Annotated in this window: 53 protein-coding genes and 2 tRNA genes (1 of these 55 only partly in view); 28 read left to right on the top strand and 27 right to left on the bottom strand. The window is 72.9% G+C overall.

From position 1 onward, the window contains the following. Positions 1-143 precede the first annotated feature (143 nt). The 6 genes from ACFC1F_RS19260 to ACFC1F_RS19285 all read left to right on the top strand — a co-directional run bounded on the left by ACFC1F_RS19260 (position 144) and on the right by ACFC1F_RS19285 (position 6,044). On the top strand, positions 144-1,439 hold the full coding sequence (locus tag ACFC1F_RS19260) for a DUF445 domain-containing protein (protein WP_376159742.1): 1,296 nt from the start codon (positions 144-146) through the stop codon (positions 1,437-1,439). Between the two features lie 79 nt (positions 1,440-1,518). Then, positions 1,519-2,586, top strand: a complete 1,068-nt coding sequence (locus ACFC1F_RS19265) for an adenosine deaminase (protein WP_376159744.1) — start codon at positions 1,519-1,521, stop codon at positions 2,584-2,586. A 242-nt stretch (positions 2,587-2,828) separates the two neighbouring features. Then, a complete protein-coding gene (locus ACFC1F_RS19270; RefSeq protein WP_376159746.1) occupies positions 2,829-3,410 on the top strand; it encodes a toxin-antitoxin system HicB family antitoxin in 582 nt (193 codons plus the stop codon). A gap of 92 nt (positions 3,411-3,502) precedes the next feature. Then, entirely contained in the window at positions 3,503-4,342 is an 840-nt protein-coding gene (locus ACFC1F_RS19275; protein WP_376159748.1) for a DUF4097 domain-containing protein, read from the top strand. Further along, the gene (locus ACFC1F_RS19280) at positions 4,342-5,268 is read left to right on the top strand and encodes an ATP-binding cassette domain-containing protein (RefSeq protein ID WP_376159750.1); all 927 of its coding nucleotides are present in this window, start codon (positions 4,342-4,344) and stop codon (positions 5,266-5,268) included. Before ACFC1F_RS19275 ends, ACFC1F_RS19280 begins: the two co-directional genes overlap by 1 nt. Continuing rightward, the gene (locus ACFC1F_RS19285; RefSeq protein WP_376159752.1) at positions 5,265-6,044 is read left to right on the top strand and encodes an ABC transporter permease; all 780 of its coding nucleotides are present in this window, start codon (positions 5,265-5,267) and stop codon (positions 6,042-6,044) included. Before ACFC1F_RS19280 ends, ACFC1F_RS19285 begins: the two co-directional genes overlap by 4 nt. Positions 6,045-6,141: 97 nt before the next feature. Here the strand turns inward: ACFC1F_RS19285 and ACFC1F_RS19290 are convergent, their stop codons facing one another. From ACFC1F_RS19290 to ACFC1F_RS19305, 4 genes are all read right to left on the bottom strand, one after another. Then, the gene (locus tag ACFC1F_RS19290; RefSeq protein WP_376159754.1) at positions 6,142-6,882 is read right to left on the bottom strand and encodes a class I SAM-dependent methyltransferase; all 741 of its coding nucleotides are present in this window, start codon (positions 6,880-6,882) and stop codon (positions 6,142-6,144) included. A gap of 113 nt (positions 6,883-6,995) precedes the next feature. Further along, positions 6,996-7,163: a hypothetical protein gene (locus tag ACFC1F_RS19295; RefSeq protein ID WP_376159756.1), complete on the bottom strand. Its 168-nt coding sequence runs from the start codon at positions 7,161-7,163 to the stop codon at positions 6,996-6,998. A 130-nt stretch (positions 7,164-7,293) separates the two neighbouring features. Next, complete coding sequence (locus tag ACFC1F_RS19300) at positions 7,294-7,479, bottom strand: DUF397 domain-containing protein (protein WP_376159758.1); 186 nt, start codon at positions 7,477-7,479, stop codon at positions 7,294-7,296. A gap of 3 nt (positions 7,480-7,482) precedes the next feature. Next, positions 7,483-8,334, bottom strand: a complete 852-nt coding sequence (locus ACFC1F_RS19305; protein WP_376159760.1) for a helix-turn-helix domain-containing protein — start codon at positions 8,332-8,334, stop codon at positions 7,483-7,485. Between the two features lie 280 nt (positions 8,335-8,614). On the opposite strand from ACFC1F_RS19305, the gene ACFC1F_RS19310 reads away from it, so the two are divergent. Together ACFC1F_RS19310 and ACFC1F_RS19315 are read left to right on the top strand one after the other, a co-directional pair. Further along, positions 8,615-9,019 carry an ATP-binding protein gene (locus tag ACFC1F_RS19310; RefSeq protein WP_376159761.1) on the top strand — a complete coding sequence of 135 codons (405 nt, stop codon included), beginning with the start codon at positions 8,615-8,617 and terminating at the stop codon, positions 9,017-9,019. Continuing rightward, on the top strand, positions 9,004-9,153 hold the full coding sequence (locus ACFC1F_RS19315) for a hypothetical protein (RefSeq protein WP_376159763.1): 150 nt from the start codon (positions 9,004-9,006) through the stop codon (positions 9,151-9,153). Before ACFC1F_RS19310 ends, ACFC1F_RS19315 begins: the two co-directional genes overlap by 16 nt. A gap of 90 nt (positions 9,154-9,243) precedes the next feature. On the opposite strand, the gene ACFC1F_RS19320 is transcribed toward ACFC1F_RS19315, so the two are convergent. Together ACFC1F_RS19320 and ACFC1F_RS19325 are read right to left on the bottom strand one after the other, a co-directional pair. Beyond that, positions 9,244-9,672, bottom strand: coding sequence for a hypothetical protein (locus tag ACFC1F_RS19320; RefSeq protein ID WP_376159765.1), 429 nt, complete (start codon positions 9,670-9,672; stop codon positions 9,244-9,246). A gap of 102 nt (positions 9,673-9,774) precedes the next feature. Further along, complete coding sequence (locus tag ACFC1F_RS19325) at positions 9,775-10,545, bottom strand: CDP-alcohol phosphatidyltransferase family protein (RefSeq protein WP_376159767.1); 771 nt, start codon at positions 10,543-10,545, stop codon at positions 9,775-9,777. 92 nt (positions 10,546-10,637) lie between these two features. Between ACFC1F_RS19325 and ACFC1F_RS19330 the strand changes: the two genes are divergently transcribed. Then, positions 10,638-11,054, top strand: a complete 417-nt coding sequence (locus ACFC1F_RS19330; RefSeq protein ID WP_209415899.1) for a GNAT family N-acetyltransferase — start codon at positions 10,638-10,640, stop codon at positions 11,052-11,054. A gap of 91 nt (positions 11,055-11,145) precedes the next feature. Here the strand turns inward: ACFC1F_RS19330 and ACFC1F_RS19335 are convergent, their stop codons facing one another. Both ACFC1F_RS19335 and ACFC1F_RS19340 read right to left on the bottom strand, forming a co-directional pair. After that, entirely contained in the window at positions 11,146-11,841 is a 696-nt protein-coding gene (locus ACFC1F_RS19335; protein ID WP_376159769.1) for a YidC/Oxa1 family membrane protein insertase, read from the bottom strand. A gap of 101 nt (positions 11,842-11,942) precedes the next feature. Continuing rightward, a complete protein-coding gene (locus tag ACFC1F_RS19340; protein WP_307853400.1) occupies positions 11,943-12,236 on the bottom strand; it encodes a DUF6412 domain-containing protein in 294 nt (97 codons plus the stop codon). A gap of 205 nt (positions 12,237-12,441) precedes the next feature. Between ACFC1F_RS19340 and ACFC1F_RS19345 the strand changes: the two genes are divergently transcribed. Further along, the gene (locus ACFC1F_RS19345; protein WP_209415897.1) at positions 12,442-12,726 is read left to right on the top strand and encodes a type II toxin-antitoxin system Phd/YefM family antitoxin; all 285 of its coding nucleotides are present in this window, start codon (positions 12,442-12,444) and stop codon (positions 12,724-12,726) included. Then, a complete protein-coding gene (locus tag ACFC1F_RS19350; protein WP_307853399.1) occupies positions 12,719-13,141 on the top strand; it encodes a type II toxin-antitoxin system VapC family toxin in 423 nt (140 codons plus the stop codon). Before ACFC1F_RS19345 ends, ACFC1F_RS19350 begins: the two co-directional genes overlap by 8 nt. A 278-nt stretch (positions 13,142-13,419) precedes the next feature. On the opposite strand, the gene ACFC1F_RS19355 is transcribed toward ACFC1F_RS19350, so the two are convergent. The 3 genes from ACFC1F_RS19355 to ACFC1F_RS19365 all read right to left on the bottom strand — a co-directional run bounded on the left by ACFC1F_RS19355 (position 13,420) and on the right by ACFC1F_RS19365 (position 15,751). Beyond that, complete coding sequence (locus tag ACFC1F_RS19355) at positions 13,420-14,523, bottom strand: Gfo/Idh/MocA family oxidoreductase (RefSeq protein WP_376159772.1); 1,104 nt, start codon at positions 14,521-14,523, stop codon at positions 13,420-13,422. Between the two features lie 134 nt (positions 14,524-14,657). After that, positions 14,658-15,182, bottom strand: coding sequence for a lytic polysaccharide monooxygenase (locus ACFC1F_RS19360; RefSeq protein WP_376159773.1), 525 nt, complete (start codon positions 15,180-15,182; stop codon positions 14,658-14,660). Beyond that, positions 15,152-15,751, bottom strand: coding sequence for a lytic polysaccharide monooxygenase (locus ACFC1F_RS19365; RefSeq protein WP_376159775.1), 600 nt, complete (start codon positions 15,749-15,751; stop codon positions 15,152-15,154). Before ACFC1F_RS19365 ends, ACFC1F_RS19360 begins: the two co-directional genes overlap by 31 nt. Before the next feature lie 400 nt (positions 15,752-16,151). On the opposite strand from ACFC1F_RS19365, the gene ACFC1F_RS19370 reads away from it, so the two are divergent. The 4 genes from ACFC1F_RS19370 to ACFC1F_RS19385 all read left to right on the top strand — a co-directional run bounded on the left by ACFC1F_RS19370 (position 16,152) and on the right by ACFC1F_RS19385 (position 20,509). Next, positions 16,152-16,931, top strand: a complete 780-nt coding sequence (locus tag ACFC1F_RS19370) for an HAD-IIA family hydrolase (protein ID WP_148645022.1) — start codon at positions 16,152-16,154, stop codon at positions 16,929-16,931. 104 nt (positions 16,932-17,035) lie between these two features. Next, entirely contained in the window at positions 17,036-18,349 is a 1,314-nt protein-coding gene (locus tag ACFC1F_RS19375; protein ID WP_376159777.1) for a low temperature requirement protein A, read from the top strand. 200 nt (positions 18,350-18,549) lie between these two features. Next, a complete protein-coding gene (locus ACFC1F_RS19380) occupies positions 18,550-19,227 on the top strand; it encodes a uracil-DNA glycosylase (RefSeq protein WP_148645882.1) in 678 nt (225 codons plus the stop codon). A gap of 187 nt (positions 19,228-19,414) precedes the next feature. Next, positions 19,415-20,509 carry a glycoside hydrolase family 6 protein gene (locus ACFC1F_RS19385; protein WP_376159779.1) on the top strand — a complete coding sequence of 365 codons (1,095 nt, stop codon included), beginning with the start codon at positions 19,415-19,417 and terminating at the stop codon, positions 20,507-20,509. 130 nt (positions 20,510-20,639) lie between these two features. Here ACFC1F_RS19385 and ACFC1F_RS19390 read toward each other — a convergent pair whose 3' ends face one another. The 4 genes from ACFC1F_RS19390 to ACFC1F_RS19405 all read right to left on the bottom strand — a co-directional run bounded on the left by ACFC1F_RS19390 (position 20,640) and on the right by ACFC1F_RS19405 (position 27,013). Next, positions 20,640-22,571 carry a galactose oxidase-like domain-containing protein gene (locus ACFC1F_RS19390; RefSeq protein WP_376159781.1) on the bottom strand — a complete coding sequence of 644 codons (1,932 nt, stop codon included), beginning with the start codon at positions 22,569-22,571 and terminating at the stop codon, positions 20,640-20,642. A 31-nt stretch (positions 22,572-22,602) separates the two neighbouring features. Then, positions 22,603-24,702 carry a glycosyltransferase family 2 protein gene (locus ACFC1F_RS19395; RefSeq protein WP_376159783.1) on the bottom strand — a complete coding sequence of 700 codons (2,100 nt, stop codon included), beginning with the start codon at positions 24,700-24,702 and terminating at the stop codon, positions 22,603-22,605. Between the two features lie 675 nt (positions 24,703-25,377). Further along, entirely contained in the window at positions 25,378-25,968 is a 591-nt protein-coding gene (locus tag ACFC1F_RS19400; protein WP_376159821.1) for a 3-oxoacid CoA-transferase subunit B, read from the bottom strand. A gap of 283 nt (positions 25,969-26,251) precedes the next feature. After that, positions 26,252-27,013: a CoA transferase subunit A gene (locus ACFC1F_RS19405; protein ID WP_376159785.1), complete on the bottom strand. Its 762-nt coding sequence runs from the start codon at positions 27,011-27,013 to the stop codon at positions 26,252-26,254. A 304-nt stretch (positions 27,014-27,317) separates the two neighbouring features. Between ACFC1F_RS19405 and ACFC1F_RS19410 the strand changes: the two genes are divergently transcribed. The 6 genes from ACFC1F_RS19410 (at position 27,318) to ACFC1F_RS19435 (ending at position 33,525) form a co-directional block, all read left to right on the top strand. Continuing rightward, positions 27,318-28,634 carry a substrate-binding domain-containing protein gene (locus tag ACFC1F_RS19410; protein ID WP_376159787.1) on the top strand — a complete coding sequence of 439 codons (1,317 nt, stop codon included), beginning with the start codon at positions 27,318-27,320 and terminating at the stop codon, positions 28,632-28,634. Positions 28,635-28,663: 29 nt separating this feature from the next. Continuing rightward, entirely contained in the window at positions 28,664-29,479 is an 816-nt protein-coding gene (locus ACFC1F_RS19415) for an ABC transporter ATP-binding protein (RefSeq protein WP_376159789.1), read from the top strand. A gap of 224 nt (positions 29,480-29,703) precedes the next feature. After that, a complete protein-coding gene (locus ACFC1F_RS19420; protein WP_376159791.1) occupies positions 29,704-30,498 on the top strand; it encodes an ABC transporter ATP-binding protein in 795 nt (264 codons plus the stop codon). Next, positions 30,498-31,364 carry a branched-chain amino acid ABC transporter permease gene (locus ACFC1F_RS19425; RefSeq protein WP_209415889.1) on the top strand — a complete coding sequence of 289 codons (867 nt, stop codon included), beginning with the start codon at positions 30,498-30,500 and terminating at the stop codon, positions 31,362-31,364. The genes ACFC1F_RS19420 and ACFC1F_RS19425 overlap by 1 nt, the downstream gene beginning before the upstream one ends. Before the next feature lie 167 nt (positions 31,365-31,531). Further along, complete coding sequence (locus ACFC1F_RS19430) at positions 31,532-32,623, top strand: branched-chain amino acid ABC transporter permease (protein ID WP_376159793.1); 1,092 nt, start codon at positions 31,532-31,534, stop codon at positions 32,621-32,623. Continuing rightward, positions 32,620-33,525 carry an alpha/beta fold hydrolase gene (locus ACFC1F_RS19435; RefSeq protein WP_376159795.1) on the top strand — a complete coding sequence of 302 codons (906 nt, stop codon included), beginning with the start codon at positions 32,620-32,622 and terminating at the stop codon, positions 33,523-33,525. Before ACFC1F_RS19430 ends, ACFC1F_RS19435 begins: the two co-directional genes overlap by 4 nt. A 240-nt stretch (positions 33,526-33,765) precedes the next feature. Here ACFC1F_RS19435 and ACFC1F_RS19440 read toward each other — a convergent pair whose 3' ends face one another. Further along, on the bottom strand, positions 33,766-35,055 hold the full coding sequence (locus ACFC1F_RS19440) for a hypothetical protein (RefSeq protein WP_376159797.1): 1,290 nt from the start codon (positions 35,053-35,055) through the stop codon (positions 33,766-33,768). Between the two features lie 394 nt (positions 35,056-35,449). Further along, a complete protein-coding gene (locus ACFC1F_RS19445; RefSeq protein ID WP_209415887.1) occupies positions 35,450-36,046 on the bottom strand; it encodes a DedA family protein in 597 nt (198 codons plus the stop codon). A 620-nt stretch (positions 36,047-36,666) separates the two neighbouring features. Between ACFC1F_RS19445 and ACFC1F_RS19450 the strand changes: the two genes are divergently transcribed. Further along, positions 36,667-37,755, top strand: coding sequence for an LLM class flavin-dependent oxidoreductase (locus tag ACFC1F_RS19450; protein WP_376159799.1), 1,089 nt, complete (start codon positions 36,667-36,669; stop codon positions 37,753-37,755). Between the two features lie 191 nt (positions 37,756-37,946). Here the strand turns inward: ACFC1F_RS19450 and ACFC1F_RS19455 are convergent, their stop codons facing one another. Together ACFC1F_RS19455 and ACFC1F_RS19460 are read right to left on the bottom strand one after the other, a co-directional pair. Continuing rightward, positions 37,947-40,223 carry a putative bifunctional diguanylate cyclase/phosphodiesterase gene (locus ACFC1F_RS19455; RefSeq protein WP_376159801.1) on the bottom strand — a complete coding sequence of 759 codons (2,277 nt, stop codon included), beginning with the start codon at positions 40,221-40,223 and terminating at the stop codon, positions 37,947-37,949. Positions 40,224-40,680: 457 nt separating this feature from the next. Next, on the bottom strand, positions 40,681-41,106 hold the full coding sequence (locus tag ACFC1F_RS19460) for an OsmC family protein (protein ID WP_209415885.1): 426 nt from the start codon (positions 41,104-41,106) through the stop codon (positions 40,681-40,683). A 306-nt stretch (positions 41,107-41,412) separates the two neighbouring features. Here ACFC1F_RS19460 and ACFC1F_RS19465 point away from each other — a divergent pair, with 306 nt between their 5' ends. After that, positions 41,413-41,775, top strand: a complete 363-nt coding sequence (locus ACFC1F_RS19465) for a chorismate mutase (protein WP_209415884.1) — start codon at positions 41,413-41,415, stop codon at positions 41,773-41,775. Between the two features lie 476 nt (positions 41,776-42,251). Further along, on the top strand, positions 42,252-42,860 hold the full coding sequence (gene lepB / locus ACFC1F_RS19470) for a signal peptidase I (protein ID WP_209415883.1): 609 nt from the start codon (positions 42,252-42,254) through the stop codon (positions 42,858-42,860). Here the strand turns inward: lepB and ACFC1F_RS19475 are convergent. From ACFC1F_RS19475 to ACFC1F_RS19485, 3 genes are all read right to left on the bottom strand, one after another. Further along, positions 42,823-44,022, bottom strand: coding sequence for a DMT family transporter (locus tag ACFC1F_RS19475; protein ID WP_376159804.1), 1,200 nt, complete (start codon positions 44,020-44,022; stop codon positions 42,823-42,825). The genes lepB and ACFC1F_RS19475 overlap by 38 nt on opposite strands. Before the next feature lie 101 nt (positions 44,023-44,123). Continuing rightward, positions 44,124-46,598, bottom strand: coding sequence for a transglycosylase domain-containing protein (locus tag ACFC1F_RS19480; RefSeq protein ID WP_376159806.1), 2,475 nt, complete (start codon positions 46,596-46,598; stop codon positions 44,124-44,126). Between the two features lie 254 nt (positions 46,599-46,852). Next, positions 46,853-46,926, bottom strand: a tRNA-Lys gene (locus ACFC1F_RS19485). Between the two features lie 180 nt (positions 46,927-47,106). Here ACFC1F_RS19485 and ACFC1F_RS19490 point away from each other — a divergent pair. Beyond that, a complete protein-coding gene (locus tag ACFC1F_RS19490) occupies positions 47,107-47,928 on the top strand; it encodes a DUF998 domain-containing protein (protein WP_376159808.1) in 822 nt (273 codons plus the stop codon). A 32-nt stretch (positions 47,929-47,960) separates the two neighbouring features. Next, entirely contained in the window at positions 47,961-48,857 is an 897-nt protein-coding gene (locus ACFC1F_RS19495) for an alpha/beta fold hydrolase (RefSeq protein WP_376159809.1), read from the top strand. Positions 48,858-48,978: 121 nt separating this feature from the next. Here the strand turns inward: ACFC1F_RS19495 and ACFC1F_RS19500 are convergent, their stop codons facing one another. Together ACFC1F_RS19500 and ACFC1F_RS19505 are read right to left on the bottom strand one after the other, a co-directional pair. Continuing rightward, positions 48,979-49,647 (bottom strand): GPP34 family phosphoprotein, encoded by a 669-nt coding sequence (locus ACFC1F_RS19500; RefSeq protein ID WP_376159811.1) that lies wholly within the window; start codon positions 49,645-49,647, stop codon positions 48,979-48,981. Between the two features lie 114 nt (positions 49,648-49,761). Next, a tRNA-Lys gene (locus ACFC1F_RS19505) sits at positions 49,762-49,835 on the bottom strand. 297 nt (positions 49,836-50,132) lie between these two features. Between ACFC1F_RS19505 and ACFC1F_RS19510 the strand changes: the two genes are divergently transcribed. Beyond that, a complete protein-coding gene (locus ACFC1F_RS19510; RefSeq protein ID WP_376159813.1) occupies positions 50,133-51,017 on the top strand; it encodes a sirohydrochlorin chelatase in 885 nt (294 codons plus the stop codon). 81 nt (positions 51,018-51,098) lie between these two features. On the opposite strand, the gene ACFC1F_RS19515 is transcribed toward ACFC1F_RS19510, so the two are convergent. The 3 genes from ACFC1F_RS19515 to ACFC1F_RS19525 all read right to left on the bottom strand — a co-directional run bounded on the left by ACFC1F_RS19515 (position 51,099) and on the right by ACFC1F_RS19525 (position 55,262). Continuing rightward, positions 51,099-53,285 (bottom strand): dipeptide ABC transporter ATP-binding protein, encoded by a 2,187-nt coding sequence (locus tag ACFC1F_RS19515; RefSeq protein ID WP_376159815.1) that lies wholly within the window; start codon positions 53,283-53,285, stop codon positions 51,099-51,101. After that, the gene (locus tag ACFC1F_RS19520; RefSeq protein WP_209415931.1) at positions 53,282-54,178 is read right to left on the bottom strand and encodes an ABC transporter permease; all 897 of its coding nucleotides are present in this window, start codon (positions 54,176-54,178) and stop codon (positions 53,282-53,284) included. Before ACFC1F_RS19520 ends, ACFC1F_RS19515 begins: the two co-directional genes overlap by 4 nt. 100 nt (positions 54,179-54,278) lie before the next feature. After that, positions 54,279-55,262 (bottom strand): ABC transporter permease, encoded by a 984-nt coding sequence (locus tag ACFC1F_RS19525; protein ID WP_376159817.1) that lies wholly within the window; start codon positions 55,260-55,262, stop codon positions 54,279-54,281. Between the two features lie 313 nt (positions 55,263-55,575). On the opposite strand from ACFC1F_RS19525, the gene ACFC1F_RS19530 reads away from it, so the two are divergent. Then, positions 55,576-56,490, top strand: the 5' portion of a protein-coding gene (locus ACFC1F_RS19530) for an ABC transporter family substrate-binding protein (RefSeq protein WP_376159819.1). 792 nt of this gene lie beyond the right edge of the window; 915 of the gene's 1,707 nt are visible here — the first part of the coding sequence; the start codon lies at positions 55,576-55,578; its stop codon lies off the right edge, out of view.

Below are 56,490 nucleotides of genomic sequence, written 5' to 3' on the forward strand. Positions count from 1 at the left end.
GGGGTGGCCCGGCCCGGCCGCGCGTGCTCGACGAGTCCGCCGGCCGCGTGCCCGGATGCCCCCGGGCGCGTGGCGGCGGGCTCCCGGCGCGCGGTGGCGGGGCGCGCCGTTCGCTCGCGCCGGGCAAGGGGCAGACTGGCGGGGTGAGTGACGAAGCCTTCAGCGGGACCGGGCCCGGCGTCCGGTTCACCGCGGCCGACGAGGAGAAGAGACGCGGCGTCCGCCGGATGAAGACCATCGCGACCGGCCTGCTGGCCTTCGCGACCCTGGTCTTCGCCCTGGCCACCTGGGCGAAGTCGGCCGGCGCCGGTGCCTGGGCCGGCTACGTCGCAGCGGCCGCCGAGGCGGGCATGGTGGGCGCGCTGGCCGACTGGTTCGCGGTGACCGCGTTGTTCCGCCGCCCGTTCGGCCTGCCGATCCCGCACACCGCGATCATCCCGACCAAGAAGGACGCCTTCGGCCGGTCGCTCGGCGACTTCGTGGGCGACAACTTCCTCTCCGGTCACGTGGTGCGCGGCCGGCTCGCCGCGCTCGGCATCGCCCGCAGACTGGGCGAGTGGCTGGCCGCCCCCGGCAGCGCCGAGCGGGTCACCAAGGAGGCCTCGGCCGCGCTGCGCGGGGTGCTCGCGGTGCTGCGCGACGACGACGTGCAGGCGGTCGTCGGCGAGGCGGTGACCCGGCGGGCCTCCGCCACCTCGGTCGCCGAGCCGATGGGCCGGATGCTCGGCAAGGTGGTCGCCGACGGCGGTCACCACGGCGTGGTCGACCTGGTTACCGTCCGGGCGCACGACTGGCTGACCGAGAACCACGAGGAGGTGGTCCAGAAGGTCTCCCAGAAGACCCCGGGGTGGACGCCGAAGTTCATCGACCACCAGGTCGGCGAGCGGGTCTACAAGGAGCTGATGCGGTTCGTCACCGACATCCGCGACGACCCCGAGCACCCGGCCCGCGGCGCCGTCGACAACTTCCTCGCCGACTTCGCCACCGAGCTGCAGACCGACCCGGAGACCATCGCCCGGGTCGAGCGGGCCAAGGAGGAGCTGCTGGCCCGTTCCGAGGTGCAGGACCTCATCGCCTCCACCTGGGCCGCCGTCCGCTCCCTGGTGCTGAACGCCGCCGAGGACGAGGACAGTGAACTGCGCCGGCGCATCCGCACGGGCGTGCGCGAGTTCGGCGCGCGCCTGGCGACCGACCCGAAGCTCCAGGCCAAGGTGGACGGCTGGCTCCAGGACGCGGCCCAGTACCTGGTCAGCACCTACCGCGCGGAGATCACCTCGCTGATCTCCGAGACGGTGGCGGGCTGGGACGCGGACGACGCCTCCCGCAAGATCGAGGCCAACGTCGGCCGCGACCTCCAGTTCATCCGGATCAACGGCACCGTGGTCGGCGCCCTGGCCGGCCTGCTGATCCACACGGCGGCGGTCGCGCTCGGCGGGTGAGCCGGGCCGCGCCGTGCCGGGTGTGCTTATCCTGGCGGACACTGCTTGATACGCGCGTAGAGGAAAGAAGGGCACCACCGTGGTCCAGCCGGACGGAAGTCGGATCGGAAACCCCAGCGGGAACCGGGGCATCGAGGCGTTCATCGCCGGCATGCCCAAGGCGGAACTGCACGTCCACCACGTCGGCTCGGCCTCGCCGCGCGTGGTCGCCGAGCTGGCCGCCCGCCACCGCGGCCAGGCCAAGGTGCCGACCGACCCCGCGGCCCTCGCCGAGTACTTCACCTTCACCGACTTCGCGCACTTCATCGAGGTCTACCTCAGCGTCGTCGACCTGATCCGCGACGCCGAGGACGTCCGCGCGCTCACCTACGGCGTCGCCGAGGACATGGCCCGGCAGAACATCCGCTACGCCGAGCTGACCGTGACCCCGTACTCGTCGGTCAGCCGCGGCATCCCCGACGTCGCCTTCATGGAGGCCATCGAGGACGCCCGGCTGCACGCCGAGAAGGAGCTCGGCGTGGTGCTCCGCTGGTGCTTCGACATCCCCGGCGAGGCCGGCCTGGCCGCCGCCGAGGAGACCGCCCGGCTCGCCGTCGACCTCGCCCCCGAGGGCCTGGTCAGCTTCGGCCTGGGCGGTCCGGAGATCGGCGTTCCCCGCCCGCAGTTCAAGCCGTACTTCGACCGGGCGCGCGCGGCCGGCCTGCGCAGCGTCCCGCACGCCGGTGAGACCACCGGCCCGGAGACGGTCTGGGACGCGATCCGGGTGCTCGGCGCCGAGCGCATCGGCCACGGCACGCAGGCGGTGAAGGACCCGGCGCTGATGGACTTCCTCGGCGAGCACCGGATCCCGCTGGAGGTCTGCCCGACCTCCAACATCGCCACCCGGGCGGTGGAGCGGATGGAGGAGCACCCGATCCGGCAGATGGTGGACTCCGGCCTGCTGGTCACCGTCAACAGCGACGACCCGCCGATGTTCGGCACCGACCTCAACACCGAGTACGCCGTGGCGGCCCGGCTGCTGGACCTGGACGAGGCCGGCGTTGCCGCGCTGGCCCGCAACGCGGTCGAGGCGTCCTTCCTGGACACGGCCGGCAAGGCCCGGATCGCCGGCGAGATCGACGCCTACCTGGCGGCCTGGCAGGCCTGAGCCCCTTCCCGCACCGCGCCACACCGCACCGCGCCACACCGCACCGCACCCCACCGCCCCGTCGGCTTCGGCCGGCGGGGCGGTGCCGCTTCCGGCGGCCCCTTCCGCGCCCTTCCGGCGCGACCCCTTCCGGCGCGATCCCCCTTCCGCGCCGCTTCCGGCGTGACCCCTTCCGTGCCGTGGCGCCAAAGTGGTGCCATCAATGCCTCGACATGGCACCACGGCTGTGCCATGCTGAAGCCATGGACCTCACGCCGTACGTCGAAAACCTCCGGAACGAGCTCGCGGTGGCCGCCGCCACCGGCGGGGACGAAGCCCGCGCGCTGGCCGAGCGGCTGACACTTCCGCTGGACTCGGCCGTGCGGCTCACCCTGCTCAACGCGCTCTCGGCGGCCATGGGCGAGGTCACCCGCGACCTTGCCCCGGGCTCGGTGGACGTGCGCCTGCGCGGGCTCGACCCGGAGTTCGTGGTGACGGTACCGCCCGGCTCCGACGGCTTCCACAGCGATGTGCCGTTCGTGGTGCCACCGGTGGCTCCGGTGGCACCATCCGGTTCGGCGGGGGCCCCGTCGGCGGTGCCGTCGGTGGCGCCGGAGTCGGACGAGTCGGGCACCGCCCGGATCAACCTGCGCCTGCCCGCGAACCTCAAGGCCCGGGCGGAGGAGGCCGCGGGGCAGGAGGGCCTGTCACTCAACGCCTGGCTGGTCCGGGCCGTCGCCGCTGCACTGGACGGCGGTGAGTCCACCGCCCGCCCGGTGGCCGGCCCCGGCGTCCGCGCTCCGCGCGGCGTCGGCGGCCAGGGCTTCACCGGCTGGGTCCACTGACGCTTCCGCACCATCCGAACCCCTGCACCTTCCACGTCACCCCCGCTCCGACCAGCGGGAACACCTACACGAGTCAAGAGGACGGGACAGCCATGCCTACGTACGAGACCGACGGACCGATCTCCGCCACCCTGGAGTTCGAGATCGGCACGGTGTGGATCCGCGCGGGCAAGCGCACCGACACCGTGGTCGAGGTCCGCCCCGCGAACGCGGCCAGGGAGGCGGACGTCAAGGCCGCCGAGCTGACCCAGGTCGACTTCGCCGGCGGTCGGCTCACCGTCAAGGGCCCCAAGCAGCGCACCGTGTTCTCCAACAAGAAGGGCTCGATCGAGGTCCTGGTCGAACTGCCGTCGGGCTCCGAGGTGCACGCGGACTCCCCGATGGCCGACTTCGTCACCGAGGGCCCGCTCGGCGACTGCCGGCTCAAGGCCTCCATGGGGCGGATCCAGATCGACCGGGCCGAGGGCGTGCGGCTCAAGACCGACCACGGGGACATCCGGGTCGGCGCGGTCTCCGGGGACGCCGAGCTGTCCGGCGCCGGCCGGATCGAGGTCGGCAGCGTCGGGGGCCGGCTGACGGTCAAGAACAGCAACGGCGACACCGAGATCGACGAGGTGCACGGCGAGCTGACGGCCAACGCCTCCAACGGCCGGATCCACGTCGGCCTCGCCGAGGCGGGCGTGGACGCCAAGACGGCCAACGGCCACATCCGGCTCGACCGGGTGGTCCGGGGCAAGGTCGTCCTGCAGAGCGGCGTCGGGGACATGGAGGTCGGCATCGCGGAGGGCACGGCGGCCTGGCTCGACGTGCACAGCAAGTTCGGCACGGTGCGCAACACCCTCGGTGCGGCGGAGGGTCCGGGCGACGCCCGGGAGACCGTCGAGGTCCGCGGCCGGACCCAGGTGGGCGGCATCATCGTCCGGAGGGCGTGATGGCGGCGATCTCGGCGATCGGGCTCACCAAGTCCTACGGGGACAAGGAGGTGCTGAAGGGCGTCGACCTGGAGATCCCGGCCGGCACCGTGTTCGCCCTCCTCGGGCCGAACGGGGCCGGTAAGACGACCACTGTGCAGATCCTCTCCACCCTGATCCCGGCCGACGGCGGGGTGGCCCGGGTGGCCGGGTACGACCTCGTCCGCGAGGTCGACGGGGTGCGGGCGGCGATCGGCGTGACCGGCCAGTTCTCGGCGGTGGACAACCTGCTCACCGCCGAGGAGAACCTGCTGCTGATGGCGGACCTCAACCACCTCCGCCGTCGGGAGGGGCGGAGGCGGGCCGAGGAGCTGCTGGAGCGGTTCGACCTCACGGCGGAGGCCCGCAAGCCCGTCGCCACCTTCTCCGGAGGCATGCGGCGCAAGCTCGACCTGGCGATGACGCTGGTCGGCGACCCGAAGGTGATCTTCCTCGACGAGCCGACCACCGGGCTGGACCCGCGCAGCCGGCGGACGATGTGGGAGATCATCCGGGGGCTGGTCGGCGACCACGGGGTGACGATCTTCCTGACCACCCAGTACCTGGACGAGGCCGACCAGCTCGCCGACCGGATCGCGGTCCTGGACGGCGGCCGGATCGTCGCCGAGGGCACGGCCGAGGAGCTCAAGCGGATCGTCCCCGGTGGGCGGATCCGGCTCCACTTCTCGGACGGCGCCCAGCTCGCCGCGGCCGCCGCGCTGTTCGACTACGCGGCGGTGGACGTCGAGGCCCTGCGGCTGGACATCCCCGGGGACGACTCCGTCCTCACCGTGAAGGCCGTGCTCGACGTGCTCGACAACGCCTCGGTGCGAGCGGAGCGGCTGATCGTGGAGACGGCCGACCTGGACGACGTGTTCCTCACCCTGACCGAGGGGGCCGCCCGATGAGCAGCGTGACCACCTACGCCGTCAGCGACTCGCTGACGATGCTGCGGCGCAACCTCAAGCACGCGCAGCGGTACCCGTCGCTGACCTTCGCGGTCGTGATGATGCCCGTGATGATGCTGCTGCTGTTCAACTACGCGTTCGGCGGCGCGCTCGGCCTGGGCATCGGCGCCGGCAGCTACATCGACTACGTGACCCCCGGCATCCTGCTGATGGCGGCGACGTCCGGGGCCCTGGTGACGGCGATCGGCGTCTGCGTCGACATGACCGAGGGCATCGTCAACCGCTTCCGGACGATGGCGATATCGCGCTCGGCCTTCCTGACGGGCCACGTGGTCGGCAGCGTCATCCAGACGGCGATCGGCCTGGTGCTCGTGCTCGCCGCCGCCCTCGCGATGGGCTTCCGGCCCAACGCCACCCCGGTGGAGTGGCTCGCCGCCGCCGCCCTGCTCGTCTTCGTCGTGCTGGCCCTGACCTGGCTCGCAGCAGGCATAGGCCTGGTCGCCAAGACGCCGGAGAGCGCCAGCAACATCCCGATGCCGCTCCAGTTCATGCCCTTCATCGGCAGCGCCATCGTCCCGCCGGACTCCATGCCGACGGCTCTGCGCTGGTTCGCCGAGTACCAGCCGTTCACCCCGATCATCGAGACCCTGCGCGGCCTGCTGATGGGGACGGAGATAGGCGGCAGCGCCGTCGCCGCCCTGGGCTGGTGCGTCGCCCTGACCGGGATCGGCTACCTCTGGGCACGGCGCACCTTCTACCGCACGGCGCGCGGGTAACGCCCGCGCCCCGGGACCGTCAGGCCGCCACCGGCTCGGGTGGCGGCCTGAGGGCGCCGGGGCGGTCGGCGCGCCGGGCGGCCCGGCGGCCCTGAGGTCAGGCCAGGACCAGGAGGTCCATCCAACTGACGGCCGGCTCGTCCGGTGCGGCAGCGGCGGCCGCCCGGAGGCGGGCCAGCCCGTCGGTGTACTGGGTGTCGGAGAGGGCACGGAGCTTGGAGTCGGCGTCGCGGCGCAGCCCGTCGGCGAAGGCACCGAGGGTCGGCGCGCTCTGCTGGGGGAGCGGGCGGAGAGAGACGCGGGCGAAGCCGGCGGTGGCGAAGGCGGCGCAGACCTGGTCGACGCTCGGGTAGCCGTCGATGCTCCGTGCGGTCTTGGGGAAGAAGCGCACCCGGAGGTCCCGGTCGCTGCGGCCGGGGAAGGTGTTGCGGATCAGTACCGGTGCGCCCGGCCGCAGGGCGCGCCGCAGTTCGCGGGCGGCGGCCTCCAGGTCGGTGAGGTGGTGCAGCACCGAGCCGAGCCAGGCCGCGTCCGCGCAGGCGTCCGGTACGGGGAGGGCCTCGGCCGTTCCGGCGAGCACGTCGATGCCTGGGGAGGCGGGGATCAACGCCCGCATCGCTTCGGCGGGTTCGACGGCCAGGACCCGCACGCCGTACCAGTCGTGGAACGCGGCGGCGAAGGCCCCGGTGCCGGCGCCCACGTCCAGCACGGTCGAGCCGGGGCCGAGCGGGGCGGCCTCGGCAACGGCCTGCCGCCACGCGGCGAGCCCGTCGCGGGGCACCTCGCGGGCGGTGCGGTAGTCGGCGGCGGTCTGGCGGTCGTAGACGTTGTCGGCCATGTCGGTGCTCCCCCAGGGTGGTTGGGCAGGTGATCATGCCAGACGGCGGCGGGGGAGTGAGCGGGCGCAGGAAGTCGATGAGGTCGACTTCCTGCGCCGAGTGGAGAGCGGAGTCAGACGTCGAACTCGCCGTTGCGGATGCCGGTGAGGAGGTCGCGCCATTCGTCTTTGGTCAGTTGGGCGATGGAGGAGGGGTGGAGGCTGCTGCGCAGGTAGACGGTCTCGGCCGTGATGGCCACTTCCGGGCAGTTGTTGGAATCGGCGCATGCGGTGGGTCGCATCCACGAGATGTTTTCCATCGGCCTGGATCTCCTACGTGACTGTTGTGGTGAGGTCGTGCGGAGGCCTGGAGGGGCGGGCAGGTCGGTGCAGGAAGTCGATGAGGTCGACTTCCTACGCCGATGACCGGGGTCAGACGTCGAACTCCCCGCTGCGGATGCCGGTGAGGAGGACGCGCCATTCGTCCTTGGTCAACTTGGCTACCGAGGAGGGGTGGAGACTGCTGCGCAAGTAGACGGTGTCGACGGATATCGCCACCTCTGGGCAGTTGGTGGAATCGGCGCAGGCGGACGGGCGGGTCCAGAGTGGAGTTTCCAAGGCCTAGATTTCCTTCTGGATACGTGTAATGAGATCGCGGGACTGCTCGGGCGTGAGTGCTCGCTCGATCATGCGCTCTATGATCTGGCGGTAGTTGTCCACCTGGGTCCTCTCATGGAGGAAGACCGGGCCGCCAACTGCATCGAGCTGCACAGTGTCCAGCCGTCGTACCGGGCCGCTGGCATGGACGATGGCTTGGCCCGCACCCTTGAAGCCCTCTGCTTCGAAACCGACGACGTGGACCTTGACGTGCGAAAGGTGTGACAGCTCCAGGATTCTCTCCAGCTGTTTCCTTGCGACGTCGCGGCCGCCGAAGCGCATCCTGAGAGCCGCTTCATGCACCACTGCCGTATAGGGATGAGCGCCTTCGGCCATCAGGAGATCGGAGCGGTGCAGGCGATTCTCCACCCGGGATTCCAGGAGGCGAGGCCTCAGGGGCGGATAGGCCTCATGGAAGATAGCCCGACTGTATTCCTCGGTCTGCATCGCGCCAGGAGGGTGACAGATCTGGTAGGTCATCAGGCCATTGGCGAAGTACTCAAGCTCGGAGGTATCGAGGAATCCGACCGGAACGGATCCTCGGTACTCCTCCCACCAGCCCTTGTGCTTCTCTCCTGCCATCTGGGCGAGAGCCTCGACGTACGCCGTGTCGCCTTCCTCGTAGTCGGCGGCGAGCGCGCGTACCCGGTCGGGGGTGACCGGGTAGTAGGCCTTCTCGATCTGGGTGATTTTCGTTCTGTCGAGGCCGAAGAGGGCTGCTGCCTGGGCAGTTGTGCGGCCGGCGCAGTCACGCATCTTGCGTAGCTCGATACCCAACCGTTCCTGCCTGGCCGACGGGATGGCACGTGGTGACATGCGTCAAGCATCTACGTGGGCCGCCGATCAGTCCAGCGACGGATCGGTGGCACTAGTTCAGTGATTGCGTGGCACATGTGAGTACTCATGCCCTACAGTCTGTGATGCACCGATCACCGGATGGGTAGTCAATAACGTCCACGAGCAGGGCAGTTGGTACCGGCTGCCCGGGCGCCGAAGAGCACGTGCAGGCGGCGACGCCAACCCCGCTGCGCGCTCGCTCACGGCGACGGACCCTCCGGGTGCGTCCTTCATCGCCTACACCGCAGGGAGATTCCCCGTGTGTAACTGCACCCTCAACTCCCCTTCCCTCGCCCTCGCCCGCGAGGCCCTGCGCGCCGCCATGGCGCGCGCCGGTTGGGACTTCGAGTCCATCGCCGATGCCGAACTCGCCCTTGCCGAGCTCATCGTGAACGCGTGGCGGCACGGCCGGACGACCTCGCCCGTCGTCCTGGTCCTGATCCTCGGCCGTACGCTCCGCGTCTCCGTGAGCGACGCCAGCACCGACTTCCGAACCCTGCGAGTTCGCGGAGTCCGGGCGCGGCCTCCGGCTGGTCCAGGGCCTCACCCACCGCTGGGGGACCGAGCCGCAGAAGCACGGCAAGTCCGTCTGGTTCGAGCTGGACGCCGCCGCGTGAACCACACCTCCGCCCAGGCCAGGAGGCCGCCGTGCTCGGTCTCCTGATCCTCGTCATCCTCGCGGCGGTCGTCGGAGCCTTCTGCCAGGTGCGGACCGACGCCCTCAACGCCGTCGATCGTGGGCAGGGCGGCAGGCACGACTGTCCCGCCCAGGCCGAGCGGGTCGGCATATCCTCCTGAACGACGAAGCAGCGGGTCGCGCCCCGTCCGGACCGGGCGCGACCGCTTCGACGGAGTGCGACATCGCGTCGCGGGCCGTCGGGCCCACGGCTACGGACTCGTGTGCGGGCCGATCTTCCCGGTGAAGGGGAAGAGCGGATAACCCTCGAAGCAGCCTCCGTCGGGCTGGACGTAGGGCCAGTTCATCCCCGCCCGGTACAGCGCCGTCAGTACGACGGCTGTGAGCACCGGTGCCAGCAGCTCGACGGCCCGGCCGCCGGGGAGCGGGTGCCTGCTCAGGAGGGCCTGGAGAAGTGCGAGGGCGACGGTCATCGTCAGCCATACCGCCGGGACCGTCCCGAACTGCAGGCCGATGGTGTTGCTGACGTTGTTCCCGAGCGGGCAGTCGTTCCAGGCCCGGACCGTCATCCGGGTGCCGACGACCACGCCGACGGCGGCCAGTGCGGGGGCGGGGAGGTACCGGCCGCAGCTGCCCCGGTCGGCGGCTGCGCGCTCCTCCGGATGCTCTGATGCGTCCACGTCTCGTCCCCCGGTTCCGGCGGCAGGGTGCCACCCGAACCGGTCACGCCGAGCGAGACCGTGCCAGTTCCTCCGAGACCGTGCCGGTTCCTCCCTGACGGCTCAGCGCAGGCGCGAGGAGGAGAGGATCGACGCGAGGTGGGCGACGACCATGCCCCAGGTGATCACCGCGATGGCGGCGAGGGCGATCCGGGTCGGGCCGATGTTTCCGACCGCGGCGTCCGCGACCGCCGTGGCCAGCAGCACGAGCGAGGCCTCGATGCCGTTGGTCACCCGGTGGATCTTGAACACGGAAGCGAGTCGGCGCGCCGTCGCGATGCCCTGCGAACGCGGCTGGGTCGACTCCTCGTCGGCCGGAAGGAGACCGCTGCGGGCCCGGGCCACGTCCACCAGGTCCGTCGACGCCTTGAGCAGGACCACGCCCAGCGCCGTCGCCAGGCCGACCGACACCCACAGCTCCGAGCCGCCGCGCGCCGCCCGCACACCGGCCCCGATCATCAGCGCCGCATCGGCCAGGTAGGCGCCGAGCCGGTCGACGTACACGCCCGCGGTGCTGAACTGCCGCTTCCAGCGGGCCACCTCGCCGTCGACGCAGTCGAACAGCAGGAAGCCCTGGAACAGCACCGCCGCCAGCACCGCACCCGTCAGCCCGGGGATCAGCAGGGCGGTCCCGGCGCCGACGCCGCAGACCACCATCACCCAGGTCAGCGTGTTCGGCGAGACGGACGTCCGCACCAGCTGCCGCGTCGTCCGCAGCGAGATCGCCCGCATGTACAGGCGGCCCGCCCAGTGCTCGCCGTTGCGGCTCTGCAGCTTGGCCTGCGGCTGGCAGACCTCCCGCAGCTCGGCCAACGCCGGGGCAGCGACCTTCACGAATTCCTCCACCTATCCGGCCGGACCAGAACGATCAGCACAGGCTACGACCTGCCTTGACCGCTGCTCGGGCCGGGGCTTCGATTCCGGGTATGGAGATCCGCCGTGTTACCCGGGCCACCGAGGTTCTGGCCGCCGGACACCTCTTCGACAGCCCCCCGCTGCCGGAGGCGACCGCACGCTTCCTCGCCGACGACCGCCACCACCTGCTGATCGCCTACGTCGACGGCGTCCCGGCGGGCATGGCCACCGGGGTCGAGATGACCCACCCGGACAAGGGCACCGAGCTGTTCCTCTACGAGCTGGGCGTGGACGAGCCGTTCCGGGGCCGCGGCATCGGCCGGGCCCTGACGGCCGCGCTCGTGGAGCTGTCCCGCGAGCGCGGCTGTCACGGCCTGTGGACGGTGACCGAGGAGGAGAACACGGCCGCCCGCGCCACCTACCGCGGTGCGGGCGGCGAACCGGCGCCGGGCCAGGCGGTGTACGTCTGGGACTTCGAGGAGTCCTGACCGGCGCACCCCGCCGGCCCGGGACGACTGGCGTACCCCGCCCGCCCGGGTCGCCCGGCGCATCCCGCCCGCCCGGGCGTCACCGGGGCCCTCAGACCAGCGCGGGCACCACCGGCACCTCGGTACCCCGGTGCAGCCAGGCGCGCTCGGCGGCCGACCAGGCGGTCGTGGTCAGCAGGTAGACGGCGGCGGCCAGCGGCACCAGTGCGGCGAACAGCACCGTCCCGAAGGACAGGTACGGCAGGAACGACAGCCCGGGCTGCGCGGCCGGCTGCGGGGCGGCGGCCTGCGTCCGGCGGGCCCGCCGGAAGTTGACGTACCCCACCGCGGCCAGCCCGGCGTAGAGCACGCCGAAGACCACCCACTGCGCCGCGTCCTGCGCGCCGCCCACGTGCAGGCCGAGCGGGACGCCGAACAGGGTGTGGCCGAGCAGGTCGTTCGGGGTGGTGAACAGCCGGTACATCACCGAGAAGAACGGGATCTGCACCAGCATCGGCAGGCAGCCGGCGAACGGCGAGGCCTTCTCCTCCTTGTACATCTCGGCGAGCGCGGCCTGGAGCTTCTCCGGCTTGCCCTTGTGCTTGCGGTTCAGCTCGGCGACCTTCGGCGCGAGCCGGGCCCGCGCCTTCTCGCCGCGCGCCGCCGCCCGGGCCAACGGGTGCAGGGCGAGGCGGACGCAGACGGTGAACAGGACGATCGCCGCCGCCGTCGGCAGCACCTGGGCGAGCGCGGCGACGACGTCGTGGGCCAGGCCGACGGCCGGGTCGAGGATTGCGAAAACGGACATGGTGGAGCGAGCCCTCCGGGGTCTCAGCGTCTCAGGACATGAGTGGTCTACGGAGGACGGCCGCGTCGAGCCGGGTCGACGGCTCTCGGGAACGAGGGGGGTTACGCGGCCGCCGGGGCCGCACCCGGGGCCCTGGGGCGTCGCCTGCCCCGGGCGTCCGGATCACGTTGTGGAAGGAAGGCGGTCCGGAACGCGCGCCTGCGCAGCGTCCCGTCCCGTACGGTGGCCGGCGCCCGTGCGCCGAGCAGTCGCGCGGCGGCCAGCGTCCCCGCCACCGCCCCGGCCAGCAGCACCACGGCCGCGGTGGCCGCCACCGAGGTCAGCGTCCCACCGTCGGTGAGCACCTCCCCGGTCAGCACGCGGAGCATCCCGAGCAGCATCGCGATCAGTCCCACGGCGTGCTCCTCTCCTGTGCTCCGGCCACCGGCTTCAGACGTTGACGACGATGGTACGGCCTGCGGGGTTCCCACGGGAGGAGGGAGGAGGGAGGAGGGAGGAGGAGGGAGGAGCATGAGCGGGGCGCGCACCGGCGGCGGGGCGGCGTTCGGAGCGGTTGCGCACGCCGTAGCCAGAGGTGCTACGCGGGGCTACCTTGGAAGGATGAAGACGATTACCCAGCGGGAGTTCCGGAACAACTCCGCCGCGGTGATGGATGCGGTGGAGGCGGGGGAGACCTTCCACATCACCAGGAACGGGGTCGAGGTCGCGGAGCTGCGGCCGGTGTCGGGACGCCGGCGGCTCACCGCGGAGGAGCTGGTGGCGCGGCACGTGAAGCTGCCGCGGGTCGACTACCAGCAGATGCGCAAGGAGGCCGAGGAGTACTTCGGACCCGAGGAACTGGTCGGGGACGCGGACGACGACCCCTTCGAGCGGCGGCGTGGCTGAGCGGCGCAGGGCGTCCCGGCGGCGGCCGGCCGGGGTGCTGGACACCTGTGTCTACATCGATCTGGCGCTGCTCAACCCGGCCGATCTGCCGGCCGTGCCCGAGCTGACGGCGATCAGCTTCGCCGAGTTGCAGCAGGGCGTCTCGATGGCGCGCGACCCGGTCAGCCGGGCGGCGCGGCTGGAGGTGCTGGGGGCGGCGATGGCGGATTTCGACCCGCTGCCGTTCGACGCGGCGGCCGCGGCCCGGTACGGGACGCTGGTCACGCTCACCATCGCCGCCGGCCGTCAGCCGCGCCCGCGCCGGATCGACCTGATGATCGCCGCCGTCGCCTCCGCGCACGGGCTGCCGCTCTACACCCGCAACGTCGCGGACTTCCGCGGACTGAGCTCGGCGGTGGAGATCATCGGCATCTGACCGGGGACGTCGGCTGGGGACGTCGGCCGGGGACGTCGGCCGGGGACGTCAGCCGGGGGCGACGGCCCCCGCACCGTCCTGCTCGACCCGGTCGGCCAGGGCGGCGGCCGCCGGCAGGACCGACCGCCGGGCCCCGAGAGCGCCGCACGACGACGCTCTCCCGGCCGGCCCCCGCAGTGGCGACGAGGCCCAGCAGCGACGGCCGACCAGGGGCCTCGGCCGGCCCTGGAAACCGCGCCCGGCTCCCCGGGGCCCGGACCCCGGGGAGCCGGGGTGTCTCAGCCCAGCCGGACGGTCGTGCCCGTGGCTGCGGAGGTGCGGGCGGCCTCCAGCACGGCGAGGGTGGCGACGGCGTCGCGCGGGTCGACCGGGGGCGGGGTGCCGGGGCGGGCCAGGGCGGCGGCGACGCCCACGTAGAAGGCGGGGTAGTCGCCCGGATCGGTGGGGATCGGCGTGGCGGACTCGTCGGTGCCCAGGGTGCCGTAGAGGGCGGGCCGGTCGGCGCCCCAGGTGAGCCCGTCACGGCCGTCCGGGCGCCGGCCGGCGCGCAGGTCCGCCTCCTGCGGGTCCATGCCGGACTTCACGTAGCCGGCGGTGTCGCCGAGCACCCGCAGCCGGGGGCCGGCCAGCGGGGTGATGGCGCTGGTCCACAGGTGCGAGCGGGTGCCGGAGGCGTGGGTGAGGGCGAGGAAGGCGTCGTCGTCGACCGCCGCGCCGTCCCGGCGGACGTCGATCTCCGCGTACACGGTCTCCACCGGGCCGAACAGGGTGAGCGCCTGGTCGACCAGGTGGCTGCCGAGGTCGTACAGCGTGCCGCCGACCTCGGCGGGGTCGGCCAGTTCGCGCCAGCCCGCCTTGGGCTTGGGCCGGAACCGCTCGAAACGGGACTCGAAGCGGTGCACCCGGCCGAGCGCGCCCTCGCGGACCAGGCGGGCGGCGGTGAGGAAGTCGCCGTCCCAGCGGCGGTTCTGGAAGACGGAGAGCAGGACGCCGCTGGACTCGGCCAGCGTGCAGAGCTCCAGCGCCTCGTCGGCGGTGGCGGCCAGCGGCTTGTCGACGACGGTGGCCAGCCCGGCGCGCAGCGCGGCCCGGGCGAGCGGGACGTGGGTGCGGTTGGGGGAGGCGATGACGACCAGGTCGAGCGCGTCCGGGTCGGCGAGCAGCTGCTCGGGGGTGTCCACGGCGCGGGCGCCGGGGTGTTCCCGCTGCAGCTGCTCGCGGCGGTCGGGGTTGGCGGTGACCACCGCGTCCAGCCGGAGCCCGGGGGTGGTGGCGATCAGCGGGGCGTGGAAGGCGGAGCCGGCCAGGCCGTAGCCGATCAGGCCGACGCGGAAGGGGCCGTCGTGGTGGCGGGGCGGGCGCGAGGACGAGGAGGGGCTCATGGGCCCTACTCAATCACGCGGTGTCTGGTTGGTCCCGGTTTCGGTGCCGCCGCGGTGACGGGTCAGCAGGGCGGCCTGCGCACCCGCCCGGTGGGTCTGCGGGGGCACCCACCGGGCGTCCGGGCGGTCCGGCGTCAGCGGGCGTGCGCGCCACGGCCGCGGCGCTGGCGGTGGAGGACGGCGACGGTCGCGCCGGCCAGCAGGAAGGCGGAGCCGACCGAGGCGAGGATGCCGAGCGAACGGTCGGAGCCGGTCTGGGCGAGGCGCTCCGCGGCGGCGGAGTCGGCGGCGGAGTCGGCGGCGGACGTGGCCGGGGCCGAGGGCGTGCCGGACGTGCCGGACGTGGCCGAGGAGGCGGGGGCGGGTGGGGCGGCGGCCGCCTGGGTCGTCGCCGCCGCCGGGGTGGTGACGGCGGCTGCCGGGGCGGGCGCTGCCGCGGTGGTGTGGTCGTGCCCGGCGGGGTGGCCGGCCTGGCTGGGCGCGGCCGTCGCCGGGCCCGAGGGCGCGGGCGGGACGGTGCCCGGGACGGCGGGCGTCGACGTCGGTGCGCTGCCGCTCCCGTCGAAGACGACGTCCGAGCAGGAGTAGAACGCCTCAGGGCTGTCCGAGCGCTGCCAGATCGCGTAGATCAGCTGGCGTCCGCTCCGCCCGGCCGGCACCTTGCCGGGCAGGACGTACGAGCCGTCCGCCAGCTGTGGGTCGGCGTCAGGAAGGGCTGTGCCTCCAGGTTCGCCCAGGTCAGGGGCTTGGTGGGGGAGTAGCTGCCGTTGGTGATGAAGAGCTGGAACGTCCCCTTGTGCGGGGCGGTGGCGCGGTAGCGGAAGGTGAAGTCGGCGCCCGCGGTGAGGTTGGTGGCGGGCCAGTCGGCGCGCGGCAGGTCCAGGCCCTTGTACGTCTCGGAGCCGGCGCTGCACAGCTTGCCGTCCGGGATCAGCTCGCGGTGGCGGCCGGCGGCGTCGCCGATCCGCAGGCTCATCCAGTCGTACAGCGCGGCCGTGCCGCCGGCCGCCACGGCCGCCCGGCAGGCCGCCGACTTCGGCTGCTCGGCGCCCTCCAGGTAGCAGCCCTCGACCCGGCTGAGCGGGTTCTGCATCGACCCGTGGGCGGCGGCCGGGGTGCTGCCGAGGCCGACGGCGAGGCCTGCGACGGTCAGGACGGCGAGCGTGGTGAGAGCGGCGCGGGCACGGGGGGCACCGGGGGAGCGGGGGAGACGGCGGCGCACGGGCATGGGGGGACTCCTTCGAGGGAGCGCGGTGAGGGTGGTGCCGTTCACGCTAGCCGTGCGGCGCGGGCGTGCTGAGGGGCAATCAGTGCGGTTAGGGGCGTCTTAAGGAGCCGTTGAGACGGTGACCGCCCCGCCGCGCGGCGGTCCGCCGGCGGTCGCCCCGGGCCCGACGGCCCGCCCCGGGCACGTGTCCCGGTGGGCGGGACATGCTGCCGTCGGCCTGGTGTGCGGATTAGGCTGTGCCCCGTTGGGGCAGCCAGCAGTACCCCCGGCGGTCCGGTGTCCCGAGGAGGGTCCGGCCGGTGGGAGGCGCAACGGTGACGGCGGTGCGCCGCAGATTCCGTACGACCATCGCTAGACGTTGCAAGAGCAAGACCCTTGCAAGACTTCGGGAGACACGCACGTGGCAGACCGCAAGCCCATCGAGTCCTGGCTGACCGACATGGACGGCGTCCTCATCCACGAGGGCACGCCGATCCCCGGCGCGGAGGAGTTCCTGCGCCGGCTGCGGGAGTCCGGCAAGCCGTTCCTGGTGCTGACCAACAACTCGATCTACACCCCGCGCGACCTCAGCGCCCGCCTGGCAGGCATGGGCCTGGAGGTGCCGGAGGAGTGCATCTGGACCTCGGCCCTGGCCACCGCCAAGTTCCTCAAGGGCCAGCGCCCGGGTGGCACCGCGTACGTGATCGGTGAGGCGGGCCTCACCACCGCGCTGTACCAGGCCGGTTACGTGCTGACGGACAACAACCCGGACTACGTCGTCCTCGGCGAGACCCGCACCTACAGCTTCGAGGCGCTCACCAAGGCGATCCGCCTGATCAACCAGGGCGCCCGCTTCATCTGCACCAACCCGGACGAGACCGGTCCGTCCACCGAGGGCGTGCTGCCGGCCACCGGTTCGGTCGCGGCCCTGATCACCAAGGCGACCGGCGTCGAGCCGTACTTCGTCGGCAAGCCCAACCCGCTGATGATGCGCGAGGCGCTGAACACGGCGGGCGCCCACTCGGAGACCGCCGTCATGATCGGCGACCGGATGGACACCGACATCGTGGCGGGCATGGAGGCCGGCATGGAGACCATCCTGGTGCTCACCGGTCTGACCGCCGCGGCCGACGTGGAGCGCTTCCCGTACCGGCCGACCCGGGTGGTCAACTCGGTCGCGGACCTGGTGGAGCTGGTCTAGCCTCTCCACAGTTTCTTTCTCCGGGCCCTGCCCTGGCCGTCGGCCGGGGTGGGGCCCGCGTGTTTCGGTCAGCTGTTGCGTGTGCGGAGGAGGGGGAGGGGCGGATGAGCACGACGGCGGAGTCCGGCGAGCAGTCCACAGGGGCGTCCTCGGGGGAGTCCGACGGGGAGGCCAACGGGGAGGCCAACGGGGAGGCCGCCGAGCGGTTCACCGAGCGGTTCACCGACGAGAAACGGGTCACGTGGGCGGAGCTCTACTTCGACCTGGTCTTCGTCTTCGCGATCACCCAGGTATCCGGCCTGCTGCACCACCACCACGACTGGACCGGCGTCGTGCGGGCCCTCGTGGTGTTCGTGCCGGTTTACTGGTGCTGGGTCGGCACCACCGTGCAGGCCAACATCCGCGACGTGGACACCCCGCGGGACCGGATCGGCATCCTCGCCGTCGGGCTGGCCGGCCTCTTCATGGCGCTGGCGGTGCCCGGCGCCTACGAGGGCCGGGGTGTGCTGCTGGGCGCCGGGTACTGGGCGGCCCGCGTGGTGCTGCTGGTGCTGCTGATCCGCGTTCCGGGCGTCTGGCGCGGGCCGTACGGCGTGGGGGTGCTGGTCAGCGGACCGCTGCTGCTGGTGGGCGGGCTGCTGCCGGACGGGCCGCGGCTGGTGCTCTGGGCGCTGGCGGCGCTCTGCGACCTGTCCGGACCGGTCCTGTTCCGCAACCGGCTGGCCAGGGTGGCGTACAACCCGTCGCACATGCCGGAGCGGTTCGCGCTGTTCCTGCTGGTGGCGCTCGGCGAGTCGATCGTCGGGATCGGCGCCACGGCCGCCGGAGCCCGGCTCGACGCCGCTGAACTGGTCGCGGTGGCTTCGGCGTTCACCATCTCCTGCGGGCTCTGGTGGCAGTACTTCGTCTACGCGGCGGACGCCATGCGGCACGCCGTCACCGTCGCGGACTCCCGCCGGGACGTGATCCGCCGGGTCTTCCAGTACGGGCACCTGGCGCTGGTGGCCGGGGTGATCGCGGTCGCGGTCGGCTTCGGCGAGACGGTGGCCGACCCGCGGCGGGCGCTCGGGGCGGGCTCGGTGGCGCTGTTGTACGGGGGCTGCGGGCTCTACCTGCTGACCTTCGGCTACACGCGGTGGATGATGTTCCGCGCGGTGTCGACGACGCGGATCGTGGCGGCGCTGGTGGTGCTCGGGCTGGCCCCGGTGATGGTGCGGCTGCCGGCGATCGCGGTGCTGGTGACGCTGGCGGTGCTGCTGGTGGCGCTGAACGTGGTCGAGCACGTGAGGGTGGAGCGGGCGGCCGCCCGCTCTGCCGGGGTGGCCCCGGTGGCCCCGGTGGCCCCGGTGGCCGCGGCGACCGTGGCGGCCCCGGTGACCGAGGCGGCTCCGGCGGCCCCGGTGGCTCCGGCGGAGTGAAGTGTCAGTCGGGCTGTGTAGCGTTCGGGGTGGAAAGAGGGCGTGCGGCGCAGGGTCGTGGTGCGTCCGAGGTCGGGGCGGTGCGGCGGTGAGCGGCCGTCCGGTGGGAGGTTGATGTCGTGACGGACACGGTCGAGGCGGAAGCGGTCGAGGCGGGCGTGAGCGAGGCTGGAGCGGTCGAGGCCGGCGCGGGTTCCGGGCTGGAGCTGCCCGAGTCCTGGCGCGGGGTGCTGGGCGGAGAGACGGAGAAGCCGTACTTCGCCGAGCTGGCGGCCTTCGTGGCGGCCGAGCGCGCGGAGCACCAGATCTTCCCGCCGAGCGGGCAGGAGTTCTCCGCGCTGGAGGCCACCCCGTACGAGAAGGTCCGCGTGCTCGTCCTCGGCCAGGACCCGTACCACGACGACGGCCAGGCCCACGGTATGAGCTTCTCCGTGCTGCCGGGCACCAAGACGCCGCCGTCGCTGCGCAACATCTTCAAGGAGCTGGACGCCGACCTCGGCATCCCGGCCCCGGACAACGGCTACCTGATGCACTGGGCCGAGCAGGGCGTGCTGCTGCTCAACGCGGTGCTCACGGTGCGCGCGCACGAGGCGAACTCGCACAAGGCCAAGGGCTGGGAGAAGTTCACCGACGCCGTGATCAAGGCGGTGAGCGCGCGCGAGGAGCCGGTGGTCTTCGTGCTCTGGGGCAACTACGCGAAGAAGAAGCTGCCGCTGATCGACACCTCCAAGCACGTGGTGGTCCAGGGCGCGCACCCGTCGCCGCTCTCGGCCAAGCTGTTCTTCGGCAGCCGGCCGTTCTCCCAGATCAACGAGGCGCTGGACGGCTTCGGCGTCGACCCGATCGACTGGCAGGTGCCGAACCTGAAGCAGGGCTGACCGTACGCCGGCCGCACCGCGCCGGGCTGACGCTTCGTCTGCCCCCCGTTGCCGTCCGCTGTTCACCGGCCTCGGCTGCCGGCCGGTACCCGGTGTGCGAAGCTGGGTGCCGGCCGGGTCGCCGGACCGGGTCTGGGGAGGGGCGGTCGTGCGCCGGGTAGGGCGAGGAGCAGGGTTCCGGCTGGCTGTGGGGGCAGCACTGCTGGGGCTGATGGCGGGTGTTGCCGGGTGCAACGGCGGTGCTGCGTCAGGGGGTTCGGGGGGCGGTCCGGGGGGCGGTTCCGGTACGGGTGCGGCGCCCGCGTCCACCGGGGCCGGTGCGGCGGGCGGCGCGGGTTCGGCCGGTGCGGCTGGCTCGGGGGGAACCGCTTCCGGCGGGTCGTCCGCCGCCGGGCTCGCCCAGCTGCCCGGGCAGACCTTCTACGTCTCCGACCAGACCGCGGCCGCCCAGCAGCTCGTCGCCCTGCGCAGCCAGAGCCGGGCGGCCGAGGCCGACACCCTGCTGAAGATCGCCGCCCAGCCGTCCTCGCAGTGGCTCGGCGACCAGGCGGCCAAGGGCATCGTCGAGCAGGTGGGCCGTCGGGCCGCCGCCGTGGACCGCACGCCCGTCTTCGTCGTCTACAACATCCCGCACCGTGACTGCGGCCAGTACTCGGCCGGCGGTGCGTCGGACGCCGCCGCCTACCGCTCCTGGATCAGCGGCCTGGCGGAGGCGCTGGGCGACCGCAGGGCGTGGGTGGTGCTGGAGCCCGACGCCGTGGCGCACACCCTCGACTCCTGCGGGGTGAAGGGCGCGTCCGCCGCCGAGCGGTACGGCCTGCTGGCCTTCGCCGTACAGGAGTTGAAGAAGCGCCCGCAGGTGCGCGTCTACCTGGACGCGGGCAACCCGGGCTGGGCGCAGGACCCGTCGGCGATGGCCGACGCGCTGCGGAAGTCCGGCGTCGCGGTGGCGGACGGTTTCGCGGTCAACGTCTCCAACTTCTACGGGACCGACCGGAGCGCGGCGTACGGCACGGAACTCTCCACCGCGCTGGGCGGGAAGCACTTCGTGATCGACACCAGCCGCAACGGCAACGGCCCGCTCAGCGGCGACGCCTGGTGCAACCCGCCCGGCCGCGCGCTCGGCGAACCGCCCACCACCGGGACCGGCCGGGCCGGCGTCGACGCCTACCTCTGGATCAAGAACCCCGGCGAGTCCGACGGCGAGTGCGGCCGCGGCGAGCCCCGGGCGGGCGAGTTCTGGCTGCCGTACGCCCTGGGGCTGGCGCGCGGGGGCGCCTGACCCGTCCGGGCCGGCGGTGCGGCGCCTTCGGGACGGGCCGTGTGCTCACCTCGTGCGCTCACCTCGTGCGCTCACCTCGTGCGCTCACCTCGTGCGCTCACCCCGTGCGCTCACCCCGGGGCCGGGCCGGCTACGGGGTCACCTTGATCCAGCGGGCCACCGACGGGGTGCCGGCGCCGTCCGTCACGAACAGCATGTACCAGCCCGGCGGCAGCAGGTTCGGGTTGCCGGGCAGGGTGAGCGCGACGCCGCCGTCCGAGCGCGCGCCGACGTCCAGGGCGACCGACCGCTGCTCGACGTCGGTCGCGTGGGTGACCGAACTCGGCCGGACCAGCTTGGCGGTGACCACCCCGTCCGGCTTGGGGGACTTCACCGTGACGGTCGCGCCGAGCCTCGCGGCGGCCGGCGCGTCGGTCAGCTGCGGGCGCTCGCCGTGGAACAGGTACGGCGGCGTGTAGATCTCGATCCGCTGCTCGAAGGTGCCCGGCTCGGTGTCGGCCTTGTCGGCGAAGAGCGGGTTGGAGCCGAGGACGACCACCCGGCCGTCCGGCAGCAGCAGCGCCTCGGAGTGGTAGTTCCGTCCGACGGTCGGCTCGGCGGCGGTGGTGAAGGTGTTGGTGTCCGGGTGGTAGACCTGCGCCTTGAGCAGGTCGCTCTTGTGCTTGCCCCGGTAGTCGCTGGAACCGCCGGTGGTGAACACGGTGTCGTCGGGCAGGATCACGCTGTTGAGGTAGCGGGTGCCGCCGGCCGGCAGGTCCGGGCCCGGGGTGAAGACCGGCTTGCCGGCGGAGAGGTCGGCGATGTCGGTGCGGGCGGTGGAGAGCGGGGACTCGCCGACGCCGCCGCCACCGAGCACCATCACCTTCTGCGCCTGGGCGGGCGGCAGCAGCACCGAGGACGAGGTCTCGGTGAGAGCCGGGTCGCGAAGTCCCGGCACCTGCTGGAAGCCGTTGTCCTTCAAGTCCCAGAGCCCTGGCTCGCGGCCCTTGTCCGCCGGGCCGTAGCCCGCGTTGGAACCGGAGTAGAAGAGCTTGCCGGAGGCGGTCAGGAAGATCGACGGGTAGGTGGGGAAGTAGCGGTCGGGCGCCTTGGACCAGGTCTTGTCCGCCGGGTCATAGATCTCGTTGTCGTTGCCGCTGAGGATCTGCCCCGTGTCGTCCAGCCCCGAGACGGTGACCACCCGCCCGTCCCCCAGCCCGGTGAGGGTCGGGTACCAGCGCGCGTACGCCATGTCGGTCACCCGCTCGTAGAGCTCGGTGTCCGGGTTGAACTCGAAGGCGGCGCGGATGCCCTGGAAGTCCTGCTTCTCCAGAGTCATGCGATCGGCCATGCCGTAGAGGTTCCGGGCCTCGGCGCCGCTCAGGCCCTTGATCGCGTACTGGGCGGGGGAGTTGTTGACGTACCCGGTGCCCTGCGCCACCGCCTCCACGAAGACGTGTTGCTCGCTGGCCTTCACGACGGTCCGGTCGCCGCCGCCGGTCTTCAGCGCGGCCGGAACGGTCACCTCGGCGGTGGACACGTACTCGCGGCCGTTCGGCGCCGTGAACACGGTGCCCTTCGGGAAGGTCCGGGCCGCGTCCGGGTTCTCGTTGCGCACCCGCATGGTGCCCGCAGCCTTCTTCACCGCACCGTCCAGCGCCTCGTAGCGCTGGGTGCCGCCGGCCACCAGCAGCCGCCCGTCGGGCAGCGCGGTGTGGCCTCCGCAGAACATGTCCGCCGGGGTCGGGACCAGCTTGTACGTGTTCTTGGCCGGGTCCCAGAGCACGCTCTTGAAGCTGCCCGCGTCGAAGCTGCGCTGGTCGTTGCCGGAGCCGGCGATGATCAGCACCTTTCCGGTGCGCAGGAGGCTGGCATGGATGGCGTTGACCCGGAACTCGGCGGGGAGGACGAAGGTCTGCCAGTGGCCGTACTCGGCCTTGTACTCGGGACGGTTGATCACGTAGTCGTGGTACTGCGCGTTGGCGAAGCCGAGCACGGCCGGTGCGTTCATCCCGGCGACGGTCAGCGCGACCGTGCTGCCGAGGGCGAACCGCCTGGTGCGGCCGGCGTTGCGGATCTTCACGGTGCTTGTCCCCTCCTGCTACGGGTGCGGTTCAGCGTGTGCTGGTGGGCGCCGGGACGGTCGCGGCGCGCCCCTGGGGCGGGACGACCGCTGCGGCGGTGGGTGTCGTTGCCGTCGCTGCCGCCGGTGAGGTCGTCGCGGTCGCGGTCATCGTCGTTGCGGTCGCCGTTACGGTCGCGGTCATCGTCGTCGCTGTCGTCGTTGTCGCTGTCGCTGTCGTCGCGGCGCCGGTGACCGAGAGGGTGGACGTCGGCCGGGCCCGGTGGCGCCGGACGGCGTCGGCGGCCAGCACGAGGATCGGCAGCACGCTGAGGAGGAACGCCAGGCAGGCCCAGGTGCGCATGGCGACGTGGCCGTGGCCGGTGAAGAAGGAGGCGGTGACCGCGCCGCCGAACACCAGCGCCCAGAAGAGATGGATCCGGAACGTCGCCAACCGGTCGGGGCTGGCCGAGTCGCCCTTCGGTGTCACCACGAAGCGACTGCGAAGGCGAAGCGCCGCTTGCAGAAACGATGCTGCATAGATCGGCCCGCAGAGGGCCGACATCACCATGCCCGCCACTCCGGACGACCCGGCCGGCTCGTGCGGGCTCACGTTGTGCTTGCGGTTCCAGGTGTAGAGCAGCACCTGGAGGGCGGCCGCGTCGCTGTACAACATCATCCAGATCTCGGACGACACGTGGACGCCCGACGCCCCGAATCCCAGGTAGAGCACGCTCGACACCCCGCCGAGCAGCCAGGTCAGTGCCGCCATCGGGTAGAAGCAGACCATCAGCGTGTAGTTGAGCAGCCGGCCGGGCGACAGCCTCCAGGCCGCCCGCCAGTACTGGGTGAGGAGGGTCTCGTAGGTGCCCCGGCTCCACCGCAGCTGCTGGGAGAAGAAGTCGGTCCAGGACGACGGCCCCTCGCCGACCGCCAGCACGTCCGGCGTGTAGACCGACGTCCAGCGCGCACCGGTGGCCGGGTTCCGGCGGCGGTGGAACTCCAGGCCGGTCGCCATGTCCTCGGTGATGGAGTCGTACAGCCCGCCGATCGACTGCAGTGCGCTGATCCGCACGGCGTTGTTGGTGCCGACGAACATCGGTGCGCCGTAACGGTTCCCGGCCCGCTGGATCAGCGCGTGGAAGAGGAACTGCTGGCTCTCCGAGAACTTGGTGACCGCCGAACCGGAGCTGCGGTAGTTCCCGTACACCTGCGGCCCGACCACGAACGCGACGTCCGGGTCACGGAAGTAGCCGAGCATCCGCTCGCAGAACTCGGGCAGCGGGACGTGGTCGGTGTCCACCGAGACCCAGAAGTCGTAGCCGCCGCCGTGGGCCTGGAGCCAGCTGTTGTAGTTGCCGTGCTTGGTCTTGGCGCGAAACCGGCCCCTGGGCTGGTTCCACTGCTTGACCCCGCGCCGGCTGAAGTGCCGCGCGCCCAGCTCGGAGCAGAGCGCGCGCATGGCAGGATCGTTTCCCTCGTCGAGCAGCCAGACGTCGTACGGGCCGTCGTGCCGGACGGCCAGCGCGGCGGTGAGCGTGGCGCGCACCATCTCCGGCGGCTCCTTGCCCGGCACACACGTGGTGATGAACGCGACTCGGGTGCCCGCCTCCGGCGTGACCGGGACGGGATCGCGGGCGACCAGGGTGGCGTGGGCGTTCGAGACGACGTTGACCAGCCGGAACATCTCGACCACCGCGATGATCCCGATCATCACCTTGTCGCCGAGCAGCAGCCAGGCGTGCGTCTCGCCCGGCCGGACCGGCCAGTGGTCCGGGAGCAGCAGCCAGACCAGGAGCACCGCCTCGACCAGTGGCGCGGTCAGCAGGAGGAGCGCCGCCCGGAGCCGGTGCGGCTCGCGGCGCAGGAGGCTGCGGTACCGGACGCGGTAGGGCGCCGGCGCGGCGGCTGCTTCGGGGGAGTGGTGGTCCTGCGGCAAGGCGTGGTCCGGCGGGTCGGGCGTGGTGGCCGGACCGGCCAGGCGGCTGAAGTGGGCGTAGTCGTAAGGGGCTTCGGGGACCGGTAAGGAGCGCAGGTCGGCCTCGACCGCGCCGTGCGGGGCGGTCGCCGCCGGGGCGGGTGCGCCTGGGCCGGGGTTCTCCGGGGCGGTTCGGAACTGGGCGTCCGTCTGTCGTGAGAACGGCTTGATCATGTGTGGCTCCCCCCGTGACCGGCCGCGTGGACCGGCCGGTTCGTGCGTGCTCCGACCGGGGGTGTACGGACTGGGAGTCCCGCGCTGCGACCTGCGCGCAGGGACCGACCGCTCCCCCCGGAGCCTTGCCTTCGAAGCAGAACACCGCCCGGTGAACCGCGCTGTATCCAGGCGGTTTCCGGGCCGTCAATCAGTAAAACGTGTACGATCGATTTTGTTGTGTGGCTGCGCGGCTACCTCGAATGCAGGGTCCCCGCATCGTTCCCCGGACTCCCCTCCGGGGGTGCGGAACCCTTGGCTTCCCCAACTCTCCCGGAGCGCAGGCGTGATCGCAACCGATCCGAGAAATGATCATTGCGCAAGCATGAAGATATGACGGTTCCCGGCCATTCGGGTCGCCGATGGTGCTATTGGGCGGATTCACGCGTCCGGCATTCCGGGCCGGTCGAAAGAATGCGCGAAGGCCGGGCTGCCGCGCAGGCAGTCCGGCCTTCGTGTCCTTGTCCCCTCGGCGGATGGCGTTCGGGGCGGGTGCTTCTCGGGGCGGGTGCCGCTCCGGGTGGGTATTGCTGGGGTTGGTGTCGTGCCGGGCGGCTGGTTCTCGGGCGGCTGGTTCTCGGGCGGGTGTTGCGCCGGGCGGCTGTTGCTCGGGCGGGTGTCGCTCGGGTGCCGCCCTCAGCCGGTCCGCCGAAGGCGCGGCCCGGTTGCCGCCTGGACCTCCTCGAACCCCACCCCCGGCGCCGTCTCCACCAGGTGCAGTCCGTCCGGCGTGACGTCGATGACCGCGAGGTCGGTGACGATGCGGTCGACAACCCCTCGGCCGGTCGCCGGAAGTGAGAGCTCGTCGACGAGCTTCGGTGAACCGTCCTTCGCGGTGTGCTCCATGACGACGATCAGCCGCCGCGCGCCGTGCACGAGGTCCATGGCGCCACCCATGCCCTTGACCATCCTGCCCGGGATCATCCAGTTGGCGAGGTCCCCGGCGGCCGAGACCTGCATCGCCCCCAGGACCGAGACGTCGATCCGGCCCGCCCGGATCATGCCGAAGGAGAACGCAGAGTCGAAGTACGAGGCCCCGGCGGCGACCGTCACGGTCTCCTTGCCCGCGTTGATCAGATCGGGGTGCTCGGTCCCGTCCTCGGGGAACGGGCCGACGCCGAGGATGCCGTTCTCGGAGTGGAGCACCACATGGACGCCGGGCGGAAGGTGATTGGGGATCAGGGTCGGCAGTCCGATGCCCAGGTTGACGTACTGGCCGTTCCGCAGCTCCCGGGCGGCCCGCGCGGCGAGCGCGTTCCGGGGATCGGGCGCGTGCCGGGGGGCGACCGCGTTTCCTGCGGTGACGGCGTTTCCGGGATCGACCGCGTTCCTCGGGTCGAGTGGGGCGGGCGCCTCGGCGGGTCGGGCAGGCGCCTCGGCGGACCTCTTCGCGGCCGGCTCCGCGGCCGGATCTGCGGCCGGATCTGCGGCCGGATCTGCGACCGGCTCCGCGGTCGGCCCGGTGGACATCCCGGTGGACGTGCGAGTGGAGATCTCGGCGGGCATCGGGTCAGGCCTCCTGGAGTGCGGTGCGAACGGTCCGGCGCTCGATGCGGCGGTCCGCGGGGTCGGCGGCGACCACCCGGTCGACGTAGACGCCGGGGAGGTGGACGGCGTCCGGGCCCAGCTCGCCCGGTTCGACGATCCGGTCCGCCTCGACCAGGGTGATCCGGCCGGCCGCCGCGCAGAGCGGGTTGAAGTTCCGGGCGGCGGCGTGGAAGACGCAGTTGCCGTGCCGGTCCGCCACTTCGGCGCGCACCAGCGCGAAGTCGGCGGTGATGGCCTCCTCCAGCAGGTAGCGGCGGCCGCCGAACTCCCGGACCTCCTTCGGTGGTGAGGCCAGCGACACCGAGCCGTCCGCCCCGTACCGCCAGGGCAGTCCGCCCTCCTCGACCTGGGTGCCGACCCCGGCCGGGGTGAAGAACGCCGGGATGCCGGCGCCGCCGGCCCGCAGCCGCTCGGCGAGGGTGCCCTGCGGCGTCAGCTCCACCTCCAGCTCGCCGGAGAGGTACTGACGGGCGAACTCCTTGTTCTCGCCGACGTACGACGAGGTCATCCTGGCGATCCGCCCCGCGCGCAACAGCAGGCCGAGCCCCCAGTCGTCCACCCCGCAGTTGTTGGACACCACCCGCAGGCCGGTGGTGTCCGTGGCGGCCAGGGCGCCGATCAGGGTGCTGGGGATGCCGCAGAGACCGAAGCCTCCGACGGCCAGCACCGCTCCGTCGGGGATGTCCCCGACCGCGGCGGCGGCGGAGTCCAGGACCTTGTCCAAGGGGTCACCTCGTGAGGGGGTGTGGTGAACGGGGGAGCGGGTGGAGGAAGGGGAGGGCCTCGTTCCCCCACCACCGTCGCCGCGCACGGCCCGCCCGTGCCATGGCGGGTTCCGCCACGCACGTACACGCACACATGGCGACGGGCCACACCGGAGGGGCGTCGGGGGGCCACCGGCTCGGTGGTATGGCGGCCGCAGCCATATCCGGGCGGGCTGATGCGTCGTCCGGGCACATGTCGCCGCCTTCACACCACACCTACGGTTCCGGCATCCACCCCCGCAGCACCCTCAGGAGTCGGTCACCATGCGCAGCTCGACAGCCCTCACCAGGACCGCCTCCGGTGCCCCCACGGGTGCAGCCGCAACCGAGGCCGCGGCGCCGGCTGCGGGACCGGCCCGCGCGGCGGCCGCCGGACCGGTCCGCAGACTCGCCGCGATCGCCGCCTGCGCCCTCCTGGCGGCAGGCTGCGCCAAGGCGGGAACGGCGGGCACCACCGCTGCGGACGGTGGCGGCTCCAAGAGCCCGGTCAAGGTGGGCCTGGTGTACTCCAAGACCGGGCCGCTGGCCGCGTACGGCAAGCAGTACCTGGAGGGCTTCAAGGCCGGCCTGAACTACGCGACCAAGGGCACCGGCGCGGTCGACGGGCACAACATCGAGTTCGAGGAGCAGGACGACGCGGGCGACCCGGCCAAGGCGGTGTCGGCCGCCAAGGACCTGATCGGCAAGGGCCACAAGATCCTGGCCGGCTCCACCGCCTCGGGTGTCGCCCTCCAGGTCGGCCCGATCGCAGCCCAGAACAAGGTGCTGTTCATCAGTGGCCCGGCCGCCGCCGACAAGGTCACCGGGTTGAACAAGTACACCTTCCGTTCCGGCCGCCAGTCCTACCAGGACATCAGGACCGCGGCCTCGTTCATCGGTGATGCCAAGGGCAGGAAGGTCACCGTGCTCGCTCAGGACAACGCCTTCGGGCAGGCCAACGTGGCCGCCGTGAAGGCGGTGCTCGGCGCCCAGGGCGCCACGGTCGAAGCGGTGCTCGCGCCGCCGAGCGCGACCGACCTGACCCCGTTCGCCACCCAGGCCAAGACCGCCAAGCCCGACCTGTTGTTCGTCGCCTGGGCCGGCGACACCTCGGCCGCCCTGTGGACGGCGCTGAACCAGCAGGACGTGTTCGCCGAGACCAAGGTCGTCACCGGCCTCGACCTCGCCGCCTCCTACCCGCTCTTCGGAGCGGCGGGCGAGAAGATCTCCTTCCTGAACCACTACTTCGGCGGGGCCGCCGGCACCCCGGTGGAGAAGGCCATGGATGAGGCCGTCACCGCCGGCGGCGGCAAGTCCGACATCTTCACCCCGGACGGCTTCACCGCCGCCCAGATGATCGTGCACGCGATCGAGGCCAACCACGGCTCGGCCGACGACACTTCGGCGCTGGTGAAGTCGCTGGAGGGCTGGAGCTTCGACGGGGTGAAGGGCCGGGCCACGGTGCGTGCCGAGGATCACGCCCTGCTCCAGCCGATGTTCCAGGTCCGGCTGACCGGCACCGGCGCCGCCGCCAAGCCGTCCGTGGAGAAGACGCTGACCGCGGACGAGGCGGCGCCCCCGGTCACCCCGATGGCGGGCTGATCCCGGTGACCGGTCCTGCTCCGTCCGCGATGGGCACACCCCCGCCCACCCGGGCCACGGTTTCGCCTCCCGGGGCCGTATCTTCGGCCGCCACGGCCCCGCCGGTGCTGCGGCTCACCGGCCTGGGCTGGTCCGTTCGCGGTGTGCCGATCGTCGAGGACGTCTCCCTCTCGGTGGGGGAGGGCGAGTTCATCGCCTTCATCGGGCCCAACGGCGCCGGTAAGACCTCCCTCTTCAACCTGATCTCCGGGATCTACCCGGCGAGCCACGGCACCCTCGAACTCGACGGTGCCGACATCACCGCCGAGGCCGTTCACGCCAGGGCGCGCCGAGGGCTCGGCCGCACCTTCCAGACCTCCTCCCTCTGGCCGGGCATGACGGTGGCCGACCACGTCCGCCTGGCCGCGCAGGCGGCGGCCGGGCCGCGGGCCTCGTACCGGATCTGGCGCCGCGCCGACCGCTACGCGGACCAGGTGGCCCGGACCCTGGAACGGACCGAACTCGCGCACCGGGCCGACACCTTGGCGAGCGCCCTCTCCCACGGCGAGAAGCGCAAACTCGAACTCGCCGTCCTGCTCGTCTCCGACCCGCGGCTGATCCTGCTGGACGAGCCGATGGCCGGGGTGAGTGCGGAGGAGGTGCCGGCCCTCACCGAGCTGATCCGCTCGGTGCACCGCGACCTCGGCCGCACCGTACTGATGGTGGAGCATCACATGGACGTCCTGCTCGGCCTGGCCGACCGCCTGGCCGTGATGCACCACGGCACGCTGCTCGCACTGGACACCCCTGAGGCAGTGATGGCGGACGCCACCGTGCAACAGGCCTACCTGGGCGAGGCGCTGTGACCGACTCTCCTGTTCCCGCCTCCTCCGCAGGCGTTGCTGCCGGCATGGCGGACGGTGCCGCCGGTACCGCGGATGCCGCCGGGGCCGGTGCGTCCGGCATCGTCGGTGCGTCGGGTGCCCGCGGTGCGTCCCGTGCGCCCGGTGCGTCCCGTGCGCGCGGGACGTCCGATCCATCCGGTGCGTCGGCTCCTGGTGGGGCCCTCCTCTCCGTTCGCGATCTGCGGGTGGTCATCGACGGGCTGCACATTCTGCACGGGGTCGACTTCGACGTGGCGCCGACCGGGGTCACCGCGCTGCTGGGGCGCAACGGCGCCGGCAAGACCACCACGGTCAAGGCCGTGATGGGCCTGGTACCGCGCACCGGCAGCGTCCTGTTCGCTGGTGCCGAACTCTCCTCTCTGCTCACGCACCTGGTGGTCCGTCACGGCATCGGGTACGCCCCCGAGGACCGGGGGATCTTCGCGGGCCTCACCGTCGCCGAGAACCTGCGGTTGGCCGAACGGGACCGTGATGCCGAGCCCGCCTATCACCTCGTTCATGAACTCTTTCCCGAACTCAAGCAGCGGGCCGCCCAGTTGGCGGGCACGCTCTCGGGTGGCCAGCAGCAGATGGTGGCCATCGGCCGGACCCTGCTCAACCGCAACCGGCTGATCATCGCCGACGAGCCCACCAAGGGCCTGGCGCCGAAGATCGTCGCCGAGGTGGCCGACGTGCTGGCGCGCGCGGCCGAGGCCGTGCCCGTCCTCCTGGTCGAGCAGAACCTCGCCCTCGTTCGCCGACTGGCAGGTACCTGTGCCGTGCTGGCCGACGGCCGCACCGCCCACCGGGGCGACACCGCCGAACTGCTGGCCGACGAGGAGGCCGCCCGCCGACTGTTGGGCGTCGGCGGCCGCCGGCCGGGAGCCGGACCCGGTCCCGCGGTGACCGGCTCCGGAGCGACCGGTTCCGCGGTGACCGGTTCCGCGGTCGCCGGTCAGGTGCCGTCCGGCCCCGCTGTCACCACGGAGGTGAACCCCTGATGGACACGATCGTCCTCCTTACCTGTACCGGTCTCGGTCTGGGTGCGTTGTACTTCCTGGTGGCCTCCGGTCTCTCGCTGATCTTCGGTCTGATGGACGTGCTCAACTTCGCTCACGGCGCCCTGCTCTCCATCGGCGCCTATGCCACCTGGTGGGCTGGCGCCGAGGCCGGCTTCCCGTTCTGGCTCTCCGTGCCGTTCGGCACGCTGGTCGGGACGGCCGCCGCCGTCCTGCTGGAGCTCTTCCTGATCCGGCCGCTCTACAGCCGGCCCCGCGACCAGATCCTCGCGACCGTCGGCGTCGGGCTGGCCGTGCCCGCTCTCCTGATGGGCATCTGGGGCGCGGACGCCCGCCCCTTCCCGCAGCCGGAACTGCTCTCCGGCACCTGGCACCTGCTCGGCGCGACCGTCCCGGTCAACCGCTTCGTGCTGGTGGCCGCGGCGGCCCTGGTGCTGCTCGTTCTCCGGTTGTTCCTCGCCCGTACCCGCTACGGGCTGATCGTCCGCGCCGGCGTCGAGGACCGGGCGATGGTCACGGCGCTCGGCATCGACGTCCGCAGGGCGTTCACCCTCGTCTTCGCCATCGGTGGCGCCGCCGCCGCTCTCGGCGGTGCCCTCGGCGGCCTCTACTTCGGCTCGGTCAACCCCGGCCAGGGGACCAGCCTGCTCATCTTCGCCTTTGTTGTTGTCGTGATGGGCGGCATGGGCTCCGTCACCGGGGCCGCCGTGGCCTCGGTGTGCGTCGGCCTCGTCCAGCAGTTCGCCAACTACTACACCGCTGCAGGGCTCGGCGACCTGTCGGTCGTCGTCCTGCTGGCCGTCCTCCTCCTCGTACGACCCCGCGGACTCACCGGGAGGCTCGCGTGAGCACCAACACCCCCACCACGAGCACCGGTGGCACCGCGGCCGACCGCACTGCCGCCACTTCAGCAGGGACCACTGACACCGGCCCTGCCGAGAGACATTCTGGACGGACGGGCGAGGCCGGCGCCATCCCTCGAACAGGTGAATCAATCACCGAGAGCTCGACAGTGGTGCACAGAGCGCTACGCTGGTGGCCGATCGCCCTGCTGATCCTGCTCCTTGTCGCCCCATACAGTGCGCTTCCCGTCCCGGGACTGCTCGACGGCCCGCTCGGCAGCCCCGGAAGCCTCCAACTCATCGCCCTGTGCCTGCTCTACGGGGGCCTCGCCACCGGGTACGACCTCCTGCTCGGCCGTACCGGACTGCTCTCCTTCGGCCATGCGCTCTACTTCGCGACCGGCCTCTACGCCACCAACCTCGGCATGCTGGAGCTCCAACTCCCCTTCGCCGCCGCGGCGCTGTTCGGCGTCGCCTGTGCCGTCGTGCTTGCCCTGCTGCTCGGCTCGGTCAGCCTCCGCGTCACGGGCATCGGATTCTCCATGGTCACCCTCGCCTTCGCGCAGGCCGGCTCGATCCTCGTCCAACGCAACCCCGGCGGCATCACCGGTGGTGAGGAGGGCCGGTCGGCGCCCGCCGACCAACTGCCCTCCGCCTTCCTGGGCATCGAGAACACTGCCAACCTCTACTGGATCGCCGTCGCCTACCTGGTGCTCACCCTGGCCGCGGTCCACTGGGCCGTCGGCTCCCCGGCCGGGCGGGTCTGGGAGGGCATCAAGGAGAACGAGCGCCGGGTCGAGGTGCTCGGACTCCGCCCCTACGGCTACAAGTTGATCGCCTTCGTCCTCGCCGGAGCCCTGGCCGCCGTGGGCGGGGTGGTCTACCTCCTGCTGACCGGTGGGGCCACGCCGCAGGCCGCCACCTCGGACGCCACGCTCTCACTGCTGGTCATGGTCGTCCTCGGCGGCTCCGGCACGCGCTGGGGGCCGCTGCTCGGCGGCGTCATCTACACCTGGGCCGGCCACCGGCTCGGCGACCTCGCCAACTCCGAGGCCGTCGCCGGCCTGCCCGCGGTCCTGCGCGTCCCGCTGTCCCAGCCGCTCTTCCTGCTGGGCGGCCTCTTCGTCGCCGTGGTCTACCTGCTGCCCGGCGGCCTGGCTAGACTGCCTGCCCGCATCCGCGCCGCCCGCTCCACCCGCTCGGCCCGGGCCGCCGGCCACGCCGGTGCCCGCAGCGCCCGCCCCTCAGGAGGTAGCCCCGCGTGAGCCAGTCACTTCCGCATCCCGAGCAGCTGACGATTCCCGTTCCCGGTGGGGACCTGGCCGTGCTCCGCTGGCCGGCCACCGTGCCCGGGGCTCCGACCGTCGTCGCGGTGCACGGCATCACCGCCAACGGACTCGCCTGGTTCGAGGTCGCCCGCAGGCTTGCCGGCCGGGCCACGCTGCTCGCGCCCGACCTGCGCGGCCGGGGGGCCAGCCGGGCCGTGAGCGGTCTGTATGGCCTGGCCCGGCACGCGGACGACGTGGCCGCCCTGATCACCGAGCTCGGACTGGGGCCGACGGTGGTCGTCGGGCACTCCATGGGTGCCTGGATCACGGCGCTGACGGCAGTGCGGCATCCCGGGCTGGTCAGCCGGGTCGTCCTGGTCGACGGGGCGGTCAGCTTCCCGCTGCCGGAGGGCGTCCGGGAGGAGGACGCGCTGGCCGCGGTGCTCGGCCCGGCGCTGGCACGGCTGTCGATGACCTTCCCGGACCGCGCCGCCTACCGCGCGTTCTGGCAGCAGCACCCGGCGTTCAACGCCGACTGGTCGGACGAGATCGACGCCTACACCCAGCGTGATCTGGTCGGTGTCGAGCCCGAACTGCGCTCCTCCTGCGTACTGGAGGCCGTGCAGACCGACGGCGCGCAGGTCCTGCTGGACCAGGACGCGGCCGCCGCGGTGCACCGGCTGCCCTGCCCCGGCGAACTGCTGTGGGCGGAGCGCGGCCTGCTCAACGAGCCGCAGGGCCTCTACGACGACAAGCGGATCGAGCTGGCAGGGCTGGACCCGGCCCGCGTGGCGGTGGCACCGGTGCCGGACACCAACCACTACTCGATCCTCTGGGGCCGGGCCGGCGTCGAGGCCGTCCTGCAGCGCCTGCTCGGCACCGGGCCCGCCGCCGGGTAGCGGCCGCTGCTACGGGCCGGCCGGCAGCGCGCGAAGTCACCGCCGCGCCGGCCGGCCCACCACGGCGACGCTCGCCGACGGGAGCTGCGCACGCGGCTGTATTGCCCACGCGCTGCGTGGCTCCCGCCCTACGTGGCTCCCGCGGTGCGTTGTTTCCGTGCTGCGCTGTCTCTGTGCTGCGCTGATCCCGCGGTGCGTTGCTCCCGCCGGGTCGTGTCGCGCGGGCTCTGCGGCCGGCGCTCAGCCGGCGGTGCCGAGGAAGGACTCCCACCCGCCGGAGGGCGCCTGCCCCACGTTCAGCGAGCGCAGCTTGCGGATCGTGGACTGGTCCTGCACCTCCAGCCAGTCGACCAGCTGCCGGAAGGAGACCAGCCGGACGTCCGGCTTGCTCGCTATGGTCTTGAGGGTCTCCTCGACGGCGTCCATGTAGATGCCGCCGTTCCACTGCTCGAAGTGGTTGCCGATGAAGAGCGGCGCGCGGTTGCCGTTGTACGCGCGGTCGAACCCGGCCAGATAGGAGTCCCGGGCCTGGGTGCGCCAGTCGTTGTACTTGGCGGGGTCGCCCTTGGTGCTGCCGGCCGACTGGTTGGCCAGGATGTTGTAGTCCATCGACAGGACCTGGAAGGTGTGCCCGGGGAACGGGATGCTCTGCAGCGGGAAGTCCCAGACCTTGCCGTCCTGCACCTTCTGCGGCCATATCTGCTGGCCGCCCGAGGAGCTGGCGTCGTACTTCCACCCCATCTTGGCCGCGGTCGGCAGCAGGGCCTTCTGCCCTTCGAGGCAGGGGGTGCGGCCGCCTATGAGCTCCTTCCTGTAGTCGAAGGGGAGCGGGTCGACGTCGGTGAAGCCGGTGTTGGTCCGCCACTGCGTCACGAACCCGATCGCCTGGTCGATCTCGCTCTGCCAGTCCTCCGGGGTCCACTTGTTGACGCCGTTGCCGTCCGGGCGGCTCGAGCAGAAGTGCCCGTTGAAGTGGGTGCCGATCTCGTGGCCGGCCAGCCAGGCCTGGCTGATCAGTTTGATGGTGTTCTTGACCGCGCCGTCCGACAGGTAGGGGATGTCGGACGCGCCGACCGAGTGCTTCGGCGGGTGGTACAGGTCGGCCTTGCCCTTGGGGAGGGTGTAGATCCCGGAGAGGAAGAAGGTCATCGAGGCCTTGTGCTCCTCGGCCAGCTTGAGGAAGCGGGGGAACTGGCCGTCGTCGGTGGCGCCGGCGCCGTCCCAGGAGAACACCACGAACTGGGGCGGCCGCTCACCGGGCTTGAGCTTCTCCGCCTTGGGCTGGTTCGGCTGGGGGCCGGTGTCGGAGTTGGAGCCGTCACCGATCGGCGTTCCCTTGGGCGCCCCCTTGCTCGGGGAGCCGCTGCCCGTCGGCCCGTTGCCGGTGCTGCTGCCGCCCGGGGCGGGAGCCGTGCCCGAACCCGACCCTGAACCCGACCCGGATCCGCCGCTGGAGCACGCCGTCACTGCGCCGAGGGCCACGGTTGCGGCGGTGGCACTGAGCACGGTCCTGCGCGAGATGTTGGTCATGGTCTCCCCTGGGTGCCGCTGGCCGGGTGGTGATGGCGACAGTGGGCCGTACCGGTCAAATCGGGCAATTGATGATTATTCCGCCGTCAGCATGTCATGTGGACTCAGGGCGCACCAAGGTGCCGAGGTCCTTTGACAGTCAATACGCAGAATGCGAGTCCAGGGGCTGCGGTGATGGCCCTTCTGTTGCCGTCCTGTGACGCTCGGCTTTCATCGGCGCTGCATCCCGTGGCTGCATCTTCGGGGCGGCATCTCCGGGGCCACGCCCCACGGTCCGCGCCCGGGCCGTGGCCGGCTCTGTCGCCGACGGGCGGGCGGGCAGGCGGGCAGCAAGGCGGGCGGACAGGGCGGACAGGGCGGGCAGACGGACCCGCGGATGGGCGGCCGACGGGGGTCAGATGGCGGCGAGTCGGCGGTGGCGGCGAACGATCCGCGCGATGGCCGTGCTGACCACGGTCGCGGCGGTGCAGGAGACGGCGAGGCTCAGCCATGCGGTGTCGAACCAGTGGCTGTTGAGCCAGCCCAGCGTGACGATGTAGGCGGCCCAGATCAGCGCGGCCAGCGCGGACCAGCGGAGGAACCGGTGCGGCTGGGCGGGGGAGTGGCCGATGGCCAGGTCGAGGACGGTGCGCCCGGCCGGTACGAACCGTGCGATCACCACCATCGCGGCGGCCGCCCCGGTGGTGCGGCCTTCCAGGGCCTGCTGGACCCGGGCGACGCTGGCCGCCAGCTGCGGGCGGTGTTCGAGCCGTCGCTGCACCGAGGGGGCGCCGCGCCGGGCGAGCTGGAGGAGCAACAGGTCACCGAGGAACGAGGCCACCGCGACGCCGAGCCCCAGCAGCAGCGGCGCGCCGTCTATCTGCGCGGTCTTGAGCACGGCGAGGATGACGAGCGTTCCGCTGGGGATGAAGGGGAGGAAGGCGTCGCCCAGTACGGCGAAGAGCGCCAGGGCGCAGATCCATGAGGATCCGATCACCGCTGCGATGTCCAAGGTCCGACTCCCTCCAGGCTGCCCGGGGGAGCAGATGGCTGCAGGGGACAACGCTAGCGCCTCGACTTTTCATGCCATGAAGCACCCCGGCTGTGCCGGACCTCACAGGGCCGAGGCAAGGAGCGGGGCGGGGCGTAGGCAGAGGCGCGGACATCGGCACGGACAAAGGCGTGAGCCCCCGGTGCGGGGTGCCGCTCCGGGGGCTCGCGGGGATCGATCGGCGCTGGTCCAGCCCGATGACCTTGCTGATGAGGACGGATCCGGTTGGGTGATCCGCTCAGGGCTCCAGCCTGCCGGACGCCGCCCGTCGGCCGCGAGGCCTGCGGCTGGCGACTTCCCGCGCTGGCGTGAAGTCGCCACGCGTGTCCGTCTGCTGGCTCTGAGTCAGCCGAACGGTCGGTAGGCGGCCGGCGTGCGGCACTGCGCACGCCCGGCCGGTGACGACGGCCATCGGGCCCGGCACGGGGAACACCCGGCCGTGCGGCGTGGTTGACGTCCGTCGGCAGGGACGGCCGTCGCCCAGGGCGCGGCCGTTCGAGACGGCCGGGACGACGGCCACGGAGACGGCGGCCACGACGGCTGCGACCACGGGCCGCCCGGGCGGCCAGAAGGGCGGAGGCATGACCACCGAGGACCACCAGGAGCGCGGTTCCGAGCCGCGGACCGGCGCGGCGATCCGGGGCACCGCCCGCGGTACCGCGCCCGCGCCGCTCTCCATCCTGGACCTGGCCACCGTCGGTGTCGGCTACACCCCGTCCGAGGCGCTGGCCGCGACCACGACCCTGGCCCGCAGCGCGGAGGAGTGGGGTTACCACCGCTTCTGGGTCGCCGAACACCACGGCATGCCCGGTGTCGCCAGCTCCACCCCGGCCGTCCTCCTGGCCCACCTCGGGGCCCGCACCACGACGCTGCGGCTCGGCTCGGGCGGGGTCATGCTGCCCAACCACGCCCCGCTGGCGATCGCCGAGCAGTTCGGCCTGCTGGAGGCACTCCACCCCGGACGCATCGACCTCGGGCTGGGCCGCGCCCCCGGCACCGACCCCGCAACCGCCCGGGCCCTGCGCCGCGGCCTCGCCGAGGGGGCGGACGACTTCCCCCAGCAGCTCGCCGAGCTCACCCACTTCCTCGACGGCGACTTCCCGGCCGGTCATCCGTACGCCCGGCTCACGGCCGTCCCCCAGGGCGACGGGCGGCCGCCGGTCTGGCTGCTCGGCTCGTCCGGCTTCAGCGCCCAGCTGGCAGGCCGGCTCGGCCTGCCGTTCGCGTTCGCCCACCACTTCAGCAGCACCAACACCCTCCCGGCCCTCGACCTCTACCGCTCGTCGTTCCGCCCCTCGGCCGTCCTCGACGAGCCGTACGCCCTGATCGGGGTGAGCGCGGTCGCGGCCGACGACGAGGCGTCCGCCCGCCGGCTGGCCCGCTCGGCGGCGCTGGGGATGCTCCGGTTGCGGCGCGGCAACCCGGGCCCGATCCCCACTCCGGAGGAGGCCGAGACCTACCCGTACAGCCCGCTGGAGGCGGACTTCGTCGACGACTGGCTGGGCAACGTCGTCCTGGGCGCGCCGGGTGAGGTCGCCGACGGGCTGGAGGCCCTGCGCAAGCGGACCGGGGTGGACGAGCTGATGGTCACCTCGCACATCCACGGCCACGAGGCCCGCCACCGCTCGTACGGGCTGATCGCCGAGGCCTACGGGCTGACCGGGGCGTAGCGCCGGCCCGCGCGAGGGCGGGCGGAGCCCCGGGGGGACGGAAGCGGGCCGTACGGCCCCGCGGGCTGCCCGGGCCCCGCGGGCGGCACGGCCCGCACCGCCCGTACCGCTCGGGCCCCGCGGGCGGCACGGCCCGCACCGCCCGTACTGCTCGGGCCTCGCGGGCGGCACGGCCCGCACCGCCCGTACCGCTACTGCTGAGCCGCACCCGGGAGCTCGTCCGGCCCGGGGCGGCTCTCCCGGAGTATGGCCGCGACGAGTTCGGCCTCGCCGGGTCGGGCGAAGTACCAGCCCTGGGCGGTGTCACAGCCGGTCAGCCGCAGTCGCTCGGCCTGCGCCGCGCTCTCGATCCCCTCGGCGGTGACGGTCAGGCCGAGGGTGTGCGCCAACTGCACCATCGCGCCGACGATCTGCTCGTCGGCGTCGCTCCGGCGGGAGCCGAAGGCGGGGATTTCCGTCTTCCCGGCGGGGGCCGGGTCGCGGAAGCCCTCGATGAAGGTGCCGTCCAGCTTCAGGACGTGCACCGGCAGCCGGGAGAGGTACGCCAGGTTGGAGTAGCCGGTGCCGAAGTCGTCGATCGCGATCCGGACGCCCATGTCGGCGAGCGCCTGCAAGGCCTGCAACGGCCGGCCGCCCGGGCCCAGCAGTGCGCTCTCGGTGATCTCCAGTTGCAGCAGCCGGGCCGGCAGGCCGGTGCTGTCGAGCGCCTGGGCCACGTCGGCGACCACGTCGGAGTCCCAGATCTGGCGGGCGGCCAGATTGACGCTCACGAACGTCTCGGTGTCGGGGAACTCGCTGAGCCAGCGCTGCGCCTGACGGCAGGACTCCTCCAGGACCCACTTGCCGAGCGGCACGATCGCGCCGGACTCCTCGGCGAGCGGAATGAAGCGGTCGGGCGAGAGCGTCCCGTAGCGGGGGTGCCGCCAGCGGACCAGCGCCTCCGCGCCGTGCACGGCCCCGTCGGCGAGTCCGACGAGCGGCTGGTACTCGATGGTGAACTCGCCGCGTTCCAGGGCCGGGCGGAGTGCGGTGGCGAGGAGTTGGCGGGTCAGTTGGTGGGCACCCCGGTCGGGGTCGTAGAGGGTCCAGCGGGCCCGGCCGTCCGCCTTGGACCAGTAGAGGGTGGCGTCGGCGTCCTTGACCAGGTCGGTCGGCGTGGTCTCGTGCACGGAGCGTTCGACGACGCCCACGCTGGCGGTCACCACCAGCCGGTGCCCGGCCACGTCGAAGGGACGTTCCAGCGCTTCGAGGATCCGGGTGGCCAGCGCGGTCAGCTGGTTGCTGCCCTGACTGTCGGTCACCAGGACGGCGAACTCGTCGCCGCCCATCCGGGCCACCAGGTGGGTGTCGTGCTCGGAGAACCCGCGCCGCAGTCGGGTGGCGACGGCGATCAGCAACTGGTCGCCGATGTGGTGGCCGAGGGTCTCGTTGATCGCGGCGAAGCCGTCGAGGTCCAGGTAGCAGACGCCCACCCGACGCTCGTCCGCCTCCTCGGCGGCCGCCCCGGAGCGGGGGCCACCGTCGGTGTCGACCGTCTCGCCGACTCCAGCGCCGGTGCCTCCGCCCACGGGTGCGTCCGTACCCCGGCCCGCAGGGCCGACCGCCACCGCGAGGCACGCGGCGTCGAGCCGTTCGAAGAAGAAGGTCCGGTTGGGCAGCCGGGTCAGCGGGTCGTGCAGGGCCTGGTACTCCAGGCGGTCGCCGAGCCGGCGCTGCTCGGTGATGTCCTCCACCATCGCGAGGGTGTAGAGCGGACTGCCCGCTCCGTCCCGGATCAGGGAGATGGTCACCTTGCACCAGACCGTGCGGCCCTCGCGGTGTCTGAGCTGCTTCTCCACCCGGAGCCGTTCGCGCTTGCCGCGGACCAGTTCGGGGAAGAGCCGGTCGGGCATCCCCTCCGGGTCGATGATCTCGCGGACCGGAGTGCGGACCAGCTCGCCGGCCTCGCAGCCGATCAGGGCGGCGAAGGCGGGATTGACCTCGATGATCCGGTCTTCGGGATCGATCAGGGCCATGCCGATTCCGGCGTCGCAGAAGGCCGCCCGGAACCGGGATTCGCTCGCGCTCAGTGCGGCCAGCAGCCGGTCGGTCCCCCCGGTCGGCAGGTCCGCCCCGTCGGCGGGCCGGTGTGTGCCGCGGGTGAGCGGGGCGGAGCAGGTGGGGCAGAGGACGATGTGGGCGCCGTCCGCGCCCTCGGGGCCCGTCCCGGGTGGGGTGCCCGGCGGAAGGAGGAGAGGGTCACCGTTCACGGCGTCGACCGCCTCGGCCGCCTTGACCGGGTCCGCCGCGTCCACCGCCGTGACCGCGTCGATTGCCGTGACCGCCGTGACCGTCGTGACCGCGTCGGCGGTGGTGCCGCGGGGGGCGTCCGTCACGGTGTCGAGGGCGGTGCCGATGGCCGTGCCGTGGGCGTGGTGCAGGACCGGAGTCCGGAGGTGGCGGTGGTGTTGCGGTTCCTCGTGCCGCACGCCTGGGTGGTGTGCGTCGGCCCCCTCGTTCTGGCCCGGCACGGCATGCTCCCGTCCGCTGCTGACGCTTGATGCTTGACGCTGGTCCGGCCGGTCACCCGGAACTGCGGCGGCCGGCTCGCGCACGCTGTCGAGGTCCTCGCGGTCCGGGGCGGAGCGCTCGCGGAGGAGCACTCGGATGGGGATCCGCGTGAAGAGAAGAACAGGGCGCTGCGGCCGATCATAGGACGCGGCGGCAACGCGCGGTAACCGCCGCCAGGGTGATTCGCCTGCTTTCGGATCATGTGTGGCGGTACATGCAGACGCCCCTGGTGTACATCACATGATGTGCACCAGGGGCGTGTGCTACCGCTGTGCGCCCCGGGCGCTGGTCGAGCGCCGGGAGCGCGCCGTTCAGCCGGGTCGCAACGCTCTGTGTGCGTGGCTCTGTGTGCGGCCGGAACGAAGCGTCGGAGGGTCAGGCCAGCTTGGCCGTGAGGGTGATGGTCGTGCCGGTGAGGGCCTGGCTGACCGGGCAGTTCGCCTTGGCGTCCTCGGCGGCCTTCACGAAGCCGCCCTCGTCGAGGCCGGGCACCTCACCGGTGACGGTCAGGTGGATGCCGGTGATGCCGGCGCCCGGCTGGAAGGTGACATCGGCCTGGGTGTCGAGCTTGGTGGGCGGCGTGCCCGCGCCGGCCAGGCCGTTGGAGAGGGCCATGGAGAAGCACGCGGAGTGAGCGGCCGCGATGAGCTCCTCCGGGCTGGTCTTGCCGTTCGGCTCCTCGGCCCGGGCGGGCCAGGAGACCGGGTACTCGCCGATGCCGGACGAGGCGAAGGTCACCCGGCCCTTGCCGTCGAGCAGGTTGCCTTCCCAGGCGGTGCGTGCGGTGCGAGTGGTTGCCACGATCGGTACCTCCGTCACTGAGGAACTGCTGAGTCGTCACTTCCGGTCATGCCGCGCACCAGACTACGGGCAGGTCGCGGGCCGGTCGCGGGTTGCGCCGCGAGGGTGTGGCGAGGTGCTGCGGCGGGAAAACCGCAGGTTCGGGCACCGGTGGCGGGTGGCCCGTCCATTCACCGTCCGGATCGTGGACGGATGCGCCAAATGGTGAGGATCCGCACCGGGGGCCCTGTTAGATTTGCCCGGGCCTGGACCCCGGCCTTCGGACGGCCGGGTGCCGACCAACCAGAGAGCCGCGGAGCCGCCCCGATGACGGATCACCCCACGACCCCCGATGCCGGACTGCCCGAGGGGATCGCCGATGCCGTGCGGGCCGAGCTGACCAGCCTGCGCGAGAGCATCGACAACATCGACGCCGCGGTGGTTCACATGCTGGCCGAGCGGTTCAAGGCGACCCAGCGCGTCGGCCGGCTCAAGGCCGAGCACAAGCTGCCCCCGGCCGATCCGGCGCGGGAGCGCGACCAGATCCGGCGCCTGCGCGAGCTGGCCGCCGGGGCGCACCTCGACCCGGTGTTCGCGGAGAAGTTCCTCAACTTCATCATCGCCGAGGTGATCCGCCACCACGAGAAGATCGCCAGCGATGCGGTGACCGGCCAGAACGTCGCCGACTGACGACGCGCCGAGGCGTTCCCGAGCCCCGGCGGGCCGGGCATGCCGTGGCAGGTTCCCCGGCGCTTCTCTCCTGAGCCCGTCCGCGCCCTGCGCGCGTGTACTGTCCGCGCCCCGCGTGTGCCCCGCCCGCGTCCTGTCCGCCTTCGGCGGTGTCCCGTCCACGTCCGGTCCGCCCTCCGTCCGCGGGGCGTGGATGTCTGGCGCGGGTAAATGCCCGATTTCGCGAGGCTTCGTCGGTGGCGTAGCGTGCAGGTTCCCCCAGCCGGAGAGGTGGAGCAGCGACGATGGCGGTGGACCTGCCCGATACGCACAGCGATGCCGGGAGCGGGCCGGCCCCGGCTGCCGGTGCCGGCCATGGTGCTCCCGGTGCTCCCGGTGTCCCCGGAGGCGGGCGTGCCGCGGCGCGGCGGGCGCGGGGCCGCAAGGCCCGGCGGGCGGGGCGTCGTCACCGGCCGTGGTGGATAGAGATCCCCGCGATGGCGGCGGTCGGACTGGTCGTCGCGTTGCTGATCAAGACCTGCCTGTTCCAGGTGTTCACCATCCCGTCCGGCTCGATGGAGAACACGCTGCGGATCGGCGACCGGGTCGGCGTGAACAAGTTCGCGCCGCTCACCGGCTGGGAGCCGAAGCCCGGCGAGCCGATCGTGTTCAAGGACCCGGGGGAGTGGCTGCCGCCGCAGCCGACCGACGGCAACCCGGTCTCGCGGGCTGTGACCTCGACGCTCAGCTTCGTCGGCCTGATTCCGCCGAAGGACGACAACTACCTGGTCAAGCGGGTCATCGCGACGGGCGGCCAGACCGTGCAGTGCTCGGGCACCACGCTGACCGTCAACGGGGCGAAGGTGGACGAGCCGTACCTCCACCCCGGGGACGACTCCTGCGCGGGGCTCGACTTCGGCCCGGTGACGGTGCCCCAGGGCCACGTCTGGGTCGAGGGCGACCACCGGAGCGACTCCGCCGACTCGCGGTACCACCAGCGCGGCCCGGGCGGCGGCGCCGTGCCGGTGGACAACGTGGTCGGGCCGGTCTCGGCCGTGGTGTGGCCGCTCAATCACCTCGACTGGTTCGGCTGGGTCGGCCACTGACCCCGGGCCCGGTACCGGGCCCGCTCCCGGCGCCCTGCCCTGCCGCACCCTGCACCCCGGCACCCTGCTCCACGGCCGCACGCGCCAGCCGCTCGCCCAACGCGGTCGCACCCGCCCCGGCGCCCGCCGGCGCAGCGGCCGCAGAGCCCGCCTCGGCACCTGCACCCGCACCTGCCCCCGCGCCCGCGACAGCACCTCCGTCAGGCACCCCGGTCCGCACCTCGTCGGCCGGGGCGGCGGGCTTGCTCGCCTGGGCCGCGAAGGCGCCGGCCAGGACGAGCAGGCCGCCGGCCATCTGCGGTGCGCCCAGGTGCTCGCCGAGCAGGATCCAGGCCAGCACGGTGGCGACGACCGCCTCCAGGTTGGCCACCACCCCGGCGACCGGGGGCGACAGGTACTGGACGGAGATCACGCCGGTCAGGTAGGCGAGCACGGTCGCGACGAGGATCATCCAGGCGGCCGGGATCAGGGCGGGCAGCGAGTACCCGTTCATGACGACGTTCCCGCCGAGCAGGCTCCAGTCGGCGTCCCACGGGCGGGCGAACACGGTGAGCACGATCGCGCCGATCAGCAGGCCGTACGCGCTGAGGGCGAGCGGGTCGACCGGGCGGTCGCCGCGACTGCCGGCGTCGGCCAGGACGAAGTAGCCGACCTGGCAGCAGGCGGCCCCGAGGGCGAAGAGGACGCCCAGCGCGTCGAAGCTCAGGCCGTTCCAGACCTCCACCACGCAGGCGAGTCCGGCCACGGCGATGCCGGCGCCGACCGCGGAGCCCCGGCTGATCGGCCTGCGCTGGACGAACTTCACGTAGCCGATGAGCAGCGGCGGCCCGAGGTACTCGATGAGCAGCGCGACGCCGACCGGGATCCGGGAGATCGCCGCGAAGTAGCAGGCCTGTACGCCGGCGACGGCGAGCAGGCCGAAGCCGAGCAGCACGCCCGGCCGCCGGAGCACCGCGTCGCGGTGACGGTAGGCGAGCGGGAGCAGGACCACGGCGGCGCCGGTCACCCGGAGCCAGACCACATGCAGGGGGGAGAGGCCGGCCTCGATCAGCGGCTTGGCGGCGGTGCCGGAGCCTCCGAAGGAGAAGGCGGAGACCAGCGCGAGGAGGAGACCGAGGGTTCTGCCCGGGGATCGGCCGAGCAGGGGCTTTGAGCTGTACACCCGCGCATTGTGACAGTCATTCCCGCGGTTCAGTAAGGTGCCATTCCGTCATTTGGTCCTGCCCCTAACTGTGCGCAACGGCAGATTTGCGGACAAGTCCGCTACTGCCCTGACCCGGCCCCCGCCAACGAGTCCGCGCCCGCACCGGTGCTGGTACCCGCGCCCGAGCCGGCCGCGCCCCCCGACGGCTGGGGAGGGGTGGTCGGGCCGGTGGTCGGCGCCGTGGTCGGCCCGGTGGTGGGTGCGGTGGTCGGCGCCGGCGTCCGGGTGGGCCGGCCCGTCGGCTGGGTGGTCGGCTGGGACGTGGGCCGGGAGGTCGGCTGCTGGGTGGGAGCGGTGGTCGCCCCGCCGTCACCGGGGCGCGAGCCGCCCGGGTTGTCCTGCCCGCCCGAGGACCCCGGGGAGCCGGACGTCCCCGACGGGCCACTCGGCGAGGCGGAGCCCGCACCGCCCGGCGAGGCCGGGGTGGAGGCCGCCCCGGACGGGGTCGAGGAGCCGTCGGTGGCGCCGGACGACGTGTCGTCGTCACCGGACGAGGAGCCGCCGTCCGAGGGCGAGGGGAAGTCGCCGACCGGCAGGCCCTTCAGTGCGGCCTTCATGTAGCTGGTCCAGATCTGCGCCGGGTACTGGCCGCCCGCCGCGCCGTCGATGCCGCCGGTGCCGCTGAGGCTGACCTGCGCACCACTGGCCGGGTCCTGGCCGAACAGGGCGACCGAGGTCACCAGCTCGGGGGTGTACCCGACGAACCAGACGGACTTCTGGTCGTCCGTCGTACCGGTCTTGCCGGCCGCCGGGCGGCCCAGGGCCTTGGCGCGCCAGCCGGTGCCGCCCGGGTCGCGCACCACGCCCTGGAGCATGGAGGTGACCTCGCGTGCGGTCTCCTCGCTGACCGCCTGGGTGGTCTTGTGGGCCGGCAGCTGGAGCGCCTCGCCCTCGCGGTCCACCGACTGCACCAGCCACGGGGTGATCTGCTTGCCGCCGTTGTCCAGCGTGGCGTACACGCCGGCCATGTCGAGCACGCTCGGGGTGGCGGCGCCGAGCGGGATGGACGGCACCGGTTCGAGGCCCGGGGTGTTGCTGGGCAGGCCGAGCGCGATGCCGGTGTCCCGCACCTTCTGCAGCCCGGTGTCCTGGGCGAGCTGGGCGAACGCCGAGTTCACCGACCAGTCGGTGGCCTGCTGGAGCGTGATCTGGCCGTAGCTCTTGTCGCCCTCGTTCGGCGGCGCGTAGGGGGTACCCTTCCCGCCGCGGACCTTGCGCCCGCTGGTGCCGTCGTAGACGGTGCGCGGGGTGACGGTCTGGCCGGACTGGGTCTTGGCGTCGTTCTCCAGCGCCGCCGCCAGGGCGATCGCCTTGAACGTCGAGCCGGCCTGGTAGTCCCGCCGGGTGGCGTTGTCGATGTAGTGCCTGGTGTAGTCGACCCCGCCGTAGAGGGCGACCACGGCGCCGGTCTTCGGGTCGACGGAGGCGGCGCCGGCCTGGGCGGCCGCGTCCTTCTTCCGCTTGTCCGGGTTGAGGGTGTCGTGCAGCTGCGCCTGGACGGAGTCCTGGAGGGCCTGCTGGCGCGCCGGGTCGACGGTCAGCTTGATGGTGTAGCCGCCCTTGGCCAGCTCGGACTCGGTGATGATCTGGTTACCGGTGAGGTACTCGGTCGCCGCGTTGACCAGGTAGCCGGCCTGGCCGGAGAGGCCGAGCTGGGCCTGCGGGTCCTTGACGTCGGGGAAGGCGGTGGCGGCGCGCTCCTCGGCGGAGAGCCAGCCCTCCTTCACCATGCCGTCGAGGACGTAGTTCCAGCGGTTGACCGCGTTCTGCTTGCCGGCCGGGGTCGCGGTGGCGACGTCGTACGCGCTCGGCGCGTTCAGCAGGGCGGCCAGGTAGGCGCCCTGGGCGGGGTCGAGGGCGGACGCGTCGACGCCGAAGTACTGCTGGGCGGCGGCCTGGATGCCGTAGGCGCCGCGTCCGTAGTACGAGGTGTTGAGGTAGCCGGAGAGGACGTCGTCCTTGGCCTGGGTGGTGTCCACCTTGATCGCTATGAAGAGTTCCTTCACCTTGCGGCTGATGGACTGCTTCTGGCTCAGGTAGGTGTTCTTCACGTACTGCTGGGTGATCGTGGAGCCGCCCTGGGTGCCCTCGCCCTTGGCGGTGTTGAGGGCGGCGCGGACCAGGCCGGGAACGTTGACGGCGCCCTCGTGGTAGAAGTTGCGGTCCTCGGCGGCCAGCGCGGCGTGCTGGGCGGCGGGGGAGACCTTGTCCAGCGGGACGTTCTGCCGGTTGGTCTGGCCGGTCCGGGCGATCACCGAGCCGTCCTGGTAGAGCCAGGTGTTGCTCTGCGCGGTCGCGGCGGCGTGCGCGTCCGGCACCTTCACCAGGGTGATGCCCAGCGCGAAGAGGCCGATGCCGAGCAGCAGGGCGGTGACGAAGCCGAGCAGGGTGAGCCGCCAGGTCGGGACCAGCCGGCGCCACCCGGTGCGCCTGGGGCGGCGGGCCTTCTTGCCGCCGCCGCTGCCGGCACCGCCGGCCGGGTGCTCCGACGTGCGCTGCAGGCTCTTCACCGGGCGGAGCCGGAAGGACGGCATGCGACGGCCGCTCCGGGAGTTTCGGGACAAAGCGGCGGCCTTTCCTGCGGGCGGACCGTGCCGGCCTGCACGGCGTGGGACATCGGCGGTCAGGGACCCGTGTCCCATTTCCGGTGTACTGCCCAAAACGCGTCGAAAGGGTCGGTTGGCTCCACCGGATCGGCAAGCGAGACCGACATCACACACAAAACGGACGTCGATGGGCAAAAAAATCGGAGAGCCCCTCGCTGCTGCGAGAGGCTCCCCAATGTCTGTGCGCCGCCAGGGACTCGAACCCCGGACCCGCTGATTAAGAGTCAGCTGCTCTAACCAACTGAGCTAGCGGCGCCTGCTGACTCGGAAAACAATACACGGTCCGGAGGGGTGCCCCGCACCATGGAGGTGGCCGGAGGGTGTCCGGGAGGGGCGGTCGGGGCGACATCGCCTGGTCGCGGAGGGTCCGTCGCCTGCTTCGGGCGTCCGTTTCCGACCGGTTGGGACGGAGTTTCCTGCCGGTTAGGGTGGAAACGTGCCCAGCCCCCACCTCGGCCGTCGGAACGCTCGGCTCGTCGCCGCCGCCCTGCTGCTCAGCGCGGTGGCGTACACGGCCTGGGTGCTGGAGGTGGTGCTGAGCACCGGCCTCGACCCGGTCCAGGCGTACATCAGCGAACTCGCCGCCGAGGACCAGCCACTGGGCGGGCTCTTCCGCGCCACCGACCTGGTCGCGGGCCTCGCCGTCCTGACCGCTGCCGTCACGGCCCTGCTCGCCGCGCGGTCGACCGGGCGGCGCACCGGCGAACCCGTCGCCGGGACATCGGGCGCCAGGAGCCCGGGCGCCGCACGCGGGCCGTGGGTGGTGACCGGCTGGGCGGCGCTCGCAGTGTTCGGAGCCGCCACCGCCGCCGACTCCCGGCTGCCGCTCAGTTGCGCGCCCACCAGTGACGAGATGTGCGCGGCCCGCGAGACGGCCGGTCTCGTCCCGGCCACCCACACTGCGCACGCGGTGACCAGCAGCCTCGCGATGACCGGGGCGCTCGGCGGGCTGGTCGCGCTCACCGTGGCCGCCCGCCGCCACGGCTGGTGGCCGCCGGTCCGCCGGTACGGGCCGTGGCTGCTGGCCGGTGAACTGCTGGCCACCGGCTGGAGCCTCGCCGCGATCGCCGCGTTCGAGGCGGGCCGCGGCACCTGGTCACTCGGTGCTGGCCAGCGACTTCAGGTGCTCCTGGTCGCGATCTGGCTGGCCGTGCTGGCGGCGAGCCTCGCCCGGGACGGCCGGGAGCGGGCCGCGGAGGAGCAGCCGGCCGGGAGGGCGGCCCGCAGGGCCCACGCGGAGGGGGCGGAACCGCGATGACCGGGGCAGGGGCAGGGTCAGGCGCGGGAGCGGTGGGGGCGGGAGCGGGGACGGGAGCCGCGGTCGGAACGGACCCGGCGGCGGCGTTCCTGCGCATCGACGGCACGCCCCTGCACGTCCGCACCGAGGGCAGCGGTCCGGTCTGCCTGCTCACCGGCGGGCTCGGCAGCAGCTGGTTCGACTGGGACCTGGTCGTCCCCTTCCTCACCCCGTACCGCACGGTGGTCCGCTTCGACCGCCCCGGTTACGGGCTGAGCGCGTCCGAACCCGCCACCGGCCCCGGCCCGACGCTCGCGGGCGAGGTGGATCGCATCCGCGGCGTGCTGGACGCGCTCGGGCTGCGCGGGCCGTGCACGGTGGCGGGCCACTCGCTGGCGGCGTTCCACGTCGAGGCCTTCGCCCGGCTCCACCCGGAGCGGACGGCCGGGCTGGTCCTGCTGGACGGCAGTGTCGAACCGGACCCCCGCCCGCTGCCTGCCCCGGAGCTGCGCGACCTGGCGGCGCGGACGGTCGCGGGCGCGGCCACGGCCGTCGCGGTGCCGTACCTGTTCGGACCCGTGGCGCGGCGGCTGGCCGCCCGGGCGGCCACGGTCCGCAGGGAGGACCTCGCCCCGCCGCCCCTGGTCCGGCGCTGCTACCGGACCGGGCGGGCCCTGCGCGCCCTGCTCCGGGAGAACACGGCCTACCTGGACCTGGCGGCCGCACTGGCCGACCTGCGCGGAACGGCGCCGCTGCCGGACGGGCTGCCGGTCACCGTGCTCGCCGCCGACGACGGGTGCCGGACCCGCCGCACCCGGGAGTGGCTGGGCAGCCAGCGGGACCTCGCCGCGCTGCTCGGGGCCGACTTCCGCACCACCGCACCGGCCGGGCACCTGGTGATGTTCGACCGCCCCGACGCGGTGGCCTCGGCGATCCTCGATACCTGTTGAGGCCGGCCGATCATTGAGGCCGACCACGGAGGCCGACCGCCGGGGCCGACCGACCGCCGGCACGGCGCCGGGGCGCCCACGCCTCCCGGCCCGGCCGGGACCGGCCGCCGCGCAGCGGGGCTCAGCTGGAGCCGGCCGCGGAGTCCGAGTTGATGGCCCGCCGGACCGCGCGGGCGATCGGCAGCTCCTTGGTGAGCTGCAGGATGGCCCGCCGGGTCGGGGCGCCCGTCGACCCCGGGTAGAGCCGGCGGTCCATCCGCGCCGCACCGATCAGCCCGGCCAGCTGCCGGTCGCGTTCGGCCGACTGCCCGTCCGGCCCGGCGGCCGCGCCGCCCTCGTACGCGAGCGTGGCGGCGACCCGCGCGGCGATCTCCTGCCGGACGTCCGGTCGCGTCGCCACGTGCCGTCGGTAGGGCAGGCCGAGGAAGCGGTGCTTCTCCACCGTGAGCAGGCCGTCGGCGGTCAGCCGGTCGAGGTAGGGGGTCAGGCCGGGCTTGCGAGGGATCCGGCGCAGCGCGAGGTCCAGGCCGAGCTGTTGCCTGCGCTTGCCGGCCGCCTCCAGTCGGGCGAGCACGCCCGCCGCAACCTCGTCGTGCGCGCCCAGCGGCCGGAACCCGGTGATCCGCCGCTCCTCGACGGTGATCGCGCCGGTCACCAGCAGTTCGGCGACGGTGCCGCCCGCGATCACCCGGTAGAAGGTGGCGTAGGGGATGCGGAGCCGGCCGCGCACCGGGTCGGCGCAGAGCAGCAACAGCTCCTCGGGGATCGAGCGGGCGTTCAGCGGAGCCACGGACGGGCACCTCCAACGGTGGGGCGGCCGGCGGCGCCGCGTATCCCTGGAACCTACCCGCCCGGAAACGCCTCAGGCCGCCCACCGGAGTGGACGGCCTGAGACCTTGCCATGTGCGCCGCCAGGGACTCGAACCCCGGACCCGCTGATTAAGAGTCAGCTGCTCTAACCAACTGAGCTAGCGGCGCCTGCTGACCTGGAGAACATTACACGGGGTGGGCCCGATCCGCCGAATCGCCACGACCCGACCACGGTCCGTGACCGGCCCGCGGGAGCGGTGGCAGGGGTGGCAGGGGTGGCCGAGGGGCGCTGACGGGGACGGCCGCGGGGGTGGGCGTTCCGTGGGCGTTCGGTCGGCGTTCGGTCGGGACGGAGCAAAGGCCCTGGTCGGTGGGGACTTTGGACCTCTTGTCCCGGGCCCGGCGCCGCTGCCGCCGGGCCCGGAGAGCCCCCTAGCGTGGGCGGAGGAGAGAGGAGGAGCGGCGATGAGCCTGTTCGCATCGGCACGGGATGACGGCGGGAGGCCACCGGCAGAGCCCCGCCCACTGCCCCGGCTGGTGCTGGTGGTGCCCGGCGGGCCGTACGACGATGCCGCCCGGGTCCGCGCGCTGAGCGACCGCATCGAGGCGCTGAGCGGCATCCGGCCGCGGCTGCGGCACTCTGACGGGCGATCGCCACACACGGCGGCGGCCCTGCTCGATCCGGCCGGCCAGGACGGGGTGGCGGGGCGGGTGGTGGCCGTCCCGCTGACCCTGGAGGACGGCGCAGGCCCGTCGGAGCCTCCGGCCGCCGGGAACGTGCTGGTCACGCCCGGACCCGCCGGCGCGGACGCGCTCGGCACGGCGCTGTTCGGACGGCTGCGGGACGCCGAGGAGCGGGCCGGCGCGCGGGCCGACGCCGTGGTGGTGGCGGCCGAACGGCCCGGCGAGTCCGTCCGGGCGAGCGCCGCCCGGCTGGCGGGCCTGCTCGGCGCGGTGCCGGTCGTCGTTGCGACCGGCCCGGCTCCGACACCCGGCGAGGCGTCCGGCGAGGCGCGGCCCGGTGAACCGCCCGCTGAAACGCCCGGCGAGGCCGTCGGCCGGCTGCGGGCCGCGGGCCACCGCAGGGTCGCGGTGGTCGCGTACGCCCTCACCGCGGGACGGTTCACCCGTTCCCTCTCCCGGCTCGGCGCCTGGGCGGTCACCGAGCCGCTGGCCGACCACCCGCTGACCGCCCGGCTGGTCCTGCGCCGCTACGCCGCGGTCCTGGCCGACTGCCAGAACGACCGGGGCGACCGGGTCGATCAGGCTGATCAGAGCGACCGGGCGGACCGGGCAGACGAGGCCGACCGGGCCCGCGGGACACGGCCGAAGCCGCAGTCCGCGGAGTAGGAAGTCGGCCGGTCCGACCTCCCACTCCGTACGCCTGCGCCCCCGCGCCCCTGTATCCGCGCCCCTGCACCCGCGGGACGGCTACTCCGGGTAGTGGCAGGCCGCCTGGTGGTCCACGCCCGGTGCGGGCCCGGTCAGCGGCGGGGCGTCGGCTTCACAGCGGCCGCGCGCCCCGGCGTCGAGTCCGGCGTACACGGGGCAGCGGGTGCGGAACGGGCACCCGGTGCGGCGCTCGGTGGGCGAGGGCGGGTCGCCGGGCAGCAGGATGCGGGTGCGGGCCCGTTCGGCGGGCGGGTCCGGGAGCGGGACGGCGGAGAGCAGCGCGCGGGTGTAGGGGTGGCGGGGGCGGTCGAAGACGGCGGAGACCTCGCCCTGCTCGACGGTCCGCCCCAGGTACATCACGCTGACCCGGTCGGCGAGGTGCCGGATGACCGAGAGGTCGTGCGAGACGAAGAGGTAGGAGAGGCCCAGCTCCGCCTTGAGGGACTGGAGCAGGTTGAGTACGCCGGCCTGGATGGAGACGTCCAGTGCGGAGACCGGTTCGTCGAGGACGAGCAGCTTCGGCCGGACGGCGAGCGCGCGGGCGATCGAGATCCGCTGCCGCTGTCCGCCGGAGAACTGGTGCGGGTAGCGGACGGCGTGGGTCGGGTCGAGGCCGACCTGGTGGAGCAGCTCGGGCACCCGGCGGGCGATCTCCTCGCGGGCGGCGTGCTGGGCGCGCAGCGGTTCGGCGATGATGTCGCCGACCGGCATCCGCGGGTCGAGGCTGGCCATCGGGTCCTGGAAGACGATCTGCAGCTCGGCCCGGAGCCGGTGGGCGTCGGCCCGGGAGAGCCCGGCGGTGTCCCGTCCGAGCAGTTCGATCCGGCCGGACTCGGGGGCGGCGAGCCGCAGCAGTTCGAACAGCGTGGTGGACTTGCCGGAGCCGGACTCGCCGACCAGGCCGAGCGTCTCGCCCTGGCGGATGTCCAGCTCGACGCCGTCCACGGCGTAGACCTCGCCGACCCGGCGCTTGAAGACGGTGCCCTTGAGCAGGGGGAACGTCTTGGTGAGGCCGGTGACGGAGAGCACCGGCGAGCGCCCCTCCCGGTCGGCGGAAGCGGCACCCGCCGCGGCCCCGGCACCCGCCGCGACCCTGGGCCCCGGAACAGCCCCGGTACCCGCCGCGGCCCCGGAGCCGTCGGCTGCGTCGGCAGCACCGCCGGCAGCACCGCCGGCAGCACCCGACACCACCGGCACCGGGTACACCTCGGCCGGAGCCGGCCGGCGTTCGGCCAGCTCCCCGGCCCGGACGCAGGCCGCCAGGTGGTCGTCGGGGCCGTCGAGTCCGGGCTCCGCGGTCCGGCAGCGGTCCTCGGCCAGCGGGCAGCGGGCGGCGAACGGGCAGCCGGCCGGCAGCTCGGCCATCGGGGCGGGCGTGCCGGGGATCGGGACGAGCGGCCCGCCGCGGGCGTCCAGCCGCGGCACCGCGCCGATCAGCCCGAGGGTGTACGGGTGGCGGGGCGCGGCGAACAGCTCGTCCACGCCGGCCGTCTCCACCACCCGGCCCGCGTACATCACGGCGACCCGGTCGGCCATCCCGGCGATGACGCCGAGGTCGTGGCTGACCAGGACGAGTGCGGCGCCGGTCTCCCGTTGGGCGGTGCGGAGCACGTCGAGCACCTGGGCCTGGATGGTGACGTCCAGGGCGGTGGTCGGCTCGTCGGCGAGCAGGATGTCGGGGTCGTTGGCGATGGCCATGGCGATCATCGCGCGCTGGCGCATGCCGCCGGAGAACTCGTGCGGGAAGCTGTCCAGTGCGCGGCCGGGCGCCGGGATGCCGACCAGGTCGAGCAGTTCGGCGGCCCGTGCGCGGGCGGCGGCCCTGTCGAGGCGCTGGTGGACCCGCAGGGCCTCGACGATCTGGTCGCCGATCCGGTAGACGGGCGTGAAGGCGGAGAGCGGGTCCTGGAAGACCATGGCGACCCGGCGGCCGCGGACGGCGGCGAGTTCGCGGCCGGGCAGGCCGATCAGCTCCTTGCCGTCCAGCTCGACCGAGCCGTGGACGCTCGCCGTGCCGGGCAGCAGTCCGAGCACGGCCAGCGCGGTGACGGACTTGCCGGAGCCCGACTCGCCGACGATGCCCAGGGTCTCGCCGCGCCGCAGGGTGAGGTCGACGCCGCGCACGGCGGGCACCGCGGCGCCGCGCGGCCCGGCGAAGTCGATCCGCAGGTCGCGGACGTGCAGCAGCGGGGCCGCGGGCAGCGGGGTTTCGACGGTGGGGGTCACGTGCGGTTCCGCTTCTTCCGGGAACGGGGGCGGCGACGGGGGGCCCGGGCCGCCTCGGCGGTGGGGTCGAGGGCGTCGCGCAGGCCGTCCCCGATCAGGTTGACGGCCAGGACGAAGAGGACCAGCAGCCCGGCGGCGAAGTAGAACAGCCAGGGGAAGGTCGGGGCGTCGAAGGTGCCGGCGGCGAGCAGGGTGCCGAGGGAGACGTCGGGGGCCTTCACGCCGAAGCCGAAGTAGGAGAGCGCGGTCTCGCTCATCACGGCGCCGCCGACGGCGATGGTGGCGTCGATGATCAGGAAGGACGCGACGTTCGGCAGGATGTGCCGGGCGATGATCCGCAGCGGCCGTACGCCCATGAACCGTGCGGCCCGGACGAACTCGCGCTCCCGCAGCGAGATGGTCATCGAGCGGACCACCCGGGCGGTGATCATCCAGTTGAAGAGGGCGAGCAGCAGGACGAAGGCGAGCCAGCCGGCGCCCTTCAGCCGGGGCGAGACGATGGTGATGATCAGGAAGCTGGGGAACACCAGCATGAGGTCCACCACGAACATCAGCGCCCGGTCGGTCCAGCCGCCGAAGTAGCCGGCGCAGGCGCCGAACAGCGAGGCCAGCACGGTCGAGAAGAGGGCCACCAGCAGGCCGATGACCAGCGACTTCTGCAGTCCGCGGACGGTCTGCGCGAAGACGTCCTGGCCGATCCCGTTGGTGCCGAACCAGTGGGTGCCGGAGGGGGGTTGGCGCAGCGCGTCGTAGTCCGGGGTGGCGTAGTCCCAGGGCGTGAGGTACGGCCCGCCGAAGGCGAGGACGAAGAGCAGCAGGACGATGACGGCACCGGCCACCGCCCAGCGGGCGGCGAGCAGCCGGGCGAGGACGAGCCGGCCCCGGCCGGTCACCTCGGCCGCGGGGGCGGACCGGTTGGCGGGACCGGAACCGGGCTCGGGGGTGGGCGCGGAGGACTCCGCGACGACGGCGGTCACAGCAGGTCTCCTCCGGTCAGGACCGCACACGCGGGTCGAGGGCGGCGTGCAGGGCGTCGGCGAGGAAGCCGGAGGCGAGCACCACGACGGCGGCGAACAGGTTGACGGCGACGACCGCGTTGACGTCCTGTTCGTTGATCGACTGGATGAACCACTCGCCCATGCCGTGCCAGCCGAAGATGGTCTCGGTGAAGGCGGCGCCGGTGAAGATGCCGAGGAAGCTGTAGGCGAACATCGTCGACATCGGGATCACCGCCGTCCGCAGCCCGTGCTTGAGCAGGGCGCGGTTGCGGGTGAGCCCCTTGGCCTCGGCGGTGCGCAGGTAGTCGGAGCCGAGCACGTCGAGCATGGTGCCGCGCTGGTAGCGGCTGTAGGTGGCGAGGCCGCCGAGCGCCAGCGAGAGGGTGGGCAGCAGCAGGTGCAGCGCCCAGTCGCCGAGGTGGGCGCCGAGACCGCCGGTCAGGCCGGGGGTCTCGTACCCGGTGAAGGGGACGACCTCGTGGCCGGCGACGTCCTTGGCGGCGATGGCGCCGTTCTTGAGGAGGAGCGCCACCAGGAAGACCGGGGTGGAGAGCAGGACGAAGGAGAGGACGGTGATCAGCCGGTCCGTCACGCGGTACTGGCGCACCGCGCTCCAGGCTCCGGCCGCGACGCCGAGGACCATGCCGAGCAGACTGCCGATCAGCAGCAGTCGCAGCGAGACCCAGATCCGGCGGCGGAAGTCGTCCATCACCGGGGTGTCATGGATGGTGCGGCCGAGGTCGCCGTGGAGCAGCAGGCCGCCGGCCCAGTGGCCGAAGCGTTCGACGACCGGGGTGTGGTCGTTCAGGTTGAGGTCGGTGAGCTGCCGTTCGACCGACGCGGCGGCCGGGCGGGGCACCTTGGCCTCGAAGTAGGTGCGCGGCTGGAGGGCCGCGGCGGAGAGCGCGTACGCCAGGAACACGGCGGCGATCAGCAGCACCGCGTAGTAGCCGAGCCGCTTCACGAGGTAGCGGAGCATCAGCGGCCGCCGCGGACGGGGGCGGGGCCGACGCGTCTGGTGGGCATCGGTGGTGGCCTTCGGTCGGTGGCCCTGTTCGAGCCGGTGGGGGAAAGGTGCAGGTCAAGAGTGTGGCACCGGTGCACGGCCGCGGTATTGCGGCAGTGTTGCGGCCTGTGTCGTTTGGATCAGATGTGAACTCCGGCCTCTGGTACTCGTCCTGATCCGCTGTTACGTTCTGGACGCCGGCACCACCTTGGCTGCCCACCGTCAAGCCTCGCCACACCTTTGCGACGCGACTCTCACCATCTGCCATTTCACGGGGGGACCCCTCATGGACGCTTCCAGCACACCGGCCCGCGGCTTCGGCCGGGCCGCCGCCCTCGCCCTGGCCGTCGCGCTCGCGGCCACCGCGTGCACCTCGGGCGGCGGGGGGTCGGCCGACAGCGCGACCAAGGGCGAGCCTCCCCGGCAGGGTGCGATCGACATCAACGCCAAGTCGCCGGACCAGCTGCGCGACGGCGGCGAGGTGCGCTTCCCGCTGTACCAGTGGATCACCCAGTGGAACCCGTTCCAGGTGGACGGCCGCTACGGCGACGCGGTCGAGATCATGCGGGAGCTGGAGCCGAACCTCTTCACGACGGACGAGACCGGCACCTTCAAACCGGTCACCGACTACCTGCTGGAGGCCAAGGTCACCTCGACCTCCCCGCAGGTCGTCACCTACAAGCTCAACCCCAAGGCCAAGTGGTCGGACGGGAAGCCGCTCGGCTACCTGGACTTCAAGGCCGACTGGGAGGCCAGCAACGGCAGGAAGGACGGCTACAACATCGCCGATTCCTCCGGCTACGAGCTGATCTCCGCCGTCGAGCAGGGCGCCGACGCGAACGAGGTCAAGGTGACCTTCTCGGAGCCGTACGCGGACTGGCAGAACCTGTTCCGCCCGCTGGTCCCGGCGGCCGGGATCGGTACGGCGGACGACTTCAACAAGGGCTGGATCGACAAGATCCCGGTCACCGCAGGGGCGTTGAAGGTCGGCACGATGGACAAGACCGCCCAGACCATCACGCTGGTCCCGGACCCGGCCTGGTGGGGCACCAAGCCCAAGGCGGACAGGGTCACCTTCCGGGTGATGTCCCAGTCGGCGACCACCCAGGCGTTCCTCAACAACGAGATCGACTTCGCCGCGGCGGGCACCGCCACGGCGTACGCGCAGCTCAAGGACGCCAAGGACGCGGTGATCCGGTCC

Source organism: Kitasatospora sp. NPDC056181 (genome assembly GCF_042266225.1).
GTDB lineage: Bacteria > Actinomycetota > Actinomycetes > Streptomycetales > Streptomycetaceae > Kitasatospora.

Coding starts and splice junctions, on each gene's coding strand:
- ACFC1F_RS19270 (WP_376159746.1), top strand. CDS start 2,829: ATGGACCTCACGCCGTACGTCGAAAACCTCCGGAACGAGCTCGCGGTG.
- ACFC1F_RS19275 (WP_376159748.1), top strand. CDS start 3,503: ATGCCTACGTACGAGACCGACGGACCGATCTCCGCCACCCTGGAGTTC.
- ACFC1F_RS19280 (WP_376159750.1), top strand. CDS start 4,342: ATGGCGGCGATCTCGGCGATCGGGCTCACCAAGTCCTACGGGGACAAG.
- ACFC1F_RS19285 (WP_376159752.1), top strand. CDS start 5,265: ATGAGCAGCGTGACCACCTACGCCGTCAGCGACTCGCTGACGATGCTG.
- ACFC1F_RS19290 (WP_376159754.1), bottom strand. CDS start 6,882: ATGGCCGACAACGTCTACGACCGCCAGACCGCCGCCGACTACCGCACC.
- ACFC1F_RS19295 (WP_376159756.1), bottom strand. CDS start 7,163: ATGCGACCCACCGCATGCGCCGATTCCAACAACTGCCCGGAAGTGGCC.
- ACFC1F_RS19305 (WP_376159760.1), bottom strand. CDS start 8,334: ATGTCACCACGTGCCATCCCGTCGGCCAGGCAGGAACGGTTGGGTATC.
- ACFC1F_RS19330 (WP_209415899.1), top strand. CDS start 10,638: ATGGAGATCCGCCGTGTTACCCGGGCCACCGAGGTTCTGGCCGCCGGA.
- ACFC1F_RS19335 (WP_376159769.1), bottom strand. CDS start 11,841: ATGTCCGTTTTCGCAATCCTCGACCCGGCCGTCGGCCTGGCCCACGAC.
- ACFC1F_RS19345 (WP_209415897.1), top strand. CDS start 12,442: ATGAAGACGATTACCCAGCGGGAGTTCCGGAACAACTCCGCCGCGGTG.
- ACFC1F_RS19355 (WP_376159772.1), bottom strand. CDS start 14,523: ATGAGCCCCTCCTCGTCCTCGCGCCCGCCCCGCCACCACGACGGCCCC.
- ACFC1F_RS19365 (WP_376159775.1), bottom strand. CDS start 15,751: ATGCCCGTGCGCCGCCGTCTCCCCCGCTCCCCCGGTGCCCCCCGTGCC.
- ACFC1F_RS19375 (WP_376159777.1), top strand. CDS start 17,036: ATGAGCACGACGGCGGAGTCCGGCGAGCAGTCCACAGGGGCGTCCTCG.
- ACFC1F_RS19395 (WP_376159783.1), bottom strand. CDS start 24,702: ATGATCAAGCCGTTCTCACGACAGACGGACGCCCAGTTCCGAACCGCC.
- ACFC1F_RS19410 (WP_376159787.1), top strand. CDS start 27,318: ATGCGCAGCTCGACAGCCCTCACCAGGACCGCCTCCGGTGCCCCCACG.
- ACFC1F_RS19415 (WP_376159789.1), top strand. CDS start 28,664: ATGGGCACACCCCCGCCCACCCGGGCCACGGTTTCGCCTCCCGGGGCC.
- ACFC1F_RS19425 (WP_209415889.1), top strand. CDS start 30,498: ATGGACACGATCGTCCTCCTTACCTGTACCGGTCTCGGTCTGGGTGCG.
- ACFC1F_RS19440 (WP_376159797.1), bottom strand. CDS start 35,055: ATGACCAACATCTCGCGCAGGACCGTGCTCAGTGCCACCGCCGCAACC.
- ACFC1F_RS19450 (WP_376159799.1), top strand. CDS start 36,667: ATGACCACCGAGGACCACCAGGAGCGCGGTTCCGAGCCGCGGACCGGC.
- ACFC1F_RS19465 (WP_209415884.1), top strand. CDS start 41,413: ATGACGGATCACCCCACGACCCCCGATGCCGGACTGCCCGAGGGGATC.
- lepB (WP_209415883.1), top strand. CDS start 42,252: ATGGCGGCGGTCGGACTGGTCGTCGCGTTGCTGATCAAGACCTGCCTG.
- ACFC1F_RS19480 (WP_376159806.1), bottom strand. CDS start 46,598: ATGCCGTCCTTCCGGCTCCGCCCGGTGAAGAGCCTGCAGCGCACGTCG.
- ACFC1F_RS19510 (WP_376159813.1), top strand. CDS start 50,133: ATGAGCCTGTTCGCATCGGCACGGGATGACGGCGGGAGGCCACCGGCA.
- ACFC1F_RS19525 (WP_376159817.1), bottom strand. CDS start 55,262: ATGCTCCGCTACCTCGTGAAGCGGCTCGGCTACTACGCGGTGCTGCTG.